Source organism: Micromonospora sp. HM5-17 (assembly GCF_003762835.1).
Classification (GTDB): domain Bacteria; phylum Actinomycetota; class Actinomycetes; order Mycobacteriales; family Micromonosporaceae; genus Plantactinospora.
Window position 1 is genome coordinate 344,076 of sequence record NZ_RJWA01000005.1, and the last position, 57,671, is coordinate 401,746.

50 protein-coding genes and 1 pseudogene (2 of these 51 cut by a window edge) are annotated in these 57,671 nt (G+C 73.5%); 28 read left to right on the forward strand and 23 right to left on the reverse strand.

Features of this window, described 5'->3' with window-relative positions; genetic code table 11:
- The 3 genes in view from EF879_RS17165 to EF879_RS17175 are tightly spaced (at most 14 nt apart) and all read left to right on the forward strand, a layout consistent with a single transcriptional unit that may run on beyond the window.
- Nucleotides 1-1,662, forward strand: the 3' portion of a protein-coding gene (locus EF879_RS17165) for a long-chain fatty acid--CoA ligase (RefSeq protein WP_123560021.1). The gene continues 150 nt to the left of window position 1, outside the view; only the last 1,662 of its 1,812 coding nucleotides appear in the window; its start codon lies beyond the left edge, outside the window; its stop codon occupies nucleotides 1,660-1,662.
- 14 nt (nucleotides 1,663-1,676) lie between these two features.
- Nucleotides 1,677-3,371 (forward strand): GAF domain-containing sensor histidine kinase, encoded by a 1,695-nt coding sequence (locus EF879_RS17170; protein WP_123559771.1) that lies wholly within the window; start codon nucleotides 1,677-1,679, stop codon nucleotides 3,369-3,371.
- A 7-nt stretch (nucleotides 3,372-3,378) separates the two neighbouring features.
- Nucleotides 3,379-4,047 carry a response regulator transcription factor gene (locus EF879_RS17175; RefSeq protein ID WP_091557164.1) on the forward strand — a complete coding sequence of 223 codons (669 nt, stop codon included), beginning with the start codon at nucleotides 3,379-3,381 and terminating at the stop codon, nucleotides 4,045-4,047.
- A 73-nt stretch (nucleotides 4,048-4,120) separates the two neighbouring features.
- On the opposite strand, the gene EF879_RS17180 is transcribed toward EF879_RS17175, so the two are convergent.
- The 6 genes and pseudogenes from EF879_RS17180 to EF879_RS17205 all read right to left on the reverse strand — a co-directional run bounded on the left by EF879_RS17180 (nucleotide 4,121) and on the right by EF879_RS17205 (nucleotide 10,056).
- Nucleotides 4,121-4,561 carry a DUF4395 domain-containing protein gene (locus EF879_RS17180; RefSeq protein ID WP_123560023.1) on the reverse strand — a complete coding sequence of 147 codons (441 nt, stop codon included), beginning with the start codon at nucleotides 4,559-4,561 and terminating at the stop codon, nucleotides 4,121-4,123.
- A gap of 58 nt (nucleotides 4,562-4,619) precedes the next feature.
- A complete protein-coding gene (locus EF879_RS28205; protein WP_233604531.1) occupies nucleotides 4,620-5,189 on the reverse strand; it encodes a thioredoxin family protein in 570 nt (189 codons plus the stop codon).
- 161 nt (nucleotides 5,190-5,350) lie between these two features.
- Entirely contained in the window at nucleotides 5,351-6,475 is a 1,125-nt protein-coding gene (locus EF879_RS17190; protein WP_123559773.1) for a glycosyltransferase family 4 protein, read from the reverse strand.
- Nucleotides 6,472-7,729, reverse strand: a pseudogene (locus EF879_RS17195) (M48 family metallopeptidase). Before EF879_RS17195 ends, EF879_RS17190 begins: the two are co-directional and overlap by 4 nt.
- Nucleotides 7,730-8,054: 325 nt before the next feature.
- Entirely contained in the window at nucleotides 8,055-8,279 is a 225-nt protein-coding gene (locus EF879_RS17200) for a hypothetical protein (protein ID WP_123560027.1), read from the reverse strand.
- Nucleotides 8,280-8,502: 223 nt separating this feature from the next.
- Entirely contained in the window at nucleotides 8,503-10,056 is a 1,554-nt protein-coding gene (locus EF879_RS17205; RefSeq protein WP_123559775.1) for an NYN domain-containing protein, read from the reverse strand.
- Between the two features lie 126 nt (nucleotides 10,057-10,182).
- Here EF879_RS17205 and EF879_RS17210 point away from each other — a divergent pair, with 126 nt between their 5' ends.
- From EF879_RS17210 to EF879_RS17235, 6 genes are all read left to right on the forward strand, one after another.
- The gene (locus EF879_RS17210; RefSeq protein ID WP_123559777.1) at nucleotides 10,183-11,946 is read left to right on the forward strand and encodes a DEDD exonuclease domain-containing protein; all 1,764 of its coding nucleotides are present in this window, start codon (nucleotides 10,183-10,185) and stop codon (nucleotides 11,944-11,946) included.
- Between the two features lie 152 nt (nucleotides 11,947-12,098).
- A complete protein-coding gene (locus tag EF879_RS17215) occupies nucleotides 12,099-13,880 on the forward strand; it encodes a bifunctional (p)ppGpp synthetase/guanosine-3',5'-bis(diphosphate) 3'-pyrophosphohydrolase (RefSeq protein WP_123559781.1) in 1,782 nt (593 codons plus the stop codon).
- Nucleotides 13,881-13,938: 58 nt separating this feature from the next.
- Nucleotides 13,939-14,475: an NUDIX hydrolase gene (locus tag EF879_RS17220; protein ID WP_370375521.1), complete on the forward strand. Its 537-nt coding sequence runs from the start codon at nucleotides 13,939-13,941 to the stop codon at nucleotides 14,473-14,475.
- 119 nt (nucleotides 14,476-14,594) lie between these two features.
- The gene (locus EF879_RS17225; RefSeq protein WP_233604545.1) at nucleotides 14,595-15,434 is read left to right on the forward strand and encodes an NTP transferase domain-containing protein; all 840 of its coding nucleotides are present in this window, start codon (nucleotides 14,595-14,597) and stop codon (nucleotides 15,432-15,434) included.
- A gap of 284 nt (nucleotides 15,435-15,718) precedes the next feature.
- A complete protein-coding gene (locus tag EF879_RS17230) occupies nucleotides 15,719-16,006 on the forward strand; it encodes an Lrp/AsnC family transcriptional regulator (RefSeq protein ID WP_123559785.1) in 288 nt (95 codons plus the stop codon).
- Between the two features lie 87 nt (nucleotides 16,007-16,093).
- The gene (locus EF879_RS17235) at nucleotides 16,094-16,981 is read left to right on the forward strand and encodes an alpha/beta fold hydrolase (RefSeq protein ID WP_370375512.1); all 888 of its coding nucleotides are present in this window, start codon (nucleotides 16,094-16,096) and stop codon (nucleotides 16,979-16,981) included.
- A gap of 162 nt (nucleotides 16,982-17,143) precedes the next feature.
- Here the strand turns inward: EF879_RS17235 and EF879_RS17240 are convergent, their stop codons facing one another.
- From EF879_RS17240 to EF879_RS17255, 4 genes are all read right to left on the reverse strand, one after another.
- Entirely contained in the window at nucleotides 17,144-17,800 is a 657-nt protein-coding gene (locus EF879_RS17240) for a DUF4142 domain-containing protein (protein ID WP_123559787.1), read from the reverse strand.
- A gap of 256 nt (nucleotides 17,801-18,056) precedes the next feature.
- Nucleotides 18,057-19,115 (reverse strand): anthranilate phosphoribosyltransferase, encoded by a 1,059-nt coding sequence (trpD, locus tag EF879_RS17245; RefSeq protein WP_123559788.1) that lies wholly within the window; start codon nucleotides 19,113-19,115, stop codon nucleotides 18,057-18,059.
- A gap of 79 nt (nucleotides 19,116-19,194) precedes the next feature.
- On the reverse strand, nucleotides 19,195-19,605 hold the full coding sequence (locus EF879_RS17250) for a response regulator (RefSeq protein ID WP_123559790.1): 411 nt from the start codon (nucleotides 19,603-19,605) through the stop codon (nucleotides 19,195-19,197).
- A gap of 300 nt (nucleotides 19,606-19,905) precedes the next feature.
- Nucleotides 19,906-20,868 (reverse strand): cytochrome c oxidase assembly protein, encoded by a 963-nt coding sequence (locus EF879_RS17255; protein ID WP_123559792.1) that lies wholly within the window; start codon nucleotides 20,866-20,868, stop codon nucleotides 19,906-19,908.
- A 108-nt stretch (nucleotides 20,869-20,976) separates the two neighbouring features.
- Here EF879_RS17255 and EF879_RS17260 point away from each other — a divergent pair, with 108 nt between their 5' ends.
- The 4 genes from EF879_RS17260 (at nucleotide 20,977) to EF879_RS17275 (ending at nucleotide 25,223) form a co-directional block, all read left to right on the forward strand.
- Nucleotides 20,977-21,576: a heme-copper oxidase subunit III gene (locus tag EF879_RS17260; protein WP_123559794.1), complete on the forward strand. Its 600-nt coding sequence runs from the start codon at nucleotides 20,977-20,979 to the stop codon at nucleotides 21,574-21,576.
- A gap of 73 nt (nucleotides 21,577-21,649) precedes the next feature.
- Nucleotides 21,650-22,498, forward strand: coding sequence for a cytochrome c (locus EF879_RS17265; protein ID WP_123559795.1), 849 nt, complete (start codon nucleotides 21,650-21,652; stop codon nucleotides 22,496-22,498).
- On the forward strand, nucleotides 22,495-23,604 hold the full coding sequence (locus EF879_RS17270) for a ubiquinol-cytochrome c reductase iron-sulfur subunit (RefSeq protein WP_123559797.1): 1,110 nt from the start codon (nucleotides 22,495-22,497) through the stop codon (nucleotides 23,602-23,604). Before EF879_RS17265 ends, EF879_RS17270 begins: the two co-directional genes overlap by 4 nt.
- On the forward strand, nucleotides 23,601-25,223 hold the full coding sequence (locus tag EF879_RS17275) for a cytochrome bc complex cytochrome b subunit (RefSeq protein ID WP_123559799.1): 1,623 nt from the start codon (nucleotides 23,601-23,603) through the stop codon (nucleotides 25,221-25,223). The genes EF879_RS17270 and EF879_RS17275 overlap by 4 nt, the downstream gene beginning before the upstream one ends.
- A 913-nt stretch (nucleotides 25,224-26,136) precedes the next feature.
- Here the strand turns inward: EF879_RS17275 and EF879_RS17280 are convergent.
- Nucleotides 26,137-26,562, reverse strand: a complete 426-nt coding sequence (locus tag EF879_RS17280; RefSeq protein WP_123559801.1) for a cytochrome c oxidase subunit 4 — start codon at nucleotides 26,560-26,562, stop codon at nucleotides 26,137-26,139.
- Between the two features lie 8 nt (nucleotides 26,563-26,570).
- A complete protein-coding gene (gene coxB / locus EF879_RS17285; RefSeq protein WP_123559803.1) occupies nucleotides 26,571-27,539 on the reverse strand; it encodes a cytochrome c oxidase subunit II in 969 nt (322 codons plus the stop codon).
- A gap of 173 nt (nucleotides 27,540-27,712) precedes the next feature.
- Between coxB and EF879_RS17290 the strand changes: the two genes are divergently transcribed.
- Nucleotides 27,713-28,864, forward strand: a complete 1,152-nt coding sequence (locus EF879_RS17290; protein WP_123559805.1) for a cysteine desulfurase family protein — start codon at nucleotides 27,713-27,715, stop codon at nucleotides 28,862-28,864.
- 59 nt (nucleotides 28,865-28,923) lie between these two features.
- Nucleotides 28,924-29,160 carry a sulfurtransferase TusA family protein gene (locus EF879_RS17295; protein ID WP_123559807.1) on the forward strand — a complete coding sequence of 79 codons (237 nt, stop codon included), beginning with the start codon at nucleotides 28,924-28,926 and terminating at the stop codon, nucleotides 29,158-29,160.
- 82 nt (nucleotides 29,161-29,242) lie between these two features.
- Here the strand turns inward: EF879_RS17295 and EF879_RS17300 are convergent, their stop codons facing one another.
- From EF879_RS17300 to EF879_RS17315, 4 genes are all read right to left on the reverse strand, one after another.
- Complete coding sequence (locus EF879_RS17300) at nucleotides 29,243-30,217, reverse strand: carbohydrate kinase family protein (RefSeq protein WP_123559809.1); 975 nt, start codon at nucleotides 30,215-30,217, stop codon at nucleotides 29,243-29,245.
- Nucleotides 30,218-30,553: 336 nt separating this feature from the next.
- Nucleotides 30,554-30,922 carry an iron-sulfur cluster insertion protein ErpA gene (erpA, locus tag EF879_RS17305; RefSeq protein WP_123559811.1) on the reverse strand — a complete coding sequence of 123 codons (369 nt, stop codon included), beginning with the start codon at nucleotides 30,920-30,922 and terminating at the stop codon, nucleotides 30,554-30,556.
- Nucleotides 30,923-30,972: 50 nt separating this feature from the next.
- Nucleotides 30,973-31,449 (reverse strand): MarR family transcriptional regulator, encoded by a 477-nt coding sequence (locus tag EF879_RS17310; RefSeq protein WP_233604532.1) that lies wholly within the window; start codon nucleotides 31,447-31,449, stop codon nucleotides 30,973-30,975.
- 110 nt (nucleotides 31,450-31,559) lie between these two features.
- Complete coding sequence (locus tag EF879_RS17315; protein WP_123559813.1) at nucleotides 31,560-32,699, reverse strand: glycerate kinase; 1,140 nt, start codon at nucleotides 32,697-32,699, stop codon at nucleotides 31,560-31,562.
- Between the two features lie 69 nt (nucleotides 32,700-32,768).
- Here EF879_RS17315 and nadA point away from each other — a divergent pair, with 69 nt between their 5' ends.
- The 3 genes from nadA to EF879_RS17330 all read left to right on the forward strand — a co-directional run bounded on the left by nadA (nucleotide 32,769) and on the right by EF879_RS17330 (nucleotide 36,285).
- Nucleotides 32,769-33,938 (forward strand): quinolinate synthase NadA, encoded by a 1,170-nt coding sequence (gene nadA, locus EF879_RS17320; protein ID WP_123560034.1) that lies wholly within the window; start codon nucleotides 32,769-32,771, stop codon nucleotides 33,936-33,938.
- A gap of 250 nt (nucleotides 33,939-34,188) precedes the next feature.
- Complete coding sequence (gene murA, locus EF879_RS17325) at nucleotides 34,189-35,544, forward strand: UDP-N-acetylglucosamine 1-carboxyvinyltransferase (protein ID WP_123559815.1); 1,356 nt, start codon at nucleotides 34,189-34,191, stop codon at nucleotides 35,542-35,544.
- A 135-nt stretch (nucleotides 35,545-35,679) separates the two neighbouring features.
- Nucleotides 35,680-36,285, forward strand: coding sequence for a DUF3043 domain-containing protein (locus EF879_RS17330; protein ID WP_123559817.1), 606 nt, complete (start codon nucleotides 35,680-35,682; stop codon nucleotides 36,283-36,285).
- A 101-nt stretch (nucleotides 36,286-36,386) separates the two neighbouring features.
- Here EF879_RS17330 and EF879_RS17335 read toward each other — a convergent pair whose 3' ends face one another.
- On the reverse strand, nucleotides 36,387-36,695 hold the full coding sequence (locus EF879_RS17335) for an AzlD domain-containing protein (RefSeq protein ID WP_123559819.1): 309 nt from the start codon (nucleotides 36,693-36,695) through the stop codon (nucleotides 36,387-36,389).
- Entirely contained in the window at nucleotides 36,689-37,375 is a 687-nt protein-coding gene (locus EF879_RS17340) for an AzlC family ABC transporter permease (protein WP_199736474.1), read from the reverse strand. Before EF879_RS17340 ends, EF879_RS17335 begins: the two co-directional genes overlap by 7 nt.
- A 55-nt stretch (nucleotides 37,376-37,430) precedes the next feature.
- On the opposite strand from EF879_RS17340, the gene EF879_RS17345 reads away from it, so the two are divergent.
- The 3 genes from EF879_RS17345 to EF879_RS17355 all read left to right on the forward strand — a co-directional run bounded on the left by EF879_RS17345 (nucleotide 37,431) and on the right by EF879_RS17355 (nucleotide 43,711).
- Nucleotides 37,431-38,000 (forward strand): helix-turn-helix domain-containing protein, encoded by a 570-nt coding sequence (locus EF879_RS17345; RefSeq protein ID WP_199736475.1) that lies wholly within the window; start codon nucleotides 37,431-37,433, stop codon nucleotides 37,998-38,000.
- A gap of 2,523 nt (nucleotides 38,001-40,523) precedes the next feature.
- A complete protein-coding gene (locus EF879_RS28635) occupies nucleotides 40,524-42,650 on the forward strand; it encodes a WG repeat-containing protein (protein ID WP_123560038.1) in 2,127 nt (708 codons plus the stop codon).
- Nucleotides 42,651-42,712: 62 nt separating this feature from the next.
- Complete coding sequence (locus tag EF879_RS17355) at nucleotides 42,713-43,711, forward strand: aldo/keto reductase family protein (RefSeq protein ID WP_123559823.1); 999 nt, start codon at nucleotides 42,713-42,715, stop codon at nucleotides 43,709-43,711.
- 69 nt (nucleotides 43,712-43,780) lie between these two features.
- Here EF879_RS17355 and EF879_RS17360 read toward each other — a convergent pair whose 3' ends face one another.
- Nucleotides 43,781-44,578, reverse strand: a complete 798-nt coding sequence (locus tag EF879_RS17360; RefSeq protein WP_123559825.1) for a site-2 protease family protein — start codon at nucleotides 44,576-44,578, stop codon at nucleotides 43,781-43,783.
- Nucleotides 44,579-44,584: 6 nt separating this feature from the next.
- Entirely contained in the window at nucleotides 44,585-44,785 is a 201-nt protein-coding gene (locus EF879_RS17365; RefSeq protein ID WP_123559827.1) for a hypothetical protein, read from the reverse strand.
- A gap of 190 nt (nucleotides 44,786-44,975) precedes the next feature.
- Between EF879_RS17365 and EF879_RS17370 the strand changes: the two genes are divergently transcribed.
- From EF879_RS17370 to EF879_RS17380, 3 genes are all read left to right on the forward strand, one after another.
- A complete protein-coding gene (locus EF879_RS17370; RefSeq protein ID WP_123559829.1) occupies nucleotides 44,976-47,099 on the forward strand; it encodes a bifunctional adenosylcobinamide kinase/adenosylcobinamide-phosphate guanylyltransferase in 2,124 nt (707 codons plus the stop codon).
- Nucleotides 47,092-47,862: an adenosylcobinamide-GDP ribazoletransferase gene (locus EF879_RS17375; RefSeq protein ID WP_123559832.1), complete on the forward strand. Its 771-nt coding sequence runs from the start codon at nucleotides 47,092-47,094 to the stop codon at nucleotides 47,860-47,862. The genes EF879_RS17370 and EF879_RS17375 overlap by 8 nt, the downstream gene beginning before the upstream one ends.
- Before the next feature lie 120 nt (nucleotides 47,863-47,982).
- A complete protein-coding gene (locus EF879_RS17380) occupies nucleotides 47,983-49,272 on the forward strand; it encodes a DUF2314 domain-containing protein (protein ID WP_123559834.1) in 1,290 nt (429 codons plus the stop codon).
- A 70-nt stretch (nucleotides 49,273-49,342) separates the two neighbouring features.
- Here the strand turns inward: EF879_RS17380 and gcvT are convergent, their stop codons facing one another.
- Entirely contained in the window at nucleotides 49,343-50,491 is a 1,149-nt protein-coding gene (gcvT, locus tag EF879_RS17385; RefSeq protein WP_233604533.1) for a glycine cleavage system aminomethyltransferase GcvT, read from the reverse strand.
- A 162-nt stretch (nucleotides 50,492-50,653) separates the two neighbouring features.
- Between gcvT and EF879_RS17390 the strand changes: the two genes are divergently transcribed.
- On the forward strand, nucleotides 50,654-52,243 hold the full coding sequence (locus EF879_RS17390) for a leucyl aminopeptidase (RefSeq protein ID WP_123559838.1): 1,590 nt from the start codon (nucleotides 50,654-50,656) through the stop codon (nucleotides 52,241-52,243).
- A gap of 259 nt (nucleotides 52,244-52,502) precedes the next feature.
- Here EF879_RS17390 and EF879_RS17395 read toward each other — a convergent pair whose 3' ends face one another.
- Complete coding sequence (locus EF879_RS17395; RefSeq protein WP_123560040.1) at nucleotides 52,503-52,826, reverse strand: hypothetical protein; 324 nt, start codon at nucleotides 52,824-52,826, stop codon at nucleotides 52,503-52,505.
- A gap of 210 nt (nucleotides 52,827-53,036) precedes the next feature.
- Between EF879_RS17395 and lpdA the strand changes: the two genes are divergently transcribed.
- The 3 genes from lpdA to EF879_RS17410 all read left to right on the forward strand — a co-directional run bounded on the left by lpdA (nucleotide 53,037) and on the right by EF879_RS17410 (nucleotide 57,443).
- Nucleotides 53,037-54,476: a dihydrolipoyl dehydrogenase gene (gene lpdA, locus EF879_RS17400; protein ID WP_199736476.1), complete on the forward strand. Its 1,440-nt coding sequence runs from the start codon at nucleotides 53,037-53,039 to the stop codon at nucleotides 54,474-54,476.
- A gap of 72 nt (nucleotides 54,477-54,548) precedes the next feature.
- On the forward strand, nucleotides 54,549-56,303 hold the full coding sequence (gene sucB, locus EF879_RS17405) for a 2-oxoglutarate dehydrogenase, E2 component, dihydrolipoamide succinyltransferase (protein WP_123559842.1): 1,755 nt from the start codon (nucleotides 54,549-54,551) through the stop codon (nucleotides 56,301-56,303).
- Nucleotides 56,304-56,546: 243 nt separating this feature from the next.
- Nucleotides 56,547-57,443 carry a TIGR01777 family oxidoreductase gene (locus EF879_RS17410; RefSeq protein WP_123559844.1) on the forward strand — a complete coding sequence of 299 codons (897 nt, stop codon included), beginning with the start codon at nucleotides 56,547-56,549 and terminating at the stop codon, nucleotides 57,441-57,443.
- A 106-nt stretch (nucleotides 57,444-57,549) separates the two neighbouring features.
- Here the strand turns inward: EF879_RS17410 and EF879_RS17415 are convergent, their stop codons facing one another.
- On the reverse strand, nucleotides 57,550-57,671 hold the final stretch of the coding sequence (locus EF879_RS17415; RefSeq protein ID WP_123559846.1) for an SCO5389 family protein. 271 nt of this gene lie beyond the right edge of the window; 122 of the gene's 393 nt are visible here — the last part of the coding sequence; the start codon falls outside the window, past its right edge; its stop codon occupies nucleotides 57,550-57,552.

Consider the following 57,671-nt stretch of genomic DNA (forward strand, 5'->3'; position numbering starts at 1 on the left):
GTCACCTGCCGGCAGTTCCGCGACGAGGTCGTCGCGGTGGCCCGCGGCCTGATCGCGGCCGGGATCACCCCCGGTTCCCGGGTCGGGCTGATGGCCCGAACCCGGTACGAGTGGACGCTGATCGACTACGCCATCTGGGCCGCCGGCGGGGTCACCGTGCCGGTCTACGAGACCTCCAGCGCGGAGCAGGTCGCGTGGATCCTCGCCGACTCGGGGGCGGTCGCGTGCGTCGTGGAGACGGCCGCCCACGCCGAGATCCTCTCCGGGATCCGTGACCGGTTGCCCGCGCTGGAACGGTTCTGGCAGATCGACCAGGGCGGGGTCGCCGAGCTTATCGCCCTCGGGGAACAGATCGACCCGGCCGAGGTCGACCTGCGTCGCCGGGCGGTCCGGGCCGACGACATCGCCACGATCATCTACACCAGCGGTACCACCGGCCGGCCCAAGGGATGCGTGCTGACCCACCGCAACCTGCTCTCCGACATCTCCAACGCGATCCCGGTGCTGCCCAACCTCTTCAACGAGGGCGCATCGACCCTGCTCTTCCTGCCGCTGGCCCACTCGTTCGCCCGGCTGATCCAGATCGGCACGGTGCAGGCCCGGGCCACGGTGGTGCACGCCGCCGACCCGAAAAACCTGGTCAACGAGCTGAAGGAGGTCCGCCCCACCTTCGTGCTCTCGGTACCCCGGGTCTTCGAGAAGGTCTACACCGGGGCGCTCCAGAAGGCGAGCGAGGAGGGGAAGGCGAAGGCGTTCGCCGCCGCCGAGCGGGTGGCGATCGCGTACAGCCAGGCCCTGGACACCCCGTCCGGACCCGGTCTGGTGCTGCGGCTGCGGCACTGGGTCTTCGACCGGCTGGTCTACCGCAAGCTGCGGGCTGCGCTCGGGGGGCGGTGCGAGAACGCGATCTCCGGCGGGGCGCCGCTCGGCGCGCGGCTCGGCCACTTCTTCCGCGGCGTCGGCGTCAGGGTCTACGAGGGGTACGGCCTCACCGAGACCTCTCCGGCCGTCGCGGTGAACCTGCCCGGGGCCACCCGGATCGGCACGGTCGGCCGACCGCTGCCCGGGATCACCATCCGGATCGCCGACGACGGCGAGATCCTGATCAAGGGCGACGTGGTGTTCCGGGAGTACTGGAACAACCCGGAGGCGACCGCCGAGGTGCTCACCCCGGACGGCTGGTTCCACAGCGGCGACCTCGGCGAGTTGGACGGCGACGGGTACCTCCGGATCACCGGGCGCAAGAAGGAGATCATCGTTACGGCGAGCGGCAAGAACGTCGCCCCCGCCGTACTGGAGGATCGGGTCCGGGCGCACCGGCTGGTCAGCCAGTGCATGGTGGTGGGCGACCGCCGCCCGTTCGTCGCCGCGCTGATCACCATCGACGAGCAGGCGTTGCCGACCTGGCTGCGCGAGCACGGCCGGCCGGAGGACACCCCGGTCGCCCAGCTCCGCGACGACCCGGAGCTATGCGCCGAGATCCAGACCGCGGTGGACGAGGCCAACCGGGCGGTCAGCCGGCCCGAGACGATCAAGCGGTTCCGGATCCTTCCCCGGGACTTCACCGAGGCGAACGGCGAGCTGACCCCATCGCTCAAGATCAAACGCAACGTCGTGGCAAAGACATACGCCGCCGACATCGCCGCACTATACGGCGACTGACTACGATCCGTCAGGTGCCCGCCTCGACCTCCGGTCCGCCTCCCCCGCACCCGCTCGCGACGGCGGCGCGCTTCGTCATGCTCGCCCTGGTCGCGGTCCTCACCCTGATCGCCACCCGGGACCTGGGGCAGCTCCGCTGGGTCGCCCTGCTCGCCGTCGCCAGCGTCCCCGCGGTGGTCGCGCCCGGGCACCGACGGGTGGCGCCGCTCGCGAGATTCGCCGAGGTCGTCATCGTCGGACTGGCCGCCGGCCAGGTCGCCGCCGCGGCGACCATCAACGACGCCATGCCCGGGCTCGCGGCCTCGGCGATCCTGCCCTACCTCGCCGTGCCGCTCACCGCCGCGGCGCTGCACAACCGATCCCGAGAGGGGATCATCCTGCTCACGGTCGCCGCGGCGACCCTCACGGTCGGCGGCACCATCGCGAGCAGCGACGGCGGCCGGCAGATCACCCAGATCGGCTACCTGGCGTCGGCGGCCCAGTGGCTGATCCTCGCCGGGCTCGGCATCTCCGCGGCCGGCACGCTGCAACGGATCGTCCAGGCCCGGGGCGAGAGCCGGCCACAGCCGTACGCGGAGGCGACCCGGCTACTGACCCAGTTGCGCAGCGTCGCACGGCAGCTACCCGGGGCAACCCTCGACCCGGGCAGCATCTCCGAGCACCTGCTGGAGGAGCTGCGCGCGGTCGCGCCGTCCGACCGGGCGGCGGTCCTCTCCGCCAGCGGCGGCGGACGGCTGGTGGTCCTCGCCCAGGCCGGCGTGGATCGGGTCGACTGGGAGACGACGCTGGACGCCGATTCGGCGATCGCCGACGCCTGGGCCAGCCAGCAGCCGCAGACCGCCAACCGGTCACAGGCCCGCTCGCACCCCGGCGGCGACGTGTCCGCGCTGGTCGTGCCGCTGGTCGCCGGGGTCCGGACGGTGGGGCTGGTCACCCTGGAGGCCGACGTCGCCAACGCCTACCCGCCGGCGGTGGTCGCCCGGGTGACCGCGCTCACCCGGCCGGCCGCGCTCCGGCTCGAGGCCGCGCTCCTCTTCGACGAGGTACGGTCGCTCGCCACCAACGAGGAACGGCAGCGGCTGGCCCGGGAGATCCACGACGGCGTCGCCCAGGAGCTGGTGATGGTCGGGTACGGCATCGACAACGCCCTGGCCTCCCTGCCGGAGGGTGCGACCGAGACGGCCGAGGAGCTGCGGACCCTGCGCGCCGAGGTGACCCGGGTCATCACGGAGCTGCGACTCAGCCTCTTCGAGCTGCGCAGCGAGGTGGACCGGCACGGCGGGCTCGCCGCCGCCATCGCCGAGTACGCCCGCACCGTCGGTGCCTCCGCCGGTCTACGGGTGCACTACACGCTCGACGAGTCGACCGCCCGGCTGCCGGCCGCGACCGAGGCGGAGTTGCTGCGAATCGCACAGGAGGCAATCACAAACGCCCGAAAGCACGCCGGAGCGACGAATTTGTGGGTCACCTGTACCATCGATCCCCCATTCGCCCAGATTGAAGTGTCGGATGATGGTCAGGGCATTACTGACCAGCGACCCGATGGCAGGTATGGTCTTGCGATCATGGCAGAGAGGGCGGAACGTATCCGGGGCCGGCTAGAGATCAGTCCGCGACACCCCAGCGGCACGACGGTGGCGGTGGTACTCGGAACCTCGCCCCGGCGCGATAACGTGCGCGATAGCGTCACCGCATCAGAAGGGGAGTAACCCGAGCATGACCACCAGCCCCATGCCGACCACTCGGACCAAGGTCCTGCTCGTCGACGATCATGACCTGATCCGCAAGGGACTCCGGCACGCGTTCGAGCGGGACCGGCAGTTCGAGGTCGTCGGCGAAGCCGCCACCGCCGCGGAAGGGGTCCGACAGGCCGGCGCTCTGCAGCCCGACGTCGTGATCATGGATCTCCGCCTTCCCGACGGCAGTGGGCTCGAAGCCACCCGTGCCCTCCGGAAGTCCAGCGCCACCATGGGGATCGTGGTGCTGACCATGTACGCCGGCGACGACCAGCTCTTCGGCGCCCTGGAGGCCGGTGCGAGCGCCTTCGTCCCGAAGACCGCCCCCGCCGACGAGGTCGTGGCCGCCGCCCGGCACGCCGCCTCGTCGCCCAGCGCCTTCACCGCCGCCGATCTCGCCGAGGCGATGAAGCGCCGGCTCGCCCCCTCCGGCCCGCAGCTCTCGCCCCGGGAGGGGCAGGTGCTGCGCCTGCTCGCCGACGGGATGAGCGTGGCGGGGATCGCCAAGCAGCTCTTCGTCAGCGAGTCGACGGCCAAGACCCACATCTCGAAGCTCTACGAGAAGCTGGGCGCGGCCAACCGGGCGCAGGCGCTGATGACCGCGCTCCGGCTGGGCCTGCTGGAGGCACCGGACGCGCCGAAGTTCTGACGCCCGCTGATCCCGGGTGGCGGGCCGGCACGGGCCCGCCCAGGGTCAGCAGCCGTGAGCGTCAGCACCGGGGTCAGGGCGTGGGATCGGGGACCCGGGACGGCACCGCGCGGCCGGTCAGCCGCCGGAACGCCAGGTACGTCTCGCAGCCGAGGCAGAGGCCGAAGGCCGCGCTGAGGAAGGCGGCCGCCAGCGCCAGGCAGCCCATGACGAGGCCCAGCACCGGCGCGCCACCGAGGTAGCCGGCGGCGCAGACGAGCAGGAAGACGAACCCGACGACCTGGGAGAACCGGACCGGCGCCGCCGGCTCCAGCTCGGCCGGCCGGGCCAGCCGGGGCGCGACCACGGCCCGGAAGAGCAGGGCGTACGGGTTCCACCGCGGGTTCAGCGCGCCGATCGCGTAGACCGCCGCCTGTGCCAGCGCCACCCAGCCGGAGGCGGTGACCAGGACGACGACGATGACGAGCGCCGTGAGTGCCGCCACGAAACGTGGCGCGCGAGGGTCGAGCAACACGGTCACCTCTCGGGGGAAGGGGCTTCGGTCGACTCGGCGTCGGCGACGGCCCGGACGATCACGGTGTGGCGTCGCCAAGCAGCGGCGCGACGGCGGCGATCACCTGCGCCTTGCGGGGCACGCCGACGGCCCGCCGGACCACCCGCCCCTCGGCGTCGACCACGAGCACGGTCGGGGTGCGCCAGATCCCGAGGGTCCGGACCGCGGCCAGGTGGCTCTCCGCGTCGACCTCGAGGTGACGTACGCCGTCGAGCAGCGCCGCGACCTCGGCGAGCACCCGGCGGGTAGCCCGGCACGGGGCACAGAACGCCGACGAGAACTGCAGGAGCGTGGCGGGGGTCCCCAGCCGTACGCCGAGCGCGGTGAGCACGGCGCGCGTCTCCGCCCCGTCGGCTTGGCCTGCCCCGGCGCTCGGGTCCGGCGGCTCCGACACGGCCGACGCCGCCGGCTCGGGCCGCCGCGGCACGGCCGCCACCAGGCTCTCCGGCGCCGCCAGGCTCTCCGGTGCCGGGCCGGCCGGGGCCACGGGCCGGAACAGGCCGTCCCGGCGACGGTGCCACAGCCCGAGCCCGATGGCCGTCAGCAGTGTGGCCGCCACCGCGACGGATGAGGTAAACGCGTCCCGCACGGGAACAGACTGCCACGCCGAAGCATCGACGGCCATCATGCACGCCGGGTCGTGGCGCGGCGATCCCGCCGCCCTGACGGGACCCGCGTCATCCGGTCGGCGTCGCCCACCGTCGTGCCGCCGGCGGCTCCGCAGCCGGCGCCCGTCACCCGAGGACTCGGTCAGCCGGCCAGCAGCTCGGTCATCCGGCGCGCCTGCCGGTCCCAGCGCCACTCCCGCTCCACCCAGGCCCGCCCGGCCGCACCCATGCGTCGGGCCAGGTCGCGGTCGGCGAGCAGGGTGGCCACCCGATCGGCGAGTTGCCGGAGGTCCCGGCCGTTGACCACGTACCCGGTCTCCCCCTCGCGGACCGCGTCCGGCGCGCCCCCGGAGTCGCCGGCCACCACCGGTAGCCCGGTCGCGGACGCCTCCAGGTAGACGATGCCGAGGCCCTCCACGTCCAGCCCGCCGTTGCGGGTCCGGCACGGCATCGCGTACACGTCGCCGGCGGCGTAGTGCGCCGGCAGCTCGGCTGCCGGGACCGACCCGGTGAAGACCACGTCGTCCGCGACCCCGACCTGTCGGGCGAGCCGGTGCAACGTCTTCCGGTACGGCCCGCCGCCGACCACCAGCAGCGCCGCCCCCGGCACCCGGCGCCGAATCTCCGGCAACGCCCGGATCAGCGCGTCCTGTCCCTTGCGCGGCACCAGCCGGGAGACGCAGACCACCACCGGCCGGTCCGACAGCCGGTGGCGGGCCCGGACCTCGGCGCCGTCGACGTCCGGGTGGTACACCTCGACATCCACCCCGGGGGCGAGTCGCCGCAGCTCGGTACGGCCCTCCAGCACCCGGGCCAGCCGCACCCGGGTGTACTCGCCCAGGTAGGTGGTGACGTCGACACCGTCGCCGATCCGGCGCAGCGCCGTACGCGCGCCCGGCAGTGCCGCCCAACCGACCTCGTGGCCGTGGGTCTGCGCCACCGCCCGACGGATGCCGCCCCGCCGACGCAGCCCGGCGGCGAGCAGGCCCAACGGGGCGGCGGCCCCGAACCAGACGGTGTCACAGTCGTACGCGCGGGCGAGCTGGGCCGCCCGGCGGGCGACGCGCGGAGTCGGCAACAACACCGTGGTCGGCTCGCGGACCACCTCGAAGGGCTGGTCAGCGTCGAACTTCTCGGCGCCGCGCCAGGTCGAGGCGTAGACCACGACCGAGCCGGCCGGCTGCCGGAGTGCGAGACCGTGGACGAAGGACTGGATCCCGCCGGGTCGCGGGGGGAAGTCGTTGGTGACGAGCAGTGTCCTGGTCAACCGCCGGCTCCTCGGGCGTACGCGCGGGCCGCAGCCATGCGCTCAACTGTGGACGGATGGCTGGCCGAGTAGAGGTACACCCAGCGGGGCGGATCGGGGTCGGCCAGGTTGACGCGGGAGAGCCGGCGCTGCATCGCCTCGAAGGCGGCCGGCACCGGTCAGGGCCAGCGCGTGCGCGTCCGCCCGGGCCTCAAGCTGGCGGGAGACCCAGGCCTGGGCCGGTGCGGCAAGCACCCCGGCAACGGTGACCACCGCGACCAGCAGCGGAAACGCCCGCGACTCGGCGACCGAACCGACACCGGCGGCGCGGAGCAGCGCCCCCCAGGAGCCGAGCAGGTAGAGCGCCACGACCCCGGCCGCGGCGCCGAGCGCCCCGGTGAGGGTGCCGGTGAGCACGTCCCGCTCCTTCGCGTGCCCCAGCTCGTGCGCGACGACACTGGCCACCTCGGCGGGAGGCGCCGCGCGCAGCAGGGTGTCGTAGACGACGATCCGACGGGTCGGGCCGAAACCGGAGACGTACGCGTTCAACGCCCGGGTTCGCCGCGACGCGTCGGCGACCAGTACGTCCCGCACCGGCACGCCGTCGGCCTCGGCCAGCGCCATCAGCTCGGTACGCAGCGGCCCCGGCTCCATCGGGGTGAACCGGTTGAAGATGGGCTCCACCAGCACGGGAAGGACGAAGGAGAGCAGGGTGACCAGCGCCGCCGCCCCCACGGCGCCGATCGCCCACCACCAGCGCGGCGCGTACCTGGTCACGGTGTAGAAGCCGAGCAGTGCCACAGCCCCGATGACGGCGCTGACCGCGTACGACTTGAGCAGGTCGACGGTCCAGCCGCCCCAGCCCTGGGTGGCCAGCCCGTAGCGGGCCACCACCGCGTGCCGCCAGGCGGCGAACGGAAGGGTGACCAGGTCGGCCACCAGCACCACGGCCAGACCGCCGAGCACCGCCTGGGCGACCCAGTTGCCGCCGAACGGGCGGCCGACGAGTTCGACGAGCCGCGCGCCGAGCGGCGTCAGGCCGAGCAGCAGGGCGATGAGCAGCCCGGCGACGATGCCTCCGTAGGTGCCGGGGCGCAGGGCCGCGTGGAAGGCGCGTCCCCGGGCGACCTCCGCCGCGGGTAGGTCCGCCAGGGCCGCCAACTGATCCGACCGGGGCGCGGGAGGCCGCTGCCACGGGACCCGCGACGCCACCACCGCGACGAGCAGGGCAGCGAGGACCGCAAGTGCCAGGCTCGCCCAGGCGCGCGGAGTCATCGCGGCGCCCCGACCAGAGCACCGCTACGCGTCGGGGTGCCGCCCGCGCCCGGTCTCCCACCGCCCGTGGCGGCCACGGGCCGGGCGACCGGGTACCGCTCCACCATCCGTGCCGCCTCCCGCCGACCCCGCTTCCGCGCGGCCATCCTATGCCGGAGTCCGGACCCCGACGGCCCCGAGCCTCCCCCGCGCCTCGGCTCGGACGCCGGTCGCCGGTGCCGCCGGCGATGCCGGGGGTCACCTCGATCCCGACCAGGCCACGCCGGGGACCGGCCGCGGCATGCGCCGGGCGCATCGCCGGCTGCGGGCCCGGCCAGGACGCTGGCTAGGCGACCCGGCGTCGTCGGCGCCGGGTGGCCAGCCGGACGGGCGGGGGCGGCGGTGTCGGCAGCACCTCCACATCGAACCCGGCCCGGGCGAACACCTCGATGGCGTACTGCTCGTCGGGGGTGAGGGTGGCCACCGGCGAGGGCCGGTCCAGCAGGGCGCTCACCACGCACCCCGCGCAGGCCGCGCCCCGGGCCGTACACGTGTCGCAGTCGATCAGCATCGACTCCTCCTCCACTCGTGGCCGGCTCGTCGCGAGCCGGACACCGTCGGTCACATCGACGGTAGTGCCGCCGTACGACAAATCCGTCGAGGAGGTCGTGAAGGGCCGTTCGCGACCGAAAGCACCCACACGGGTCCAGCGGGGGCCGTCCGGGGAGATACGGCGCGGGACGCGCAATTCCCCGGGCGCGCACCGGCGCCCGGGGCCGGCTCAGCTCCGGGGGTCAGGCGCGGGCGAGGCGGCGGAGCAGGGCGTCGGCACCGAGCGGATAGGCGCCGTGCCGGCGTACCCCGTCGGCGACCTCGCGGTCGGACGAGACCACCACGATCGGCCGACCGGCCGGCTCGGCCCGGACCAGGCGACGGATCAGGTCGTCGGCGGTCTCACCCTTGCGCGAGAAGAGCACCCGGACGCCGCGCGGCGCGGGCGGCAGCCCGTGCATGCGTTCGGCGCCGTCGAAGACGACGGTCACCTCGTCACCAGTCTGCGCCGCGATCCCGCCGAGGCCGGTGATCAGGCGCTTGCGCTGCTGCTCCAGCGACATCTCGCCGAAACCGCGCTTGGTGACGTTGTAGCCGTCCACGATGAGGTGGGCCCGCGGCAGCGCGAGCAGTTGGTCGAGCCGGGCCGGATCGTCGGCGTCCAGCCCGCGCGCGGCGTTGGCGGCGGCCGGTTGCTCGGCGAAGGCGTCGGCGACGTAGTCGGCCGGTAGGCGGTCGGCGGGGTCGAGGGCCAGTTCCCGGCGGAGTCCGAGTGCGGCCCGGCCGATCGTCTCCAGCAGCAGCCAGAGCCGGGCGTCGTCGACGGACCGGGCCTCCTTGGCGGTCTGGCGGACCGCGCCCGCCGCCGCCTCGGCCTCGGCCAGCCGGGCCCGCATCCGGCGCAGCTCCGCCTCGTGGTCGGCCGCCGCCCGGGCCGCCCGCCCCTTCTCGGTGGCGAGCAGCTCGTTGGCCCGACGCTCCCGGGCCTGGGCCTCCCGCAGCGACCGGCCCAGCACCCGGACCTCCTCCCGCAACTGGCCGATCTCCTCGCGGAGCCGGGCCACCTCGTCCCGGAGCTTGTCCGCCTCGACCTTGGCCACCGCGCGGTCGTGCTCGGCCCGGGCGGCCCGCTGCTCGGCCTCGCGGACCAGCTCGGCCACCACGGCGCTGTCCACCTCGGCGCGGACCGCCGCCCCGGCGTCCTCGATCAGCTCCCGCCAGTTCGCCGGCCGGGCCAGGTAGGCGAGCGCGGCAACCTCCACCGGATCCGCGGCGGCGGGACTGCTGCCCGATACCACGGCGGCGCCCAGCGCCCCGGCCTCGGCCAGCACCCGGCTCGCCACCCGCTGCCGGAACAGCGGGTCGCTGGCGAGCTGGGTGGCGATCGGCGCCGCGCCCAGCCGCGCGCGCCGGTTGGGGGCGAACTTGGCGATCCGCCGCAGCGGCGCCGGCAACTCGTCACCGGGCAGGGTCGGCAGTGCGGCCGCCGCCAGGTTGATGATCCGTTGTCGAACCGGCTCCGGCAGCGTCGGCTCCGACTGCGGGCCGGCCTCGTCCGACGCCGGGCCGGGCTCGTCGGGCCGCGGCCCGGTCGCGGTCCCGGCCGACTCCGGCACCGACCCGGACCCCTCGGGCTCCCCCGTCGGCCCGCCGACCTCCGGCGCCGGACCGGTCACCGCCCCGGCCGACTCCGGCGCGGTCCGGTCGGCCGCCGGCTCCGATCCACCGCCCTGGGCACGCGTGGTGTCGGCCGCCTCGGGAGCGGGGCGGTCGTGGGACGGTTCGACGCGGGGCATACCGTCAGTCTCCCACCGACCCCCGGTCCGCCGCCCCTCACCTCAGATGATCTCGGCGGGGTGGCGGCGGTAACCGGTGGGACCCGAGTGACCGGAGTGTCGTACGGGGCGCCTAACGTGCCCGCCGTGGCGCAGCTCCGATACGTGCAGGAGACGCTGCACGGCCTGGCGGGCGACGGGTCGTCGGCAGGCGACCGCCCCGACGACGGGCTGTCCCTGCGCGAGACCACCTTCGTCGTGGTGGACCTGGAGACCACCGGCGGCACCCCGGACGGCGGCGGCATCACCGAGATCGGTGCGGTCAAGGTACGCGGCGGCGAGGAGCTCGGGGTGCTGGCGACCCTGGTCAACCCGGGAGAGCCGATCCCGCCGTTCATCACCGTGCTCACCGGGATCACCCAGGCGATGGTGGCGCCCGCCCCGTCGATCGAGCAGGTGCTCCCCAGCCTCCTCGAGTTCCTCCGGGGCGCCGTCCTCGTCGCGCACAACGCCCCGTACGACGTGGGGTTCCTCCGGGCCGCCTGTGCCCGGCACGGATACGACTGGCCGAACCCCCGGGTGCTGGACACCGCCGCGCTGGCCCGCCGGGTGCTCACCCGCGACGAGGTACCCAATCGCAAGCTCGGCACCCTGGCGGCGTACTTCCGCACCCCGCACCAGCCGACCCACCGGGCGCTGGACGACGCGCGGGCAACGGTCGACGTGCTGCACGGGCTGATCGCCCGGCTCGGCAGCCACCGGGTGGAGACGCTCGGCGACGCCATCGAGTTCGCCAAGGCGGTCACCCCGATCCAGCGGCGCAAGCGCCACCTGGCCGACGGGCTGCCCCGGGTGCCGGGGGTCTACGTCTTCCGGGCCGCCGACGGCCGACCGCTCTACGTGGGCACCTCGGGCGACATCGCCACCCGGGTACGCAGCTACTTCACCGCCGCCGAGAAGCGCGCCCGGATCTCGGAGATGCTGGCCGCGGCGGAACGCGTGGAGGCGATCGAGTGCGCCCACGCGCTGGAGGCCGAGGTCCGGGAACTCCGGTTGATCGCGGCGCACGCGCCGCCGTACAACCGGCGCTCCAAGTTTCCGGAGCGGATGCTGTGGCTGAAGCTGACGGCGGAGCCGTATCCCCGGCTGTCGGTGGTCCGCGACCTCGCACCGGACGACGAGGCCTACCTGGGGCCGTTCAACTCCCGGCGGACGGCGGAGCTCGCCGCCGCGGCGATCCACGACGCGCTGCCGCTGCGCCAGTGCACCCACCGGCTCTCGCTCCGGCGCACCATCCCGGCCTGTGCCCTGGCGGAGCTGGGCCGCTGCCCGGCGCCGTGCGAGGGCCGGATCTCGGTGCCGGAGTACGAACGGCGCGCGGTCGCCCCGGCCCGGACCGCCATGATGGACGATCCACAGGTGCTGGTCGACGCCCTGCTTGCCCGGATCGAGACCCTCGCCGCGGCCCAGCGGTACGAGGAGGCGGCGGTGGTCCGGAGCCGGTTGGCGGCGGTGCTCCGCGCCGCGGTACGGATGCAGCGGCTGGTCGGGCTGACCCGGATCGCCGAACTGGCCGCCGCCCGGCGCACCCCCGACGGCGGCTGGGACATCGCGGTGGTACGGCACGGCCGGCTCGCCGGGGCCGCCACCGCCGCGCCCGGGGTGCCACCCCGGCCGGTCCTCGACCTGGTCCGGGCCACCGCCGAGACGGTGCTGCCCGGGCACGGGCCGGTGCCGAGCGCCTCGGCCGAGGAGACCGAGCGGATCCTGTCCTGGTTGGATCGACCCGAGACGAGGTTGGTGGAGACCTCCAGCGGATGGTCCGCTCCGGTCAGAGGCGCGGAGCGGTTCCGAGGCCTGCTCGCCCGGGCCGAGGCGGCGAGGCCACAACTACCATCCGAACGCACATAGCCAAGTAACCGATCGGACGACCTTCACTCCCTTAGGCTGTTAGAGAAGTACAGTCCTGCCCGATTTCGGGGTTTGCTTCCGTGTCCGCGCCCGCGCACGGCCACGAGAAGCAATCATCGAGAGACGGGTGGTGAGTGAGGAGGTGGCTCCGCGTGAACCTCGACGCCAGCCACGGCGCCGCCCTCGGAGGCGTCCGCGCGAGCGAGATCACGCTGAGCAAACGACTGCGCTCGTTCCTCTCCTGGCCGTCCGCTGAGGATGATCCGGTCGCCAAACTCGCCCGGGCCCACCGCAGCGTCCACCCGAACGCCGACATCGGGGTGCTCCGGCGCAGCTACGCCATTGCCGAGAGCATGCACCGGGGCCAGTTCCGCAAGAGCGGCGACCCGTACATCACCCACCCGCTGGCGGTGGCGCAGATCTGTGCCGAGCTCGGCATGGACACGGTGACCCTGGTCGCCGCGCTGCTGCATGACACGGTGGAGGACACCCGCTACACCCTGCAGGCGCTCACCGGCGACTTCGGACCGGAGGTCGCGCACCTGGTCGACGGGGTGACCAAGTTCGACAAGGCGTTCTACGGCAAGGCCGCCGAGGCCGAGACGATCCGCAAAATGATCATCGCGGCCGGCAAGGACGTCCGTGTCCTGATCATCAAGCTCGCCGACCGGCTGCACAACATGCGCACCCTGGACGCCCGCTCCCCGGCCTCCCGGGCCCGGATCGCCCGGGCCACCCAGGAGGTGCTGGTACCGCTCTGCGACCGCCTCGGCATCCAGGCGCTCAAGCGGGAACTGGACGACGTGGTGCTGCGCCACCTCGAACCCGAGTGGTACGAGCGGATCGACCAGCACGTCAAGAACCGGCCCCACTGGGCCGAGTACCTGCAGGACGTGGTCAACCAGGCCCGGGTGGTGCTCCGTCGAGACAAGATCGTCGCCACGGTGAAACCCCGCCCCCGGCACTACTACTCCATCTGGAAGGACAGCGTCGCCCGGGAGCAGACCGTCCCGTTCGACCTCCCCCGCATCGTGATCGTGGTCGACGGCCCGGACACCGACTGCTACGCCGCGCTCGGCTCGGTCCACGGGCTCTGGCGGCCGGTCGCCGGCCGGTTCAAGGACTACATCGCCGCCCCGAAGAACAACCTCTACCGCTCGCTGCACACCACGGTCATCGGGCCCGGCGACCGTACCGTCGAGGTGCTGATCCGGACCACGGCGATGGACCGCTCCGCCGAGTACGGCATCGCCGCCGACTTCCGCTATCCCCGGCCGGGGGTCAACGCCGCCACCAGCGCCGAGCAGCTCGACTGGCTCCAGCGGGTGCTCAACTGGGAGCGGGAGACGGCCGACCCGGCCCAGTTCCTCCAGTCGCTGCGGTGTGACCTCGCCGAGACCCAGATCCAGGTCTTCGCCGAGGGACGGCCGATCGTGCTCCCCGCCGGCTCCACCCCGGTGGACCTGGCCTACGAGCTCGGTCCGGAGCGAGGCGACCACTGCCTGGCGGCCCGGATCAACGGCCGGTTGGCCCCGCTCTCCTCCGAACTGGAGGAGGGCGACGTGGTCGAGATCTTCACCGAGTCGCAGGCCGAGAGCGAGCTGGACCTCAAGGTGGCCCCGCCCGGCCCGCGCCGGGAGTGGCTGCGCTTCGTCAAGTCCCCACACGCCCAGATGCAGATCAACCGGTGGTTCGCCGATCACCAGGAGCCGGGGATCTCCATCGCGGACAAGGTCCGACTCGGCCGCGCCACCATCGGGCTCTGCCTGCGCAAACACGACCGCGGGCTGGCCAGCGACCTCCCGCTGCGGCGCCTCGCCGAGCAGCAGGGCTACCCGGACCTGGAGACCCTGCTCGTCGCCGTCGTCGACCGGACGGTCGACCCGGACACCGTGGTGGAGCAGCTCATCGCCATGGTCGACCATCAGGAGTGAGATCGGCTCGGCCCCGGGTCACCCACCACGCCCGTACGACCTCTAGCCTGGTCTGGTGATCGCCCGCCGCTCGCCGACGCGTGCCCTCGGCTACAAGCTCTTCTACCGCCTCCCCCTCGGGATACGTCGTCGGCTGGTCCGGCTCGCCGTCCCGAAGTACATCGTCGGGGCGGTCACCCTGGTCCGCGACGCCGAGGCGGCGGAACCCGGGCGGATCCTGCTGCTGCGGCAGCCACCCGGCAAGGGCTGGACCCTCCCGGCCGGCCTGCTGCAACGTCGGGAGGCGCCGGTCGTCGGCGCGGCCCGCGAACTCCACGAGGAGACCGGGATCGCGCTGCCGCTGGAGCGGTTCCAGCCGGCCGTGCCGAACGCGGTGGTCCACCTCAAGGGCTGGGTCGACATGGTCTTCGAGGTACGGGTACCGGCCTCCACCACGGAACTGGCGGTCGACGGGGCCGAGGTCTACGAGGCCGCCTGGCACCGCCTCGACGACCTGCCCCGGCTCACCACGGCGACCGCGCGGCTCCTTGCCCACTACGGGATCGGCCCCCTCGCCGCCGAGCCCGGCCCGGCCGACGTCCGCCCACCGACGTGAACCAGCCCGGCGATCCCAGGTCGGACCCCGGCCCCCGGCTGGCCGGCGGCCCGGGCGGCGACGTGCCAACCCGGGGCGGCGACGCGTCGCCCGCACCCGGCGGGCCGGCGCCGGACGGGATCTGCGCCATCGTCCTCGCCGCCGGGGAGGGGCGCCGGCTGCGACCCCTCACCGCGTACCGGCCGAAGGCGCTCTGCCCCGTCGGGAACGTGCCGCTGCTGGACCGGGCCCTGCACCGGGTCGCGGCGCTCGGCTTCGCCGACCCCGACACCGTGGCGGTGAACGCCTGCTACCTGGGCGAGCAGGTGGTCCGGCACGTCGGCGGCCGGGCACGACTCTCGGTGGAGCCGGACGACCCGCTCGGCACCTCCGGCGGGGTTGCCCGGCTGCGGGACTGGATCGACGGCCGGGGCGTCCTCGTCGGCAACGCCGACGCGTACCTGGCCACCCCGGACGCCCCGCCCGGGCCGGACATCGCCGCGCTGCTGGCCGGCTGGGACGGCCGGACCGTACGCCTGCTCGGCCGACCTGTCACCGGCCCGTCCCGCCCGGGCGACTTCGGCCGGCACCGGTTCGCCGGCTTCTCCCTGCTGCCGTGGTCCCGGGTCCGCGGCCTGCCCGTCACCCCGACCGAGTTGGTCCGGACCGTCTGGCGCCCCGCCGAGGCGGCCGGTGAGCTGGAGGTGGTCGAGTTCACCGGGACGTACCTCGACACCGGAACCCCGGCGGACTACCTGGCGGCGAACCTGCACGCGGCCGGCGCCGGGAGCCTGCTCGACCCCACCGCGACCGTCACCGGCCGGCACCGGCGCGCGGTCGTCGGGGCGGGCGCGGTGGTCCACGGCACGGTCGAGCGGGCCGTGGTGTGGCCGGGCGGCGTGGTCCATCCCGGCGAGCACCTCGTCGACGCCGTTCGGGTCGGCGCGGACCTGACGGTGCCCGCCACGCCCGCGGCCTGACCCCACCGACCGCGCGCGGCCTGACCCCGCCGCTCACGCCGAGAAACCGTCCCGCGTCGGTCAGGCCGACACCCCACGCCGCACCGGCTGACCGACGACCCGCCCGCCGGTCACGCCCGGGGTCCGACCCCCGCGCCACGGTGCGGGATCGGCGTCGCCTCCCGCACCTTCGCCCGGGCCCGGGCGGGCCAACCCTTAGCATGGGCGGGCAGCCGCGGTTCCGGTGCCGAGGGGTGATCCCGATTCTCGGTACGGCCGGCACGTCGACGAGAGGAGTCCCACCGGTGATCACCGCGATCGTCCTGATCGACTGCGCCACCGACTCGATTCCGGAGGTGGCCGAGACGCTGGCCGCCCTGCCCGGGGTGAGCGAGGTCTACTCGGTCGCCGGCCATGTCGACCTGATCGCGATCGTCCGGGTACGGGAGTTCGACCAGATCGCCGAGGTCATCGCCGGACGCATCTCGAAGGTGCCCGGTGTGGTCAAGACCGAGTCCCACATCGCGTTCCGGGCCTACTCCCAGCACGACCTGGAGGAGGCCTTCGCCATCGGCCTTCCCGACTCCGACTGACTGTCCGGGACACCGACCCGCAGCCATCCCGGGACGCCGACCCACCATAGCTACCATCAGGTAACATCGCCCGCTACGATCATCCGGGTGACCCCCCGGCCCCCCGACGAGCAGGTTGACTACGAGCCGTTCGTCGTCGACCGCGGCGACGACCGCCTCGCGCTCCGGATCTATCCGGACCCGGACGGAAACCCGACCGCCCCGGTCGTGCTGGTCTGGCCCGCGATGGGGGTCCCGGCCGGCTACTACCGACCGTTCGTCGCCGCGCTGCGGGCCGCCGGGCTGGCGGTGGTGGTCGCCGACCTCCGCGGCACCGGGGCGAGCACCCCGCGACCGAGCCGCGCCTCCCGGTACGGCTACGCCGAACTGGTCGACGACGTCGGCGCCGTTCTCGAGGCGCTGAAGTCGCGGCTGGACGGGCGTACCCGACTCCTGCTCGGCCACTCGCTCGGCGGCCAGGCCGCGCTGCTGCACGTCGCGCTCACCGGCGGCGCGTACGTCGACGGGCTGGTCCTGGTGGCGGTCGGGGTGCCGTACTGGCGGCTCTACCCGGGGCTTCGCCGGCACCTGGTGCTCGTCGGCAGCCAACTGATCCACGGCACGGCGCGGCTCCTCGGCTGGTGGCCCGGCTGGGGCTTCGGCGGACGGCAGGCCCGGCGGGTGATCGGGGACTGGGCCCACACCGCCCGTACCGGCCGCTTCCCCCGGCTGGACGGCGTCGACGCCGACTCGGCCGTCCGGGACGTACGGACCCCGGTCCTGGCGGTCAGCGTCGAGGGTGATCCGTTGACTCCCGCCGAGACGCTCGACCACCTCTGCGCCAAGGTGCCCGCCGCACCGCTCATCCGACACCACTACGGGACGGCGGAGGCGGGTGCCCCGATGAACCACTTCACCTGGGTTCGGGCCGCCGCCCCGCTCGCCGCCCGGATCGCCGCGTTCGCTGGCGACCTGCCCGCCCGCCGAGCGTCGTGACCACGAGCGTCGGCGCCGGCGTGACCAACGGGTGCGACCCCGACGAGCCCTCCGACACCCGGGAGACGCCCGGGACGACGGGTCCACCGGCACGGTCGCCGGTGGACCCGTCGTCCCGCCCGGCCACGGCCAGCCGGCGGAGTAGCCGACGATCGGCCGAGGTCAGCTGATCGTCGGGCCCGGCGTGGTCGTCGTACCGCGCGGAGCCGGCGTCCCCGAGCTGACGCCCGGGCTCGGCGTCACCGTGACCCCACCCGGGATCGGCACGCCGAGGCTCTGGGCCAGCGCCACCAACGCGTTGTGGTGCGCCTGGAGCACCGGCGCCGCCTGCTGCGCCACCTGCTTGGCGCCCGGGTCCGAGCCCTGCGTCAGCTCAGCCTGCACGATCTGCATCGCCTGGCTGTGCGCGGTCAGCTGGGCGGTGACCCACTGGGCGTCGAAGTCCGCACCGCTGACGTTCTGCAGCTGGTTCATCACCGCCTGCTGCTCGCTGGTCACCTTGTTCGGCAACGTCAGCTTGCCCGCCGAGGCGACGCTCTGCACCCGCTGGTCCAACTGGGTGTGATCGGTCACGAAGCGGGCACCGAGCGACTTCACCTCCTGGTTGGTCCCCTTCTGCTGGGCCAGGTTCCCGGTGGCGATCTCCGCGAGGTTCACCTGATGAATCGACTGCAGGAACTGCTTGTCCTGGGCGGACAGCGCCGTGGACGGCGTCCCGGACGGCGTCGGTTGCGCGACCGCGCTGTACGCGGCCCCCGCCGGCACCAAGCCAAGCAGCACCATCGAGATGAGCACGCCTAAGCGCTTGGTGACCCACATGGTTGTTCCCCCCTCCGTCGTTGAACTTCGGGGGTACCCGGTTGTTCGACGGACACGCGGACGGATCCGCCCCGGCCGGCATGATCCCGTACGCTCGCGCCGACCCGGGGTGCCGACCGGGGGCGCGGAGACCGGGACGTGCCCTTTGGGCGGACTGAGCCGCGGCGTCGCGATCCAGGGCCGACGATCCGGTACGTCGGCCGGGTGAGGTCTACCGGTCAGCCGGACGGGAAGCCGGGAACCCGGCGGTCTGGGCCTACTCGTCCGCCTTGGCGGCGTGGGCCACCTCGACCCAGCGTTCCAGGGTCCGGGCGGCGGCGCCGGAGTCGATCGACTCGGCAGCCCGGTGCAGTCCGGCCCGCAGCGCCGGCACCACGTCGTCCGCAAAGCCGTCCTGGGCGGCCAGCGCGGCCGCCGCGTTCACCAGGACGGCGTCCCGGACCGGGCCGGTCTCGCCGGCGAGCAGCCGCCGGGCCACGTCCGCGTTGAAGGCGGCGTCGCCGCCCCGCAGGTCCCCGGGGGCCGACCGGGGCAGGCCGAGATCGGCGGCGTCGACCACCGTCTCGGTGACCCGACCCTGCCGGGCGATCCAGAGCCGGGTGGGTGCCGCCGTGCTGAACTCGTCGAGCCCGTCCTCGCCCCGCATCACCAGCACCGAGTCCCCCCGCCGGGCGAAGACCTCCGCCACCACGGGCGCCATCCGCGGGTCGAAGCAGCCGACCGCGCCGGACCGGGGTCGGGCCGGGTTGGTCAGCGGACCCAGGAAGTTGAAGATCGTCGGCACCCCCATCTCCCGGCGGGGTACCGAGGTGTGCCGCATCCCGGGGTGGAAGCGAGCGGCGAAGCAGAAGCCGATGTTGGCCTCGGTGACGCAGCGCGCCACGCCGGCCGGACCAAGATCCAGCGGAATGCCGAGGTACTCGAGTAGGTCGGCCGCACCGCACGACGAGGAGGCGGCCCGGTTGCCGTGCTTGACCACCGGCACCCCCGCCCCGGCCACCACGATCGCGGTCATGGTGGAGATGTTCACGGTGTGGGCCCGGTCACCGCCCGTACCGACCACGTCGACCGCGGCGGACCGCAGCTCCGGCGGCAACTCCACCAGCGTCGCCGCGCGAAGCATCGCCTCGACCAACCCGGCCAGTTCGACGGGGGTCTCCCCCTTCGCGCGCAGGGCCACCGCGAAACCGGCGACCTGTGCCGGGGTCGCGGCCCCCGACATGATCTCTTCCATCGCCCACGCGGTGTCGGCGGTGGAAAGCTCCTCGGCGCGCAGCAGCGCGGCGAGAAGGTTGGGCCAGGTCCGTTCCCCCATGCGGGCCTCCCGAGCGGAGCGGGTGGTGGTCGGGTGAGGCGGTGTGACGGCGTCCCGGGCCGGTCGCCGGCGGCGTCGCTCAGGTGAGCGCGCGCGCTCCGGCGGCCCGGGCACGGAGCAGCCCGGCCACGGTCTGGCCCGTGGTCACCGGGTCGAGCGGGTGCAGCAGGGTGGCGTCGACCTGGGCGTACGCCGCGAGCCAGCGGTCCGCGGCCCGGGCGATCACCACGCAGGTCGGCGGCGCGTCGTCCCGCTCGTCCTTGATCTGCCGGGCGATACCGATGCCACCGGCCGGGGTGGCCTCGCCGTCGAGCAGCAGCAGGTCGATCTCGTACTCGTCGACGAGCCGGATGCACTCGTCGTAGGTCGCCGCCTCGACGAACTCGACGGTCAGATCGGCGGCCGGCCGGGTCCCCACGGCGAGCCGCATCCGGTTCCGCACCTCCGGGTCGTCGCTGTAGAGCAGGACGGTGTGTAGACGATCGCTCATCGGTTGCCAGGCTCCCACCTCGTAGCTGCCCGCCGATCGTACCGGTCGCTCCCGGGAGGCGACCGGGCCGCCCGGTCCCGGGGGTGGGCCTCGTCCGCATTCCGGGACGCCGCGCCCGTAGGGCGGATCGGGTCGCCGGCCCGGGTGGCCCGCGGTTCCGCCGCCCGTCCGGTCGGGCCCGGTCGCGTCCGGCCCCGACGGGCCGTCGCCGGGTGGTGTGGCAAGGAGGCCGGGGCGGTGAGGTAAAGAAGTCGGCTCGGTGTGGTGCGGAGCGCCGGGTCGGGGGTGCCGTGGCGACCGTCAGGCCGAGGTGCCCGCGGCGCGCTCCCGCGCCTCCTGCCGGTCCAGTTCGCGGTCGATCCGCCGGGCCTCCCGCTCGGACTGCCGGATCCACTGGACCACCAGTACGGCGATCATGGTCACGCTGACGAACTCCCCACCGGCCCAGAGAATGCCGCCGGCGACCTTCTGGTCGGCGAACGGGTCCGCCCACGTCAGGTTCAGCGACGGGTACCAGTCGCCGCCGAAGAGCGTGCTGCTCTGCATGACGGTGAGCCCGAGCACGGTGTGGAACGGCACCGAGAGGAGCATCAGCAGGGCCCGCGCCGGGTACGGCCAGCGGCCCGGCAACGGGTCCAGCCCCAGCAGGGGCCAGAAGAAGAGGCAGCCGGTGAGGATGAAGTGCGCGTGCACCAGCTCGTGGACCAGCGGCTGCTCCAGGCTCAGCCGATAGAGGTCGGTGAAGTACAGCACGAACGGGTTGACCACGAAGACCCCGTACGCGTAGAGCGGGAACGACACCACCCGCGCCACCCGGCTGTGCAGGACGGCGAGGAGCCGACGCCGCGGCGCCCCGGTGAGCGTCCGCAGTGCCAGGGTGACCGGCGCGCCGAGCGCCAGAAAGATCGGCGCGACCATGGAGAGCACCATGTGCTGGACCATGTGCACCGACAGCAGGGTGGTGTCGTAGGCGCCGAGCCCGCTCAGGGTCACCGCCGCGATCCCTCCGAGACCGGGGCCGAGGAAGAGCACCGTACGGGCGACCGGCCAGCGGTCGCCCCGGACCCGCAGCCGGTGCACCCCGTAGAGATACAGGGCCGCGGCGAGCACCAGGCCCACGGCGAGCCAGCTGTTCAGCGTGCTCTCGGTGATGATCGAGGAGACGGTGAACGGCTCCGTCTCGGCCCCGCCGCCGGCGAGGACGACCGGGGCCGGGTACGGGACGGGCGCGGCGGCAGCGGCGCCGGGGTCGAGGTGCAGCACGTTTTCAGGCTAGGCCAGACAAGCCGGGCATGACGCGTCACCCCGTCCGACGAGGGAGTTAGGCCACCCCGACGATCGCCGATGCCGCTCAGGGGCAATAATGACCGCGTGACTGCGGCCTCAGCCATTGACAAGAGCCGGATCCACTCGCTGACGCGGCCCAACATGGTCAGCGTCGGGACGATCGTGTGGCTCTCGAGCGAACTCATGTTCTTCGCGGCGTTGTTCGCGATGTACTTCTCCATCCGCGCAGCGGCTCCGGAGCAGTGGGAGAGGCACACCGAGGTACTCAACGTCCCGTACGCGACGACGTTCACGGTGATCCTGCTGCTCTCCTCGGTCACCTGCCAGTTCGGCGTGTTCGCCGCGGAGCGGGGGGACGTGCACGCGCTGCGCCGCTGGTTCACCGTCACCTTCATCATGGGCCTGATCTTCGTGCTCGGCCAGCTCAACGAGTACCGCGAGCTGGTGCACGAGGGGGTGAAGATCAACGGCGACGGGTACGGCTCGACGTTCTACCTGACCACCGGCTTCCACGCGCTGCACGTGACCGGTGGCCTCGTCGCCTTCATCATCTTCATGATCCGGACCACCATGGGCCGGTTCACGCCCGCGCAGGCGACCTCGGCGATTGTCGTCTCCTACTACTGGCACTTCGTCGATGTGGTCTGGATCGCGCTGTACGGCATGATCTACTGGCTCCAGTGATCTTGTGCTGTCACATTTCGCCACGATGCTCCGTCCCTAAGACAAGGTCGAGAAACCGTTAAGGACACAGGCCATGACTTCTGACACCCCCGGCGGCGCCCGTTCCCGCGGGCTGCTCTCGCGGCTGCGCCGCGCGCGGTCCGGCCCGCGTAGCAAGGCCCGCCGGCGGCTGGGCGCCGCAGTCCGGCTGCTGGCCGCGCTGACCCTGGCCGGCGGCGCCTACACCGTCTTCGCGCCGGGCCTGCAGGCGCAGGACACGCCGCAGCTGAGCACCGCCGCGCAGGAGGGTAAGGCGCTCTACGACAACAGCTGCGTGAGCTGCCACGGACGCAACGCGCAGGGCGTCGAGGGACGCGGGCCGAGCCTGATCGGCGTCGGCGCCGCCTCGGTGGAGTTCCAGGTGAGCACCGGCCGGATGCCGCTGGCCCGGCAGGAGGCCCAGGCCGAGCGGAAGCCGCCGGTCTTCAACGATGACCAGATCCAGCAGCTCGCGCAGTACGTGCAGGAGCTGGGCGGCGGCCCGCAGCTCCCCGAGGGCGAGAACCTGCACCGGGGCGGCGACCCCGCCGAGGGCGGCCGCCTGTTCCGGCTCAACTGCTCGTCCTGCCACGCCTTCGGTGGGGGCGGCGGCGCCCTCTCCTCCGGCAAGTTTGCCCCGAACCTGCGGCCGGCGAGCGACCGGCAGATCTACGCCGCGATGCTCACCGGCCCCCAGAACATGCCGGTCTTCGGCGACAACCAGCTGCGGCCCGACCAGAAGGCCGACATCATCGCGTACCTCCAGGAGACCCTGGCGAAGGACCGCGACCCGGGTGGCTTCAACCTCGGCCGCCTCGGCCCCTCCACCGAGGGCGTGGCGGTCTTCCTGGTCGGCATCGTCGCGCTGGTCTTCGCCGCGCTGTGGATTGCGGGTAAGTCATGAGCACACGTACGGGCGTGCACAGCAACCAGGTCGTGGACAACCCACGGGAGCCGTTCGACGTCAACGACCCGAAGCTGAGCCGGTTTGACCTCGTCCGGGAGGGCGCCCGCCGGGACGACATCGAGATCGTCCACTACGAGCCCCAGTTCCCGGTCCCCGGGACCAAGGCGGAGCGCCGGCTCACCCGGACGGTCGCCGGGATGTTCCTGCTGGTCGGCCTCTTCTCGACGGCCTTCGTCGTGGCGTACATCTGGTGGCCGTGGGAGTACGAGCACGGTTCCGGGGCGAGCAAGTACTACACCCCGATCCTCGGCGTGACCCTCGGCCTCGCGCTGCTCGGCATCGGCTTCGGCATCCTGACCTGGGGCAAGAAGCTGCTGCCGAAGGAGGTGTCGATCCAGGCCCGGCACGACGAGCCGGACTCCGACGAGGAACGCAAGCTCACCGGCAACACCCTCCTCTACATGGTCGACGAGCTCGGCATCCGGCGTCGGCCGTTGCTGGGCGTCTCGCTCCTGGCGGGTCTGGCGCCGGTCGGCGTGGTCGCGGCGGCCCCGATCGTCGGCGGTCTGATCGAGCAGCCGCACAAGAACAACCAGATGTTCACCACCGGCTGGAAGCCGATCGTCGAGAACGGCACGACCCGGTTGGTGAAGCTGACCCACCACGACGGCACCCCGGTCCGCCCGGAGGACGTCAGCCCCGGTGGGCAGATCACGGTGTTCCCCGGCATCCCCGACGGGGCCACCAACAAGTACGCGGACTCCCCCGTGCTCCTGATCCACCTGCGGGCGAAGGACGCCGAGGAGGCCCGGGCGGCGAACCAGCGGGCCGGCAAGGCCGACTTCATGTGGGGCAACTACATCGCGTACTCCAAGATCTGCACACACGCGGGCTGCCCGGCCAGCCTCTACGAGCAGCAGACCAACCGGCTGCTCTGTCCCTGCCACCAGTCGCAGTTCCTCATCACCGACAACGCCCGTCCGATCTTCGGACCCGCGAGCCGCCGTCTGCCCCAGCTCCCGCTGACCGTCGAGGACGGCTTCTTCGCGGCGAAGTCCGACTTCACCGAGACGGTCGGGCCCGACTTCTGGGAGCGGCCGTGAAGCGACGAAAGCTCGACATGGCGGCACTGCCGGGGAAGGCGGCCCGTGAGGTCGACGACCGGCTCGGTGTGAACACCCCGCTGCGTTCCCTGCTGAACAAGGTCTTCCCCGACCACTGGTCGTTCCTGCTCGGCGAGATCGCACTCTTCTCGTTCGTCGTGCTGCTGCTGACCGGGGTCTACCTGACGTTCTTCTTCGAACCGTCGATGACCGAGGTCACCTACAACGGCAGCTACGCCCCGCTCCGCGGCACCCACATGTCGGCGGCGTACGCCTCGACCCTGGACATCTCGTTCGACGTCCGGGGCGGGCTGGTCGTACGGCAGATGCACCACTGGGCCGCGCTGCTGTTCATGGCGGCGATCGTGGTGCACATGATGCGGATCTTCTTCACCGGAGCCTTCCGCAAGCCGCGCGAGCTGAACTGGATGATCGGCTACCTGCTGTTCTGGGTCGGCTTCCTGGCCGGTTTCACCGGCTACTCGATCCCGGACGACGGGCTCTCCGGCACCGGGCTGCGGATCGCCTCGGGGATCATGCTCTCGATCCCGGTGGTCGGCTCCTGGGTGACGTCGTCGATCTTCGGCGGCGAGTTCCCGGGTGACATCATCATCAGCCGGTTCTTCATCGCCCACGTGCTGCTGATCCCGGCGCTGCTGGTCGGCCTGATCAGCGTCCACCTCGGTCTGGTCTTCAAGCAGAAGCACACCCAGTGGCCCGGCCCCGGCCGGACCAACTCGAACGTGGTCGGCGAGCGGATGTTCCCGCGCTACGCGATCAAGCAGGGCGGCTTCTTCATGATCGTCTTTGGCGTGATCGCGCTGCTCGGCGGCCTGGTCCAGATCAACCCGATCTGGCTCTTCGGTCCGTACGAGGCGGGCGTGGTCTCCGCCGCCAGCCAGCCCGACTGGTACGTCATGTTCCTGGACGGCTCGACCCGGCTGATGCCGCCGTGGGAGATCAACATCCCGATCGGCGACGGCTACGTCATCCCGCCGCTGTTCTGGCCGACCGTCGTCCTGCCCGGTCTCCTGACCGTGATGCCGCTGCTCTACCCGTTCATCGAGGCGCGGATCAACAAGGACCGGCGGGCGCACAACCTGCTCCAGCGGCCCCGGGACGTGCCCGGCCGGACCGCCCTCGGCGCGATGGCCGTGACCTTCTGGCTGGTGCTGACCATCTCGGGCGCCAACGACGTGATCGCGGACAAGTTCTTCATCAGCCTGAACGCGATGACGTGGGCCGGCCGGATCGGCCTGATCGTCCTGCCGCCGCTCGCCTACTACGTCACCTACCGGATCTGCCTGGGCCTCCAGCAGCATGACCGGGAGGTGCTGGCGCACGGCGTCGAGACGGGCATCATCCGGCGTCTGCCGAACGGCCAGTTCGTCGAGGTGCACCAGCCGCTCGGCCCGACCGACGAGCACGGACACAGCGAACTGGAGTACGTCGGCTGGGTGGTGCCGAAGAAGATGAACCGGCTCGGGGCGCTCGGCCCGGCCATCAAGGGCTTCTTCTACCCGATCGAGAAGCCGGTCGAGGCGCCGGTCTCGCCGGGTCTCCCGCCCGTCGACCCGCGCCCCGAGCAGCAGGAGATCGTCAGCGGCCAACGCCGCTGACCGTCCGTACCGCACGTGTGGCGCCCGCCGGAGATCCGGCGGGCGCCACAGCTGTTTTCCGGCCCCGTAGCACCTGTTCCCGGCCCGTAGCACCGCCCCAGCGGTCGCGGCCGACCGCCCGGCCAACACCCGCCGCGTCCGGTCGGAGGAGTCGGTGACGCCTCCTTGCCGTCGGGCGGCAGTACGGCGCCACCGGGCTCGGAGTGCACGCGCCGGCTGCGGAGCCCCGCGACGACCCCGACGAGCTGGGCCGGCTTCTCGTCGCGCACCGCGCCCACGCCCCGGGCGGCCTGCCCCACCGGCGGTGGGCCGTCTGTCACCTCGGCCGGCACGGCCACCGCGGTGGGACACCCGTCCGGTCGACCGCACCGTTGGTGGACCAGCGGCGGAGGAGGAGCCGGCTCGGGAACGGCCCGCAGGCGCCGTCACATCGGCCTGTCCGACGCTGACCGGCCTGCCCCGACGCTGACCTGGGCTCAGGCACGGTTGGTGCCTCGATCGCCGGCCGCGGTGGTGTGTGGCGCTCGGGTGCGTCGCTGGCCGCGCTGTCCGGACGCGCTGTCCGGAGATGCCACCTCAGCGTCGAGAGGCGGACGGTCGTGCCGGCGGATCACCGGCCGCCCCGGCGGCGAACAACCGGGGCGGGGTGGTCGGGTTGGCGGCGTCCCCGCTGCGGCGCCCTGCTCGACCTCGTGATCGGCTGAGTCAGCCGCCCGGCGCGTACCCCGAGACCCGGCGGAGCGTGCTCCCCCCGTTCGCTGGCGGGCTACTGCGACACGATCGAGGCGCGACGGTGCGGTGGCCCCACCCGACACCATTGGCCCCACGTTTGTCCGTGGCCTTCGGGAAAACGACGCGCGGCCCGCCGCCTCGGATGGGCGGCGGGCCGCGCGAACGTGCCTGTTCGGCCCGGTCAGTGCTCGGCGGTACGTCGGGTGCCGGTGTAGTACTCGAAGAGCAGGCCGCACACGGCGAAGATCACCGCGACCAGGCCGGCGGCGACCAGCCACCACTGCCAGAACACCAGCCCCAGCCCCGCCACGCTGGCGGAGAGGGCCACCCCGAACGGCCAGTAGCTGCCCGGGCTGAAGAAGCCGACCTCACCGGCGCCGTCGGCGATCTCGCCGTCCGGCCGGTCCTCCGGCCGGGGCTCGATCCGGCGCGAGACGAACCAGAAGAACCCGGCGCACATGGCGGTCAGCAGGCAGGACAGGATCAGCGCGATGAGGCCGATCCACTCGACCTGCCCGGTCTCGCCGCTCGTCCACAGGCCGTAGATGACAGCGGCAATCGCCAGGAAGAACGAGACGATGCCGAACAGTCGCCACTCAGACTTCATCGCCGCCCTCAGCTTCCCGCGCCCGCGGCGCTCGCGTTACCGAAGTTGTTGACGTCCCGTCGGGTCTCGAACGGCTTGGTGGTGGTCGCCAGCGGCTCCTCACCGATCGAGGCCAGCGCCTCCTGCGTCGACTGGCCCTGCCGCTTCGCGGCGATGAACCGGTCGTACTTGTCCGGCGAGACCACCCGGAGCTCGAAGTTCATCATCGAGTGGTACGTGCCGCACAGCTCCGCGCAGCGGCCGACGTACGCCCCCTCCTGGTCCAGGCTGGTCACCTGGAAGACGTTCCGGACGTTGCCGGGGAAGACGTCGCGCTTGAAGAGCAGCTCCGGCACCCAGAACGAGTGGATGACGTCCCGGCTGGTCTGCTCGATCCGGATGCTCCGCCCGGTCGGCAGGACCAGGATCGGGATGACCTCGCTGGTGCCGAGGGTGGAGGCGATGGTGGTGGCGTCCTCGCCCGGCCGGTCCCGGTAGTTGAACTGCCAGTTCCACTTGAAGGCGACGACCTCGACCGTGACGTCGGGGTTGTCCGTGACCTTGTTGACCCCGGTCTGCACCACCGCGGTGTAGTAGAAGAGCACGGAGACGACCAAGATCGGCGCGATGGTGTAGAGGAACTCCATCGGCATGTTGAACCGGGTCTGCACCGGCAGCGACTCGCCCCGCTTCCGGTAGCGGATGATGCACCAGAAGATCAGGCCCCAGACGAAGATGCCGACCGCGAGGGCGGCGATGACGGAGCCGATCCACAGGTCGTACATCCGATGGGCCTCCGGGCTGATGCCGCCCTGGGGCCAGCCGAAGCCGTCGAACGTCTGTCCGACGTCACAACCGGTCAGCAGGGCAAGCAGCGCGGCTCCACCGACGCCGAGCCCGGCCAGCCGGCCGAGCGCCCGCCGCTGGCCACGCCCTCGGGCATCCCGGGGACTGCTGTTCCGTACCGACGGCGGTACCTCCGAACCCCTTGCGACCACCTGGTCCTGCCTCCCTAGCGCACCGCACGCTGTCCGCTTTCCCGACACCTGCGGCAAAGGCGTCACCGACGGTCGCAGATTACTCGACCTGGGTCGGCGCGACGGCCTTGGGGTCGGCGTCCCCACCCCGGCGGGGATTCCTGCCCAATCCGGCCCCGCGTTACCGTGGGCTGGTGAATCAGCCTCCGGCGTACTTCGACGCGGCCGCCGCCGCACCGCTACACCCGGTAGCCCGCCAGGCGATGCTCGCGGCGCTGGAGGACGGGTGGGCGGATCCGGCGAAGCTGTACAGCCAGGCGCGGCGGGCCCGCCAGCTCCTCGACGCGGCCCGGGCCGCCGCGGCCGAGGTGCTTCGGGTACGCCCCGACGAGCTCTCCTTCACCCCCAGCGGTACCGCCGCCGCGCACGCCGCGGTACTGGGCGGGCTGGCCGGGCGACGCCGGGCCGGGAGCACGCTGGTGCACTCGGCGATCGAGCACTCGGCGGTCCTGCACGCCGCGCAGCGGCACGTCACGGCGGGCGGTACGACCACGTCGGTGCCGGTGGACCGCGCCGGACGGCTGGACCTCGACGCCTGGTCGGCGGCGGTCGCCGCGCCCGGGGTGGCACTGGCCGCCCTGATCAGCGCCAGCCACGAGGTGGGCACCCTCCAACCGGTGGCGGAGGCGGCACGGGCGTGCGACGCGGCCGGCGTCCCGCTGTACGTGGACGCCGCCCAGTCGGTGGGCCGGGTCCCGGTGCCCGAGGGGTGGTCGGTGTTGTCGGCCAGCGCCCACAAGTGGGGCGGTCCGCCCGGGGTCGGGATCCTGGTGGTCCGGAAGGGCACCCGGTGGGAGTCGCCGTACCCGGCCGACGACCGGGAGGCGGGCCGGGTTCCCGGGGTGCCGAACCTGCCGGCGATCGTGGCGGCGGTCGCCGCGCTGCGGGCGGCGACCGCCGAGGCGGAGGCCGAGGCGGCCCGGCTCGCCCCGCTGGTGGAGCGGATCCGGACCGTCGTACCGGCGACGGTCCCCGACGTCGAGGTGGTCGGCGACCCCGTCGACCGGCTGCCACACCTGGTCACCTTCTCCTGCCTGTACGTCGACGGCGAGGCGCTGCTGCACGCGCTGGATCGGCGGGGCTTCGCCGTCTCCTCCGGCTCCTCCTGTACCTCGTCGACGCTGCGTCCCTCCCACGTGCTGGAGGCGATGGGTGTCCTCTCCCACGGCAACATCCGGATCTCGCTGCACCGGGACAGCACCGAGGCCGAGGTGGAGCGCTTCCTCGCCGAGCTGCCGGGGATCGTCGCCGCGCTACGGGCCGAGGCCGGGGTGGTCGGCCTCTGACGCCCGGATTGGCGGGGACGCGGTCGGCGACGGAGAATCGCCAGGTGCGCACGGAGTCTGTGGGGACGCCGCCGGACGAGGTCGTCGACTGCCTCGGTCAGCGCTGCCCGCTGCCCGTGATCGCGGCGGCCCGCCGGCTGGTCGCGCTACCGGTCGGGGCGGTGCTCCGGGTCCTCGCCGACGACCCGGCGGCCGCCGTCGACATTCCGGCGTGGTGTCGGATGCGGGGCCAGGAACTGGTCGCCACCTCGACGGTGGACGGCTCTCCCGCGTACGACATCCGCCGCGTGCACTGAGCCGACGCGGCCGGGCACGGCCGGCCGGCGACGGCTGGAGGTCCCCGGCCCGGCGCGGCGCCCGGCCGGACACCACGGCCGCTCAGCTCAGGTGTGGCCGGACCTCCTCGGCGGCCTCGTCGCCGTACGACTCGGCGAGGCGCTTCACGAAGAGGTCGGCGCGGACCTCGTACTCCTGGGTGCCGACGGTCTCCAGGACCAGGGTGGCGAGGAGCGAGCCGACCTGGGCGGCCCGTTCCAGGCTGAGCCCCCACGAGATGGCGGCGAAGAAACCGGCCCGGAAGCCGTCCCCGACCCCGGTCGGCTCGGCGACCTGCAACTCGCGGGCGATCGGCACCCGGAAGGGCGCGACATCGCGGCCGGCGATCTCCACGCCGTCCTTGCCGAGGGTCGTCACCCGAACCTTCACCCGTTCCAACAACTGCTCGTCGGTCAGGCCGACCTTGCTCTGGAGCAGCGACTTCTCGTACTCGTTGGTCAGCAGGTAGTCGGCGCCGTCGATCAGGCTGATCACGTCCTTCCCGTCCATCCGGGCGAGTTGCTGGGACGGGTCGGCGGCGAACGGGTACCCCCGCTGCCGGCACTCCTCCGAGTGCCGAAGCATGGCGTCGGGGTCGTTGGCGCTGACCACGACGAGGTCCAGCCCACCGACCCGGGCGGCCACCGGGGCGAGTTCGATGTTGCGGGCCTCGCTCATCGCGCCGGCGTAGAACGAGGCGATCTGACACATCTCGATGTCGGTTGTGCAGACGAACCGCGCCGTGTGGGCAACCTCGCTGACGTGCACCGAGTCGCAGTCGACGCCGTGCCGCTCCAGCCACGACCGGTAGTCCTCGAAGTCGGTGCCGACGGCGCCGACCAGGATCGGACGCAGCCCGAGCTGGGCCATCCCGAAGGCGATGTTCGCGGCCACCCCACCCCGCCGGAGCACCAGCTCGTCGACGAGGAAGGAGAGCGAGACCTTGTGCAACTGGTCGGCGATGAGTTGATCGGCGAACCGGCCCGGGAAGTGCATCAGGTGGTCGGTCGCGATCGAGCCCGTAACGGCGATCTTCATGTCGGCCCTCAGAGTCGGGAGATGGAACCGCGGCCGGGTCAGCCTACCGGTCGGCTTCCTCGGTGTCCCCGATCGATCGGATACCAGCCACCGGAGTGTCACCCGAATGTCACCAAATGGTCGACACAGCGCACCGGGAGAGCAGCCGAATACGCCCGGAGGGGTCGGGTCCGCCCCGGGAAATCGCCGGAGATGCGTGACGGGCAGGAAGTACCCACGAAGAGAAAAACGGGCCGCCCGGCGCGCGGAGGGCGAGACGGCGTGGCGTCGCGCCACCCCCGCGCGGGACGGCCCGCTCAGGCAAGGACTGTCCGGTCCACCCGGTCGGAGTGCCGGTCAGTGGAACGAATCACCACACGCGCAGGAGTTCTGCGCGTTCGGGTTGTCGATGGTGAAGCCCTGGGCGTCGATCCGGTCGGCGAAGTCGATGGTGGCGCCGGTCAGGTAGGGGGCGCTCATCCGGTCGACGACCACCTCGACCCCGTTGAACTCGTTGACGATGTCGCCGTCGAGCGAACGCTCGTCGAAGAAGAGCTGGTACCGCAGGCCGGAGCACCCGCCCGGCTGTACGGCGACCCGCAACCGCAGGTCGTCCCGGCCTTCCTGTTCGAGCAGGGCCTTCACCTTCTGCGCCGCGGCGTCGGTAAGGACGACGGTGCTCGGGGTGGTTGCCGCGGTCGACTCGGTCTGCGCTGGCGTTGTCACGTGAAAGTCTCCCCTGCGCCGGTGCGATGTTTATCCGTAAGGAGCCAACGCTAGTCGGTTGGCCGGTGATTCCCGATCTGGGTTCTCTCTGATTGTAGGCGGGTACGAGCCTGGTCACCCGGGCTCGAACGGACTGCGACGAGCGCCGGAGCCGCCGGACGGAGGCTCTGCGCGAGAAGCGCCCGCTGCGTGGGACGTGCCTCCGCGTGGCGCGCCCGCCCCGCCTCGGTCAGCGTGACGAAGACCCCACGCCGGTCCTGCTCACACAGGACCCGGCAGGCGAGCCCGCCTCGCTCCAGCCGGGCCACCGCCCGGCTGAGGGCGCTCTGGCTGAGGTGTACGACGTCGGCCAGCTCCTGCATCCGGAGCCTGTGCTCCGGCGCCTCGGCCAGCCGGTCGAGGACCTCGAACTCGCTCATGCCGAGGCCGTGCCGCTCCTGGAGCCCTCGCTCGAGGGCGCAGGAGGTCGCCGCGAAGCGGCTGGCCAACTCCCGCCACGCGCTGGCGAGCGCCTGGTCCTCGGACACGCCGCGATGCTAGCAGATGCACGGTCAATAACTGCATGGTCATTATTTGCACGTGCATGCAAGGAGGGCTGTCCCTCCCCCGCGTGCGACCCCTCCCGCGGGCGTGTGACTCAGCGGCTCCACTGCCGGGCCAGCCGGTTGGCCAGGGCACGCAGCCCCTCGGCCGGGCGGCTCATCGCCCGCTCGACGCCACCGTGCGGTTCCCCGCCGAAGTGGTCGACCAGGCTGTGCGCCTCGGTCACCCCCACCGCGGCCGCCTCCCGGCGTCCGGCGCTGACCCGCCCGGCCAGCACCACGCAGGGCAGGCCACGGTCCCGGGCCGCGCCCGCCACCCCGGCCACCACCTTGCCGCGCAGCGACTGGTGGTCGAACGACCCCTCCCCGGTGATCACCAGGTCGGCCCGATCGAGCGCCGCCTCCAGCCCGGTCAGTCGGGTCACCAGCGCGATTCCCGACTCGCACCGGCCACCGAGGGCCAGTACGGCGGCGCCGAGGCCGCCGGCCGCCCCCGCCCCCGGCAATCCGGCCAACCCGGGCGGGCAGCCGGGCAGGTCCCGCTCCAACACCTCGGCGAAGCGTGCCAGTGCGGCGTCGAGCAGCAGCACGTCCTCCCGCGAGGCGCCCTTCTGCGGGCCGAAGACGTTCGAGGCGCCGGTCGGCCCGGTCAGCGGGTTGTCCACGTCCGTCGCCGCGACCAGCTCCATGGCCCGGGTCTGCGGCAGCCCGACCAGCCCGGCGACCGCGGCCAGGGCGGCGCCACCGTACGGGAGGGCACGGCCGGTCACGTCCACCGGTACGGCGTTCAACGCGGTCAGCATCCCCGCTCCCCCGTCGTTCACCGCCGAGCCGCCCAGCCCGATCACCACCCGCCGGGCACCACACTCGGCGGCGGTCGCGATCAGCGCGCCCAGCCCGTACGAGGTGGTCCGCTTCGGGTCCCGCTCCTCCGGAGCCACCAGGTGCAGCCCGCAGGCCTGGGCGCTCTCGACGTACGCGGTCATCCCGTCGTCGGTCAGCAGGATCTCGCCGTCGACCGGCCGGCCGAGCGGGTCGACGGTCGGCACCGGTATCCGGCGCCCGGAGATCGCGGTGGCGAGCACCTCGAGGAACCCCGGCCCGCCGTCGGCGAGCGGCCGGACCTCCAGTTCGTCGTCGGGCGCCACCTCCCGCCAGCCCTCGACCACCGCGGCGGCCACCTCGGGCGCGGAGAGGGTACCGGCGAACTTGTCCGGACAGATCAGGATTCGCATGGTCGGCAAGTGTGACAGCCCACATCCGTACCGGTCGAAAGCAGGCTCCGCTGTGCCACCATGGAGATCGTGACTTCGACGTGGGTAGAGCCGTCCAGCACCGCGACCGCCCTGCTGCTCCTGGGCCGAGGGGCCGACCCGTCCAGCGAGCGCGGCGTGGACTGTCCGGGGGAGCTGCCCCCGCCGAGTGACCCGAGCCTGGTCGCCCGGGCCGCGGCGGCCAAGGCAGCGCTGGGTGACCGGGTCTTCATCCTCGGCCACCACTACCAGCGGGACGAGGTGATCCAGTTCGCCGACGTGACCGGCGACTCGTTCAAGCTCGCCCGCGAGGCCGCCGCCCGGCCGGACGCCGAGTACATCGTCTTCTGCGGCGTGCACTTCATGGCCGAGAGCGCGGACATCCTCACCAGCGACGCGCAGCGGGTGGTCCTGCCCGATCTGGCGGCCGGCTGCTCGATGGCGGACATGGCGGCGCTGTCCCAGGTCGAGGCGGCCTGGGAGACCCTGACCGAGCTGGACCTCGCCGGCTCGACGGTCCCGGTGACGTACATGAACTCCTCGGCCGACATCAAGGGCTTCGTCGGGCGCAACGGCGGCGTGGTCTGCACCTCGTCCAACGCCGAGCGGGCGCTGCGCTGGGCGTTCGAACGCGGCCAGCGGATCCTCTTCCTCCCCGACCAGCACCTGGGTCGCAACACGGCGGTGCTGAAGCTGGGGCTGGACCTGGACGACTGCGTCCTCTACGACCCGCACAAGCCCGACGGCGGACTCACCCCGGACCAGCTCCGCAGGGCACGGATGATCCTGTGGCGGGGGCACTGCTCGGTGCACGGGCGGTTCACCCGGAGCAGCGTGGACGAGATCCGGGCGCGGGTCCCCGGGGTGACCGTGCTGGTCCACCCGGAGTGCCGGCACGAGGTGGTGACGGCCGCCGACCTCGTCGGCTCGACCGAGTACATCATCAACACCATCACGTCGGCCCCGGCCGGCTCGGCCTGGGCCGTCGGTACCGAGCTCAACCTGGTCCGTCGGCTCGCCCACGCCCACCCGGACAAGCAGATCATGTTCCTGGACCGGACCGTCTGCTACTGCTCGACGATGAACCGGATCGACCTGCCGCACCTGGTCTGGGCGCTGGAGGAGCTGGTCGCCGGCCGGGTTCCGAACCAGATCACCGTCGATCCGGACACCGCACGCCACGCGCGGGCGGCGCTGGACCAGATGCTCGCGCTGCCCTGACCCGTCCGTAACGCACAGTGTCGATCAAGGCGGGATTCCTGCCTCCGTCCCCGTTTCGCGCCATCCGTACGCCCGGGACGGCTGCCGTCTCCGTGACCGAGCGCTATGCTGCCGGGGCCGCGACAGACCCATGCCGCGACAGGGCATTGCCGGGCCGGCACGGCCGCACGCCGCGGGCGGCGGTGTCGACCGGGTGGCTCACCCTCGCTGGCAGCTCGAATAGAGCAGCATCGACCCGCTGGAGGTTGCGTTGACCGACGACGTCCTGGTCGTACACGGAGGTACCCCCCTGAACGGGCAGATCCGGGTGCGTGGCGCGAAGAATCTCGTCTCCAAGGCGATGGTCGCCGCCCTGCTCGGCGACGGGCCGAGTCGGCTCTTCGACGTCCCGCGAATTCGCGACGTCGAGGTGGTCCGGGGTTTGCTCGAACTGCACGGCGTCAAGGTCACCGACGGCGAGGAAGACGGTGAGCTGATCTTCGATCCGGCGAACGTCGAGAGCGCGAGCACGGACGAGATCAACGTCCACGCCGGGTCGAGCCGCATTCCGATCCTGTTCTGCGGCCCGCTGCTGCACCGGCTCGGGCACGCCTTCATCCCGGACCTCGGCGGCTGCCACATCGGGCCGCGGCCGATCGACTTCCACATCCAGGCGCTCCGGCAGTTCGGCGCGATCATCGACAAGCGGCCCGAGGGGATGCACCTCACCGCGCCGAGCGGACTGCACGGGACGAAGTTCGAGCTGCCGTACCCGAGCGTCGGGGCGACCGAACAGGTGCTGCTGACCGCGGTGTTGGCCGAGGGGGTCACCGAGCTGCGCAACGCGGCCGTGGAACCCGAGATCATCGACCTGATCTGCGTTCTGCAGAAGATGGGCGCGATCATCAAGGTGCACACCGACCGGGTGATCGAGATCCAGGGCGTGACCCGGCTCGGCGGCTACACCCACCGGCCGATCCCGGACCGGATCGAGGCGGCGAGCTGGGCGGCCGCCGCGCTGGCCACCGGCGGCCGGGTCGAGGTGCTCGGCGCCGAGCAGGCGGCGATGATGACCTTCCTCAACGTCTTCCGCTCCGTCGGCGGGGCGTACGAGGTCACCGACACCCGGCCGCCGCGGGTGGACCACCCGGGTCAGGAGGGCGGCATCCGGTTCTGGCACCCGGGTGAGGAGCTGCGGGCGGTGGCACTGGAGACCGACGTACACCCGGGCTTCATGACCGACTGGCAGCAGCCGCTGGTGGTGGCGCTCACCCAGGCCCGGGGCCTGTCGATCGTGCACGAGACCGTCTACGAGCAGCGGCTTGGCTACACCGAGGCGCTGAACAAGATGGGTGCCACCATCCAGGTCTACCGGGACTGCCTCGGCGGTACGCCGTGTCGGTTCGGCCGGCGCAACTTCACGCACTCGGCGGTGATCGCCGGCCCGGCCAAGCTGCACGGCGCCGACCTGGTGATCCCGGACCTGCGGGCCGGGTTCAGCCACCTGATCGCCGCGCTGGCCGCCGAGGGCACCTCCCGGGTCTACGGCGTGAACCTGATCAACCGCGGCTACGAGGACTTCGAGGCCAAGCTCACCGCGCTCGGCGCACACATCGAGCGCCCGTAACACCCGTCGAGCGCCGTAAGGTCACGGACGTCGCCCCGGGCCCCGCCGACCGCCGCGCAGTGCGGTCGGCGGGGCCCGGCCGCGTACCGGCACCGGAGGTGCGGGGCGCGCAACCGGTTGGCTACCCTTCAACCCGTGCCGTCGCTCTTCCGCCGTAAGTCCGTCGACCTCGTCGAGGAGGCTCCCGCCGAGGCGACCTCCACCACGCCCACCACCAAGCGTCCGCGGGGCTACACCCCCAGTAAGAAGGAGCTCGGGGTCCAGACCCCGAAGCGGCCGACGGTGGGGCGGCGGCCCGCCGGCGGCGGCCGGCCGCTCACCAAGCAGGAGCTGCGGGAGAAGCGCCGGCAGCTGCGCGCCGAGGCGGCGGCCGAGTTCCGGCGCGAGGGCGGCCCCCGGGACCGGGCCCCGGAGCGGAGACTGGCCCGGGATGTGGTGGACTCCCGGCGTACGGTCGGCACCTGGTTCTTCGGCGGGGCGCTGGTCGTCCTGGTCGGCTCGGCCCAGACCATGCCGCCGGTGGTCCGGCTCGCCTCGAACCTGCTCTGGGGGCTGCTCGCCGTCGCCCTCGTGATCGACTCGGTGCTGATCTCCCGCCGGATCCGGAAGCTGGTCCGGGAGCGGTTCCCCAACACCGACCAGCGGATGAGTTCGCTCTACCTCTACGCGATCATGCGGTCGATCACCTTCCGGCGGTTGCGCGCCCCGGTGCCGCGGGTCAACCTCGGTGACAAGATCTGAGTCCACCCCGCCCGCCGGGCCGAGCGGAGTCCGCGGCGCCCGTCGAGCCGAGTCCGCAACCGGCCCTCGGAGTCCGCGCTGCCCGCCTGGGTACCCGCCGGTCAGGGCACCCCGAGGAGGCGCAGCAGTGCCGCCGTACCGGCGGCGGCGACCACGACCACCACGAACGGCGCCCTCCGCCAGGCCAACACGGCGCCGACCAGCACGCCGACCGGCCGGGCGACGCCGGCGAACGCCCCGGCCTCGGTCAGCGCGGCCGTGGCCGCCAGGGCCGCGAGCAGGGTGGCGGCGGCCATCGGCAGTAGCCGGCTCACCTCGTCGGGGAGGACCAGCCGGTCCCGCAGCACCACCCCGGCGAGCCGGAAGGCGTACGTGCCGAGGGCGAGGGCCAGGATCACCGCGATCAGCATGCCGGCTCCCGACGTGGCCGGGGCAGCAGGAGTACGCCGAGACCGGCCAGGGCCAGCAGCACCGGCAGGCCGGCCGGCAACAGCGGGGTGGCCACCAGGGCGACCGCCGCCCCGACGAGCGCCACCCGTCGGGTCTCCGCCGACCGCAGGGACGGCAGCAGCAACGCGAGCAGGCCGGCCGGGAAGGCGGCGTCCACCCCGAGGCGGGTGGGGTCGCCGACCCGGGTGGCGAGCAGCACCCCGAGCACGGTGCCGATGTTCCAGGCGAGGAAGATCGGGATGCCGGTGAGCCAGAACACCCGGCGCCGCCCGGCCGGGTCGGGCTGGGCGAGGGCGAACGCCGTGGACTCGTCGGTCATGAGATGGCTGCCGAGCAGCCGGTCACGCCACCGTTGTCCGAGGGTGTCGCCGAGGGCCAGCCCGAACGGCAGGTGCCGCGCGTTGAGCAACAGCCCGGCGAAGACCGCCGCCAGCGGACTGCCCGCGGCGATCAGGCCGACGGCCATGAACTGTGACCCGCCGGCGAATACCAGGGTGGACATGGCGACGATCGCCGGGATCGGCAGCCCGGCGGCGAGCGCGACCGCGCCGAAGGAGGCGCCCACCACGCCGCACGCCAACGCGATCGCGGCCGCGTCGCGCAGCACTCCGACGGCCCTTGTTCTTTCTGCCGAACGCATAGGTCAGGATGATGAACACCCCAGGAAGTGTTCGTCAAGTCGAACGGATTGTCCGATGGATCGAACGACCAGACCGGAAGGCTCCCCGGTGGCCGCCATCGCCGCCGCGCTCCGCCGAGAACGGGAACGCGCCGGGCTCTCGCTCGGGGAGCTGGCACGCCGGGCCGGAATCGCCAAGTCGACCCTGTCCCAACTGGAAGCGGGCAACGGCAACCCCAGCGTGGAGACGGTCTGGGCGCTCGGCGTCGCCCTCGGCGTACCGTTCAGCCGGCTGGTGGAACAGGCGACGGCGAGGGTGCGGGTCGTCCGGGCGGGCGAGGGACCGCGGATCCGCTCCCAACAGGCCGACTTCGTCGGCACCCTGCTCACCGCGGGCGTTCCGCAGGCGCGACGGGACATCTACCTCATCGAACTGGAGCCGGGCATGGCCCGGGAGGCCGAACCGCACATCCCCGGCAGCGTCGAGCACCTGGTGGTGGGCGCGGGCCGGCTCCGCACCGGACCGGCGACCGAGCCGGTCGAGCTGGGTCCCGGTGACTACGTCACCTTCCCCGGGGACGTCCCGCACCGGTACGAGGCGCTCTCCCCCGGCACCTTCGCCGTCCTGGTGATGGAGCATCCCTGAGTCACGTGGCGCCGCATCGGCCGCGGGACGAGACACCACACCCGGGGCGAGAGCGGGTCGACCCGAAACCAGCCACAGTAGACGGTAACGGGGTGGGCGGCGTCGTCCCACCCCGCTCGGTGGCGGCGGAACCGACCTCGCCGAGTCGATCCCCCCGAGGCGGGGCGGCGGCTCCACCGACACCGTCCGCCACGGCGAGCAGGACCACACCGGAGGACGCCGGAGACGGTATTGGCGAAGGCGGCGACGCGGGTAGCTTGCCGGTAGGTAGAGTACCGACGAGACCCTGATCCGGTTATGGCAGTAAATGTCCGGAACGACGTCACGATGTTTCGGCTGATGGGTGGTGGCACAGTGGCGGTGACTGAGCCCACGCCGTTACCCTCCTTCCGCGACCACGCTGCCTCGAACCGGGTAACCCTGCCCGGTGCACCCGGCTGCCCAGCGAGAAATTTCGACGAGGTGACACCCCGTGAGTGAGCGACGCGAGCCGGCTTTCCCGGCCGCGTTGCGCGCGGCCCGGCACGCCGGTCCCAGCCCCCACGGCGGTGTCCGCCCCGGCGGCCACCCCGCCGCCGGAGGCAGCGAGGCGGGCTCATGAGCGAGCGGTACCCACACCGGTGGGGTGAGTCCGCCGAACCGTCCTGGGTGGTCGAGCCGACCGCGGAGTGGCAGCCGCAGTTTCCCGGCCAGCGGTACCCCGGCGACATCGGACACCAGCGGCGTCGACCGCGGCCCGGCGGACGGGGGCCCCTGGCGATCGGACGGGCCAGCGTGCCACCGCCGACCGATGAGCCCGGGCCGCCCGCCAGATCCTCCGCACCGCGCCGCCCCGACGGTCCACCCCGGCGGAGCGGCACGCCGGTCCGCCGGCCCGCCGGCGCCGGGAGCTGGCAGGACAACCCGGACGACTGGTACGACGGCCCGGACGACCGGTACGACGACGCCGGAGGCCGGGTGTACGGCCCACACGACGTCCCGGGGGAGTGGGACGACGCGCCGGACTGGGACCGGCCGTCGAACGGCCGGATCCGGCCTCCGGCCGACCGCCGCACGCGGGGTCCGGTACCGGGCGGCCGGGAGGAACGCTGGGGTCCGGGCGGCGACCCGGTCCGCCGCCGCGACGTCGACGGAGCCGATTCCGGCCGGGGCCGGCTCGACCCCGCTCCCCGTCCGCCCGTGGACGAACGGATCCGAGGCGACCGGCGACCAGGACCGGCACCCGAGCCTCCCGGCCGGCTGCCGCCCGAGCGGCGCGGCCGGTGGCTGACCCCGGCGGACGAGACGCAGCCGCTGCCCGACCGCCGACCCGGCCCGGCCGAGCGTCGCCCGGGGCCCGCGGAGGGCCGAGGACGCCCCGGTGGTCGGGGACCCCAGGTCCCGGCCGCCTTCGCCGGCCCGGACGGCGCCGACGGCTGGGCACCCCGGCCGGGCGGGCGGCCAATGCGACCCGCCGACGGCGAGCTGCCACCCGGTCGCGTTCCGCCGCGTACCCGACCCGACCGGCCGGGTCCCGACCTCGTCCCGCCCGGCCGCCGACCAGCGGCCGGAGCGTCGCCCACCCCGGGCTGGCCAGGCCCGCGTGGGCCCCTACCCGGGCAGGAGCCGCCCCGGGACAGCCGTCGCTTCCCCGACCTGGGGAGCGGCCGTCCCCCCGTACGGGATCTCCGGACCGCGCCGGACCCGGCCGCCCGCTCCGGCCCGGTCGACCAGCCACCGACGCCGGCCTCATTCGGGTACGACCGCCCCGGCACCGACGTACCGCCCGGCTACGGGCGGCCCGACCGGCGCCCGGCCCCCGACGCCGAGCGGACCACGCCTCGCCCGCCGGAGCCGGACGACGTCTCCGGCCGGCGCGACCGTCCGGTCTCCCCCGGTCCGGTCGGGGCCGGTGCCGCGAGCCGTGGCGTCGCCGCCGGGCAGTCCCGACCCACGGAGCCGCCCCGCAGCGCGGAGCCGCCGCGCCCCACCGAACCGGTCGGAAAGGTCGGCCCAACCCGGCCCGAGCAGCCGTCCCGGCCGGCCGGGTCGGCCCGCCCGGTTCCGCCGTCCCGCCCGGTCTCCGGCGCACCCCAGGACGCCCCTGCCCCGCCGCCGGCCCGGCCGGCAGCGGCCGCCGGGGAGCCGGCCGAGCCGCCGCGCGCCGTGGGATGGCTCACCCCCGCACGGCAGCCCAAGCCGCCGGCGCGGCCCGCCAGCGACCAGCCCACCGGCCCCGACCAGCCAGGTAGGCGCCCGACACCGCCGCCCACCCGGGGTCTACGGCTGGAGTTCCTGCCCGCGCCGACGCCCCCACCCGGCGAACCCACGCCCGTGGTGCCGGAGACCGTTCCGCCCGGCGCGCCGACCACATCGGTCGCAGAGACCCCTGCCTCGTCGGCGGCCGTACCGCCGGCCGTCACTCCCGCCATCGAATCCACCTCGCCCGCGTCCCCTGCCGGAACCCCGACCGAGCCGGCCTCGACCGACTCCGGACCGGGCTCCGGTGGCGCGGCCGATCCAAGTGAGACACCCGTACCCTTCATGCCGACGACCGGACACGCCGCGGACCAGGCCCGACCCGGGACACTGGCCGACGCCGCCCCCACCCCACCCCCACCCGCGCAGCCCGCGGCCGGACCCGAGCCGCCCGAGAGCCCGGACGGCGGTGCCGGCACGACGACGCAACCGGCGGCCGAGCCGGCCTCCGACGTACCGGAGCCGGCGCCGAGCGGCCAGGGTGGCACCACCCGTCCCGACGCCGCCCCGCAGCCGGGCGACCCGCCGAAGACCGCCGCCGCCTCCTCCGGAGCGCCGGAGGAGGCGGCCAGCCCGCCCGCCGCACCGGGGCAGCGAGCGCCGTCGGCCGATTCCGCGGACGCGTCCGCGTCTCCGGCGGCAGCGGCGGAATCCTCCGGGGAACCGGTCCCGCCCGAGCCGGCTTCTCCGACGCCGGCCGACGCGGCACCGACCTCGCCGGCTCCGGTGGCGGCGGCACCGGCCGAGGCGGCACCGGCCGCTCCGACCTCCGGGCCACCAGCCGGCTCGGCGTCCACCGCCGAGGCCCCGGACGACACCGAGACCTCGGATCCCGACACCCCCGCCACACCGACAGCCGTGACCCCGAGTTCCGCACCCCCCGCGATGACCTCCGCCACCACACCCGTATCCGGTCCGCCCCTGGCCACCTCGCCCCCGGGTTCACCCGTCGCCGCGGCCAGCCCGGACACCGTGCTTCCGGCCGGTCCGGCCGCGGGCGCGGCGACCGCGCTCAGCGCGCCGACCATGCTCACCCCGATCGTCCGGTCCAGGGCCGAACGGAAAGCCGAGCCGGAACCGGAGGAAAGCACATCGGATTCGACGCTCCCCGACCCGGAGCAGGTGCTCGCGTCGTACCAGTGGCGCTTCCACCACGAGACACTGCGCGAGCTGGTCGAGGACCCGGACGAGCTGCGGGCGATCCGCGACCGGCTGACCGAGAAGCTCGAGTCGGCCACGGACAACGCCTCCCGGGCCCGGCTGCTGAGCCTGCGCGCGGTCGTCTCCCGCATCCTCGGCGACCTGGGCAAGGCGCTCGCCGACGGCAGGCTGGCGCTGGCGCACGCCGAGGCGACCGGCCAGTTGCGCCGGATCGCGATCGCCCAGGCGCGGTTGGCCCACGTCCTCCAGTGGCGCGGCGACTTCGCCGAGGCCGACCGCCTCTTCGCCGAGGCGAACTCGCCCGAGTTGCCGGACCGGCTCCGGGCGACGATGCACGAGCACGCGGGCCGGTCCTGCTACGACCAGGGCCGGTACATCGAGGCCTGCAACCACTTCGAGAAGGCGCTGGAGCTGCGCAAGGTCGAGGACCCGGATCTCATCGCCCGGACCGAGCTGGCGCTGGACGCGGTCTTCAACAAGGTCGCGAAGAACGGCTGGGGCCCGTACCCGCGGGACCGTGACGAGATTCTCCAGCTGCACAAGCCGCCGGTGCCGACGTTCAGCGAGAAGGTGCAGCGCTGGGGGTACGCCAAGCCGGACGGGGAGCTGGCGATCGCCCCGAGCTACGCCGACGTACAGCCGTTCCGCGACGGCGCGGCCTGGGTCCGCCGCCCGGAGACGCCGACCTGGGAGTTGATCGACGAGTCCGGCGAACTGCTCATCGACGCCTCGGCCGGGTACGTGGCCGTCAGCTCCTTCTCCGACGGCCTCGCCTGGGTCTCCCGGGACGGCACCGGCGGCTGGATCGCCATCGACAAGACCAACAAGGTGGTGATTCCGACCGGCTTCGAGGACGTCCGTCCGTTCCGGCGCGGCGTCGCCGCCGTCCGCCGGGGCGGCTGGGGTGCGGTCGACCGCACCGGGAAGATCTTCCTGCCGACCCGGTACACCGGGTTCGCCACCGCGCTGACCGACGGCCGGTACGTCGACGGCTTCACCGACGAGGGCCTCGCCATCGTCGACGCCGGCGGACGCAAGGGGGTGGTCGACAAGTCGGGCAAGGTGATCGTGCCGCCCGCCCATCCGGCCATGGTGATCCACCCGGTCGCCTTCCTGATCGGCGACGGTGCCGGCCGGTGGGGCGCGCTCGACCGCCGTGGCGAGCCGCTGATCGACGTGGTGCACCCGAGTCGGACCGACGTCATCGAGGAGATCGACCGGCTCCTGGCGGACACCCAGCCGGTGCTGTGAGCCAGGACCGGGGTCGTGCGGCTAACCTGATCCACTTCCGGTTCGCGGGCTAGGGTCGAGACATGGAATTCCGACACCTTGGCCGCTCCGGCCTGCTGGTCAGCGAGATCTCGTACGGCAACTGGCTCACCCACGGCTCCCAGATCGAGGAGGACGCCGCGCTCGCCTGCGTCCGGGCGGCGCTGGACGTCGGCATCACCACGTTCGACACCGCCGACGTGTACGCGGGCACCAAGGCCGAGGCGGTGCTCGGCCGGGCACTGAAGGGCGAGCGTCGTGAGGGTCTGGAGATCTTCACCAAGGTCTACTGGCCCACCGGCCCGGGCCGGAACGACCGTGGTCTGTCCCGCAAGCACATCATGGAGTCGATCAACGGCTCGCTGAAGCGGCTGCAGACCGACTACGTCGACCTCTACCAGGCGCACCGGTACGACTACGCCACGCCGCTGGAGGAGACGATGGAGGCCTTCGCCGACATCGTGCACTCCGGGAAGGCGCTCTACATCGGCGTGTCGGAGTGGAAGGCGGAGGAGATCCGGGCGGCGCACGCGCTCGCCAAGGAACTCAAGATCCAGCTCGTCTCGAACCAGCCGCAGTACTCGATGCTCTGGCGGGTGATCGAGGCCGAGGTCATCCCGACCAGCGCCGAACTCGGGATCGGGCAGATCGTCTTCTCCCCGATCGCGCAGGGCGTGCTGACCGGCAAGTACCTGCCCGGCCAGCAGCCGCCGGCCGGGTCGCGCGCCTCCGACGCCTCCGGCGGCGCCGCCATGATCGCCCGCTTCATGAACGACGAGGTGCTCACCACGGTGCAGCGGCTGAAGCCGCTCGCCGAACAGGCCGGCCTCAGCATGGCCCAGCTGGCGGTGGCGTGGGTCCTGCAGAACCCGAACGTCTCGTCGGCGATCATCGGTGCCTCGCGCCCGGAGCAGGTGTACGACAACGCCAAGGCCTCCGGGGTCAAGCTCGACGCCGACCTGCTCGAGGCGATCGACGAGGTCGTCGAGCCGATCGTGGAGCGGGACCCGGCCAAGACGCAGAGCCCGGTCACGCGGCCCTGACTCACTGACGCCCGCCGGCCCGGACCACCCCCCGGGCCGGCGGGCACCGGGCGGGGGCGTCGCGCGGGGTCAGCCCTGCCAGAACCGGATCAGTCGCAGTCCCGCCCCGTAGAGGTAGTCGGGGAGCCCGATCAGGTCCGCGACGGCGAAGACGCCGTCGAAGAACCAGCCGCCGAGCCGTGGGTTCCAGAGCAGCGCGAAGAGCAGGATGAACCCGAACGGCGCCATCAGGTCGTAGCCGCGCCGCCACTGCGGCGACAGCCAGGGCTGGATCACGTTGCCGCCGTCCAGCCCGGGCACCGGCAACAGGTTGAGGATGCTGGCGGTGACCTGGAGGAAGGCGAGCAGCGCGACCCCGGCCCAGAAGTCCGGCCGGGCGAGGACGTCCACGCCGATCGCGAACGGCACGACCAGGAGCACGGCGAAGATGATGTTGGTCGCCGGGCCGGCGAGGCTCACCAGCGAGTGCCGTAGCCGGCCGGGGATCTCGTGCCGGTCGACCCAGACCGCCCCGCCGGGCAGGCCGATGCCGCCGAGCAACACCACCACGACCGGCAGGATGATCGACAGCAGCGGGTGGCTGTACCTGAGCGGATTGAGGGTCAGGTAGCCGCGGTGGGCGACGCCCCGGTCACCGGCCTGGAACGCGACGACGGCGTGCGCGTACTCGTGCAGGCAGAGCGAGACCAGCCAGCCGGAGACGACGAAGAGGAAGACGTCGAACCGGACGTTGCCGTACTCGTTCCACGCCATCACCCCACTGGTCACGAAGAGCGCGACCAGGGCCAGGAAGACCGGACTGGGTCGGAACGCCGCCGCAGGGACACCGAAGACGAGTCGGTTGCGATCCCGCTGGTCGTAGCGCATCGCCGCTCACTCGGCCGCGGGCTGGAGGCTCATGCGGTACTCGACCCGGTCGTCCTCGACCAGGAGCACCGTGGCGACGCCCGCGGCGGCGAGTTCCCGCCACTTCTGGCCGATCCACGACTCGGCGTCGGCCTGGCTGCTGAACGCCTCGGCCGGCCCGCTCACCGCAGCACCCTCCGCGTTCTCGTACCGCCAGCTCCACGGCATGTCGTGTCTCCCCTCGCCGATCGTCCCGCGCCGACAAAGCCTCCGCCAGCCTAGTCGGCGGCGCCGCGGGAACCAGTCGGAGTGGTCCGCGCCCGCCGGCGCGGTCGGCCCGCCGCGACCGCCCCCCGGCTCCCAAGGCCGGGCCGCACCTCGCCGAGGTGGACCCGGTGCGGCGCTCTAAGGTACGGACATGTCCGTAGACGGGTGGAGCAGGATCCTGGTGCTGGGCGGAATCCGGTCCGGCAAATCCGAGTTCGCCGAGTCGCTGGTCCGGGACGTGCCGACGGTCCGGTACGTCGCCACCGGCACGACCGGCACGGACGATCCCGAGTGGGCGGCCAGGATCGCGAGCCACCGGTTGCGTCGACCGGCCGGATGGACGACCGACGAGGTGGGCGGGGACCCCGCCCGGCTGGTGGACCTGCTCAGGGCCGCCGGACCGGCGGAGACGATTCTCGTCGACGACCTCGGCGGCTGGGTGACCGCGCTGCTGGATCCGGCGCACCGGCCGGCGGACGGCACCGCCACCATCGACGAACTGGGCTCGGCTGTCCGGGACTGCGCCGCCCGGCTGGTGCTGGTCAGCCCCGAGGTCGGCCTCACGATGGTGCCGACGACCCCACTGGGCCGGGCCTTCACCGACACGCTCGGCACCACCAACCAGACCGTCGCCCGAGCCTGCGACGCGGTCGTCCTCGTCGTCGCCGGCCAGCCGTCCTGGCTCAAGGGCACGGCAGGGCCGGCCGCGGTGGCCCCGCCCCGACCGGCTGTGCCGGCGCAGCCCGGCGCCGGCCGGGACGGCGACCCCGGCGCGGGACGGGCCGGCACCGACGGCACGGCCGCCGTTCCGGTCCTGTCGGCCTGGACCGGCCTGCTCGGCGCCGTGCCCGAGGTGCTCCGACCAACCGTGCCGGCCGAGCCCGCCGGGGCGGACGGTCCCCCGTCCCGGGCCACGACGGTCACGGCGTCGTCGACGGCCGCCGACCTGGTGATCGAGCCCGGCATGGACCTGCCGATGCCGGACGAACACGCCGGCCCGGCCGCGCTCGACCGGCTCGCCACCCTCGACCTGCCCGGCCCCGGACTCGGCAACCTGGCCCGGGTGGTCAGGTTCGCCGCCGCCACCCAGGGAACCGCCACGCCGGTTCCCTGGCGCTCCGTGCGGGTACTGCTGTTGCACGGCGACCACGCCGGCGGCGCCTCGGCCGGGACGGTGCCCGGCGAGTCGGCCCGCCGGGCCGCCCAGGCCAGGGCTGGGAACGGCCCACTCGCCCGGCTGGCCGCCGACGCCGGCGCCACCCTCCAGGTCGTCGAGACCCCGACGGCCGGGCCGATCGAGGAGGGACCGGCGCTCTCCCCGGAGGACGTCGACGCCGCCCTCCGCCACGGGTGGCGGCTCGCCGAGGAGGCGGTCGAGACGGGCGTGGAGGTGCTCGTGCTCGCCGCCTGCGGCGCCGGTACGGAGGCGGCGGTCGCCGCCGTACTCGCGGCGATGGCGGGAGCCGAACCCGCGGCGATACTCGGCCGGGTGGTGACGCCGGACGGCCAGGTGGACGACACGGCCTGGATGGCCCGGTGCGCCGCCGTCCGGGAGGCGCTGCACCGCACCCGGCGCAGCCCCCGGGACGCTCGGGACGTCCTCGCCGAACTCGGCGGGGGCGACATCGCCGTCGCCACGGGCATCCTGCTCGGAGCGACGGCCCGGCGTACCCCGGTACTGCTGGACGGGCCGGTCGGGGTGGCGGCGGGCCTGGTCAGCCGGGACCTCGCCGGCCAGGCCCGGCACTGGTGTCTGCTCCCGGACCACGGCGGTCACCCGGCCGTCCGGCTCGGCGCCGAGATACTCGACTGGACCCCGTTGCTGGACCTGCGGCTCGGTCTCGGCGAGGGCGCCGCCGCCCTGGCCGCGCTGCCGCTGCTGCGCGCGGCGCTGACCCTGGCCGCCACGCTCGGCGAGCGCCCGTCCCCGGCGGGTGAGCCGACGGCAGCACAGGGCGCCGGCGTCGCGCCGGAGAGCGCCGACGCCGTGCCGGAGACCGACAGCGCGACGACGGCCGAGGCCGCCGCGGCGGGCGGCCCCGGTCGGGAAACCGCCACGGGTGGGACGGGCCAGGACGGTGCCGGGGCGGACCGCGGGCCCGCGGCGGAGCCCGCGCCCGGCCGCCCGGCGGACGGCGCCCGCCCCGAGCCGCCGCCGGCGGAACCGGAGCCGGGCGACGGCGCGGACGACGACGGGTTCATCGAGCCGCAGCCGGCCGGGCCGGGACCCACCGCCGTACCGGAGGACACGCCGACCCGCACCCCCGGTGCCTGACGGCCGGTTCGTTGCCGGGGGCCGGCTAGCCCTCACCACCTTCACCGTCGCGCCGCTGCCCACCGGCCGGGTGGACCGGGCCACCGCCGGTACGGCGATGGCGCTGGCGCCGATGGTCGGCGCCCTCCTCGGCCTGCTGCTCGCCGCCCTCCTCGGCGGCCTGGCCGCCCTCGCCCCGCCCCTGGTCGCCGGTGGGGTCACCGTGGCCGCGGCGGCGCTGCTCACCCGCGGCCTGCACCTCGACGGGCTGGCCGACACCGTGGACGCGCTCGGGTCGTACCGCTCGGGACCGGCCGCGTTACAGATCATGCGGCAGCCGGAGGTCGGCCCGTTCGGCGTCGCCGCGCTCGTCCTCGTCCTCCTGATCCAGGCGGGATGCCTCGCGGCGCTGGCGCTCCGGCCGTGGCCGGCGCTGCTCACGGCGGTGGTGACCGTCGTGGCGACCGGACGGCTGGCGGTCACCTGGGCCTGCCGGCGCGGGGTGCCGGCGGCCCGGCCGGACGGGCTCGGGGCGCTGGTCGCCGGCACCGTCGGGCCGGGGACGCTGGCCGTCGCCACCGTCGCCGTCGCGCTCGCGGCGCTTCCGGCGGTGCCGGGTCGCCCGTGGCAGGGGGTGCTCGCCGTCGCCGCCGCGCTCGCCGGAACGCTGCTGGTGCTGCGCCACGCGGTACGTCGGCTCGGCGGCATCACCGGCGACGTGCTCGGCGCGGCCGTCGAGATCGCCACCACGCTCTGCTGCCTCGGGCTCGTGCTGACCGGCTGACCGGCCGGCCGCCCATGGCTGCCCCCAGGACTGACCGGCGCCGACCGGGCTGACCGGATTGCCGAACGCGGGTAGCGTTCGCGAGAGGGAGAGCGGTACGCACCCGAGCCGGGGGGACGAATGCTGATCACTGACGACTTCCTGCCCGTACCGGTTCCGGAGTCGCTGACCGCCACCTATCTGGTGCCGACCTCGGGCCAGTCCTGTCCGGCCCCGGCCGAGGCGGTGGCGGCGCTCGGCCGGCGGGTCTCCCGCCCGGTGCACGACCTCGCCCGGCAGATGCTGGCCAGCCCGCTGATGACGGTCGACACCCGGCCGATCGCCGAGTTCCCGCACCTGCCGCCGGACCTGCTCACGGCCTTCGGGGCCACCGAGGCCCAGTTGGCCCGACTCGACGCTGCCACCGACCTGGTGGTGGTGCAGGCCAGCTACCGCCCCGGCTGGCCGCCGGCGCACGAGTGGGCGGCCCGGACGGTGGCGGCGGCGCTCGCGGAACGACTCGGCACCGACGTCGTCGACGTCTTCGCCCTCCAGTTCCTCGACCCGGCGACCGCACTGCGCTCGCTACCCGACGCCGAGGGTCGGATACGCCTGATCGACTGGGTGCTGGTGCCGTACTCGTCGGACGACGGCGGGCTCTGGTTCACCACGAAGGGGCTCCGCCGGTTCGGGCTGCTGGAGTTGCAGGCGCAGGGGGTCCCGACGCACCTCACCCGGGCCTGGGGGGCGGTGATGACCGGGGTCGCCCGCCGGCTGCTGCGGGCCTGGTCCGACGGGCTGACCGACCAGGAGGTGCCGGCCTTCGTCCCGCTGCCCGTGATGACGTCGGTGACCGGGCACGACATCGCCGTGGCGTACGGCAACCCGCAGCAGCACGACAGCGGCCGGCCGGCGGCACTGCGGCTGGAGCTGGACCCCGCGACCGATCCCGACGCCGACTCGTTCCTGACCCTGCTCCCCCCGGCCGGCCATCCCGGCCCGACCCGGCGGTACTTCGCCGCGGTCTGCGCCGCCGTGTTCGGCTCCGCCCAGTCGGACGTCCGGTACGCCCGTCCGGACGACGCGATGGCACAGGCGATCGCGACCGCCCGGGCGGGCCTGCCGGGGATCCGCGAACGCTTCCTCGCCGGCTCCCTCCCCGACCGGGTGCAGCTCCTGGTCAAGTACGCCCTGCCGACCGAGGAGGGGCCGGAGTTCGTCTGGGCCGGGGTCACCTCCTGGGCCACCCCGGAACGGATCATCGGCGCCAGCGCCAGCGACGCCGCGGCCGACCCGACCGTCCGGGTCGGCCGGCCGGTCGTGGTGGACGTCGTCGACGTGGTCGACTGGGCGCTGGTCGACGGCAGCGGGGTGGTGGAGGGCGGCTGGACCCAGGCCGTCCTCGACGCCGGGGACCGCTCGCAGGGCTGAGCGAGCCGCGGCCGGGGCCGCCCCGAACCGGCTGGTCGTCCGGTGGTACGCGGTGGCCGCCCGGATCGGGCTACCGCACGGACGGCTGGACGAACGGCGGCCGGACCACCCGCATCGGGCTCCGGCGGCCCCGGATGTCCACCTCGACCTCGTCCCCCTGCCCCAGCCTGGCCGCGGTGTCGAGCAGGGCCAGGGCGATGCCGAGCTTCCGGGTCGGCGAGAAGGTGCCGCTGGTGATCGTCCCGACCGTACGGTCGCCGAGGAGCACCGTCATACCGGGGCGCGGAATGCCCCGGCCCGCCGCCTCCAGGCCCCAGAGAGTACGACGGGGTCCCGCCTCCCGCTCCGCGACCAGCGCCGCCCGGCCCCAGAACGCCGGCTTCTGCCAGCCGACCGCCCAGCCCAGCCGGGCCTGGACCGGGGTGATCTCCGGCGACAGGTCCTGGCCGTGCAGCGGATAGCCCATCTCGGTCCGCAAGGTGTCCCGGGCACCCAGTCCGCAGGCCCGGATGCCGTACGGCTCCCCGGCCGCGAGCAGCGCGTCCCAGACCCTGGCGGCGGTCTCCGCAGGGACGACCAGCTCGTAGCCGTGCTCGCCGGTGTAGCCGGTCCGGCACACCACCAGCGGGATGTCCGTGAGGTCGGCGGTGACGAAGCTCATGTAGTCGTGCCCGGTCGGCAGGCCGAGCGCGTCGAGCGTCTCCGCCGAGCGTGGCCCCTGCACCGCCAGGACGGCGTACGCCTCGTGCTCGTCGGTGACGGTGATGCCGTCCGGGGCGGCGGCCCGCAGCCGGCGGACCACCTCGGCGGTGTTGGCGGCGTTCGGCACCAGGAAGACCTGGTCGGGGCCGTACAGGTAGGCGACGATGTCGTCCACCACCCCGCCGGTGCCCTCGTCGCAGCAGAGCGTGTACTGGGCCCGCCCCGGCCCGATCCGGCCCAGGTCGTTGCTGAGGCAGGTGTTGACGAAGTCGGCGGCGCCCGGGCCGGTGATCCGGGCCTTGCCCAGGTGCGAGACGTCGAACACGCCCACCCCGGTCCGCACCGCGGTGTGCTCGGCGAGGACCCCGCCACCGGCGTACTCGAGGGGCATGGACCAGCCGCCGAAGGCGGCGAACTTGGCGCCCAGCGCGACGTGCCGTTCGTGTAGCGGCGAGTGGCGGAGCTGGTCGGTGGAGGGTTCCGGGGTCGAGCCGGGCACCTGGGTCACGTTCGTCATGGGAGGCAACCTACCTGCGTAGGGGCGTGTGGTTAGCATCGGCGGGACCCCTCCGGCCGACCGTCGGCGGGACAGTCCCTCCTCCGGCAGGTAGGTTGCGCCGGAGACCGTTTCGCCGGCCGGCGTACCTGCGGCCGGCCGTGCCCGTACCGGAGCCGCCGAGTGACATCGCCCAGCACCACCCTCAGCCTGGTCGACACCGACCCCGCCGAACTCGCTGTCGACGCCGTCGTGATCGGCCTGCACAGCCAGAACACGGACGCAGAGACGACCGAACGGATCGTGAATCTCGCCGACACCCTCCTCCTCGCCAGCGGCGCGGAGAGCATCGCCGCGGCGTTCGACGGTCGGCTGACCGAGACCCTGGCGCTGCTGGGCGCCACCGGGAGCCCCGGCGAGGTGATCAAACTCGCAACCCTCGGCACCATCACCGCGCCGCTGGTCGTCGCGGTGGGCCTCGGCCCGGAGCCGACCGGCGCCGCCCCGGCCCCGGAGACGCTGCGCCGGGCCGCCGCCTCGGCGGTCCGGGCGCTCGCCGGCGCCGAGCGGGTCGCGCTGACCCTGCCCGTACCGGACGACGAGGACGCCGGAGCCGTGCTGCGGGCCACCGCCGAGGGCGCGCTGCTCGGCGCGTACCGGTTCGCCGGCTACAAGACCCGGCCGCAGCCGACCCGCCGGCCTCCGGTCGCCGCGGTCGCGCTGCACGTGCCGGACGCCAGCGACGCGCGGGCCCAGGCGGAGGTCGCCCGCGCCACGGTGGTGGCCCGGGCGGTGGCCCGGGCCCGGGACTGGGTCAACACCGCCCCGAACGAGCTGCGTCCGCCGTCGTTCGCCGAGTCGGTCGCCGCCGCCGCCCGGGAGGCCGGGCTCGCGGTGGAGATCCTCGACGAGCAGGCGCTGGCGGCCGGCGGCTACGGCGGCATCCTCGCCGTCGGCCAGGGTTCGGGGGCGCCGCCGCGGCTGGTGAGGCTCTCCTACACCCCTGACACCGCCGGGGGCGACGCCGCGTCGAAGCGGGTCGCGCTGGTCGGCAAGGGCATCACCTTCGACACCGGCGGCGTCTCGATCAAGCCGGCCCAGGGCATGTGGGAGATGAAGTCCGACATGGCCGGTGCGGCGGCGGTCGCCGCCACGCTGCTCGCGGTCGCCGAGCTGAAGCCGGCGGTGGCGGTGACCGGATATCTGCCGATGGCCGAGAACATGCCGTCGGGCAGGTCCTACCGCCCGGGCGACGTGGTGACCATGTACAACGGCAAGCGGGTCGAGGTGCTCAACACCGACGCCGAGGGGCGGATGATCGTCGCCGACGCGATGGCCCGGGCCTGTGAGGACGGCTGCGACTACCTGATCGAGACCTCGACGCTCACCGGCGGTCAGGTGGTCGCGCTCGGCAAGCGGGTGGCCGGGGTGATGGGGACGACGGAGCTCTGCCAGCGGGTCCAGGCGGCCGGCGACGCGGCCGGCGAGCCGACCTGGCCGATGCCGCTGCCGGACGACGTCCGGAAGGGGATGGACTCGGAGGTGGCCGACATCTGCCAGGTCAACGCCTCGATGGACCGCGCCGGCCACATGCTGCAGGGTGGGGTCTTCCTCCGGGAGTTCGTCGCCGAGGACGTGCCGTGGGCGCACATCGACATCGCCGGCCCGAGCTACCACTCGGGTGAGCCGACCGGCTACTGGACCAAGGGCGGCACCGGGGTGCCGGTGCGGACCCTGCTGGAACTGGTCGACGACATCGCCGCGAACGGCTGACCTCCGGGCCTCCGGGGCGGGGGTGCCCGCCCCGGAGTCGCCGGTCCGCGGTGGGGCGGCGACATCGGGCCGACAGCCCGGTGAGACGGCGGGCAGCGGGCCGAGCGGCACGGCCAGGCCGGCCTCCTCGGCCCACTGCCCGGCGCCGGGACGGGCCCGCTCGCCGAGCTCGACTCGCGGGCCGGGCCGGGCCGCGACCAGCGGTGGGCACACACCGGCCCCGGATCGCGCCGGAGATGGCGGTGGCGGCGCGGGCGCCTCAGCCGTTCATCCGCTTGCGGCGCTCGTTGTAGTCGCGCATCCGCTGCGGATAACCCACCAACCGGACGTCATAGATGGGAATCGCCATCCGGTGGGCGAACCGCCGCGCGCCCTCTGGGCCGTCGATGCGCCGCCGCGTCCACTCGCCATCGTGCGCGACCAACATCACCGTGGTCTCGGTCACGGTGGTCCGGGGTTCGATGAACGCCTCGACACCCCGCCTCGTCCGGACAAACTGTTCGAGATGTTCAAGATCGGCGCGGCTGGCCGGGCGGTCACCCGCCGGCACAACCGCCTTTTTCCGCCGGCGAAACCAGGCCACCCGATCTCTCCTCCCCACCACGTCCGCCCCGTGGTGTAACTGGCGACTTCCGGCAAGCGTACGTCCCGGCGACGTGTCCTTGGGCACCTCGGTACGCGGCCCGCGTACTCAAGTGACAAGATGACCGAGGTGGGCGCTCGCCGGTGGCGGACAGACTAGTCGGAGAACGTCCACGCCCCTCCGGTCGGCAGACCTCGGCCGGGGGGCGGTATGCCCGGTTGTCCGGCATCACCTAGCAGCGACGCGACCTGGGAGTTAACTGTGACAGAGCCGAACGGCGGAACCTTCGATGTCGTCATCCTCGGCGGTGGCAGCGGCGGGTACGCGGCGGCGCTGCGCGCCGCACAGCTGGACCTGTCGGTCGCACTGATCGAGAAGGGCAAGCTCGGTGGCACCTGCCTCCACAACGGCTGCATTCCCACCAAGGCCCTGCTGCACGCCGCGGAGATCGCCGACCAGACCCGGGAGTCCGAGCAGTTCGGCGTGAAGGCCGAGCTGGTCGGCATCGACATGTCGGGAGTGAACAGCTACAAGGAAGGCGTCATCTCCCGGCTCTACAAGGGCCTGCAGGGACTGGTCAAGAGCGCGAAGATCACTCTCGTCGAGGGGCACGGCCGACTGGTCGGCCCGGAAACCATCGAGGTCGACGGGCGGCGCTACACCGGCCGCAACATCGTCCTCGCCACCGGGTCGTACGCGCGCACCCTTCCCGGCCTGGAGATCGACGGCGAGCGGGTGATCACCAGCGACCACGCGCTGACCCTGGACCGCGTACCGACCTCGGCGATCGTGCTCGGCGGCGGCGTCATCGGCGTCGAGTTCGCCAGCGTCTGGAAGTCCTTCGGCGTCGATGTGACGATCATCGAGGCGCTGCCCCGGTTGGTCGCGGCCGAGGACGAGGAGTCGTCGAAGGCGCTGGAGCGGGCGTTCCGCAAGCGGGGCATCAAGTTCTCGGTCGGCAAGCGCTTCGAGAAGGCGGAGTACACCGACTCGGGTGTGAAGGTGACGATCGAGGGCGGCCAGACGTTCGAGGCCGAGCTGCTGCTGGTCGCCGTCGGCCGCGGCCCCAACACCGCCGGCCTCGGGTACGAGGAGCAGGGCATCCGGCTCGACCGCGGCTTCGTGCTGACCGACGAGCGGCTGCGCACCGGGGTGGGGAACATCTACGCCGTCGGCGACATCGTGCCGGGGCTGCAGCTCGCGCACCGCGGCTTCCAGCAGGGCATCTTCGTCGCCGAGGAGATCGCCGGCCGCAACCCGGCGGTGATCGACGAGACGGGCATCCCGCGGGTCACCTACTCCGACCCCGAGCTGGCCTCCGTCGGTCTCACCGAGGCCCGGGCGAAGGAGCGGTACGGCGCGGACAAGATCGTCACCTACAACTACAACCTCGGTGGCAACGGCAAGAGCCAGATCCTCAAGACCGCCGGCTTCGTCAAGCTGGTTCGGGTCGTCGACGGGCCGGTGGTCGGCGTACACATGGTCGGCGCCCGGCTCGGCGAGCTGGTCGGCGAGGCGCAGCTCATCGTCAACTGGGAGGCGTACCCGGCCGAGGTGGCGCAGCTCATCCACGCCCACCCCACCCAGAGCGAGGCGCTCGGCGAGGCCCACCTGGCCCTGGCCGGCAAGCCGCTGCACGCGCACGCCTGACCACAGTCAACTTCCGCGGTGCCCGGCGGCAACCGGGCGAGGATCGCACAGGCCACGAAGGAGTCGTAGAAGATGCCGGTATCGGTCACCATGCCCCGGCTCGGCGAGAGCGTCACCGAGGGCACCGTCACCCGCTGGTTGAAGCAGGAGGGTGACCGGGTCGAGGTCGACGAGCCTCTACTCGAGGTCTCCACCGACAAGGTCGACACCGAGATCCCGTCCCCGGCGGCCGGCGTGCTGGCCCGGATCGTGGTGAGAGAGGACGAGACCGCCGAGGTCGGCAGCGAGCTGGCGGTGATCGACGGAGAGGGCGAGTCGACCGGCGCCGCCGCCCCGGCACCGGCCGCCGCCGCGGAACAGCCGGCCCCGGAACAGCCGGCCCCGGCCGCACAGCCCGCCGCGCCGGAGCCCACGACCGCGCAGGCCGCCCCGGCCGGTGGCGAGGGCACGGTCGTCAAGATGCCGGCCCTCGGGGAGAGCGTCACCGAGGGGACCGTCACCCGCTGGCTGAAGCAGGTCGGCGACACCGTCGAGGTTGACGAGCCGCTGGTCGAGGTCTCGACCGACAAGGTCGACACCGAGATCCCGTCCCCGGTCGCCGGCACGCTGCTGGAGATCCGGGTGTCGCAGGACGAGACCGCCCCGGTCGGCGCCGATCTGGCGGTGATCGGCACCGCGGGTGCCCGGCCGGCCGAGCCCGCGAAGCCGGCCCCGGCGCCCGAACCGGCGCAGGCCGCTCCCGCTCCGGCCCCGAGCGCCCCCGCCCCGGCTCCGACCGGCGCCTCGTACGAGAAGCCGGCGCCGGAGACCGAGGCGTCGACCGAGCCGGGCCGCGCCGAGCAGGCCGCGCGGCCGGCTCCGGCCGCCCCGGCCGCGCCCGCCGCGCGGCCCAGGACCGAGAACGGTGCCGGGTACGTCACCCCGCTGGTCCGCAAGCTCGCCGCCGAGCACGGGGTCGACCTCGCCACCCTGACCGGCAGCGGTGTCGGCGGGCGAATCCGGAAGCAGGACGTCCTGGAGGCGGCCGAGCGGGCCCGTGCGGCCAAGGCGGCCGCGCCGGCGGCGGCACCGGCCGCGGCGCCGAAGGCGGAGCCGAGCCCGCTGCGTGGCAGCACCCAGAAGCTGCCCCGGATCCGTGCGGTCATCGCGAAGCGGATGCAGGAGTCGCTGCACGAGATGGCGCAGCTCACCACCGTCGTGGAGGTCGACGTCACGAAGGTGGCGAAGCTGCGGGCCCAGGCCAAGGACTCCTTCCTCGAGCGGCACGGCGTGAAGCTGTCGTTCCTGCCGTTCTTCGCGCTCGCCGCGGTGGAGGCGCTTCAGCGGTACCCGGTGGTGAACGCCCGGATGGACCTCGACGCCGGGACGATCACCTACCCGGACGCCGAGCACCTCGGTATCGCGGTCGACACCGAACGGGGCCTGATGGTGCCGGTGATCCACAACGCCGGGGACCTGAACCTGGCCGGCCTGGCCCGCCGGATCGCCGACCTGGCGGAACGGACCCGAACCAACAAGATCAACCCCGACGAGATCGCCGGGGCCACCTTCACCCTTACCAACACCGGCAGCCGGGGTGCGCTCTTCGACACCCCGATCGTGCCGTCGCCGCAGTCGGCGATGCTCGGTACCGGTGCGGTGGTGAAGCGGCCGGTCGTGGTGACCGACCCGGAGCTCGGCGAGGTGATCGTGCCGCGCTCGATGGTCTACCTCGCCCTCTCCTACGACCACCGGCTGATCGACGGCGCGGACGCCGCGCGCTTCCTGACGGCGGTGAAGGAGCGGCTGGAGGCCGGACAGTTCGAGGCCGAACTCGGCCTGTCCTGATCCAGACGGCACCGCGGGGCGCCCGGTCACGGCCGGGCGCCCCGCGCCGTCTCCGCCCCGCACCGGGAGCGCCAGGCGTCCCGATCGCGTCCGCCCCGCCGGGTTACCCGCGTCGCCGGGTTTCCGCAGCCCGCCGGACGGGCCGACCATCCGCCGCGTCACCCGGGCAACCGCCCGCGCCACCCGGCCATCCGCGGCACGGCCGGTCGGGCCGCGGCGCCGACCGTGGGCGAAGATACGAGAATGCGCATCCTCGTCGCCGGCGCGTCCGGCTTCCTCGGCACCCGGTTGACAGATCGGCTCCGCGCGGAGGGCCACGAACTCGTTCGGCTGGTCCGCCGTCCGGTACGGGGACCGGGCGAGATCCGGTGGGACCCGGCCACCGGCCAACTGGATCCGACGGAGCTGTCCGGGGCCGACGCGGTCATCAACCTCGCCGGCGCGAACATCGGCGACCGGCGGTGGACCGCCAGCTTCAAGGAGGAGCTCCGCAGCAGCCGGGTCGACACCACCGCGACGCTCGCCCGGGCGATCGCCGCCCTGCCGGCCGAGGACCGGCCACGCACGTTCCTGAACGGCTCGGCGATCGGCTGGTACGGCGACACCGGCGACCGTCCGGTCGAGGAGGACGCCCCGGCCGGGGACGGCTTCATGGCGGACCTCTGCCGGGTGTGGGAGGCGGCGACCGCGCCGGCGGAGCAGGCCGGGGTACGGGTCGTGCGGCTGCGCACCGGGCTGCCGCTGGACCGGGCCGGCGGCTTCCTCAAGCCGCAACTGCTGCCGTACCGGCTCGGCATCGCGGGCAAGTTCGGCAGCGGTCGACAGTGGATTCCGTGGATCTCGATGCAGGACTGGCTGTCGGCGGTCAGTTTCCTGCTGGCCCGGGACGAGATCGCCGGACCGGTCAACGTGGTCGGCCCGGCCCCGGTGACCAACGCCGAGTTCACCAAGGCCCTCGGCCGGCAGCTGCGCCGACCCACCGTGATGCCCGTTCCCGGGTTCGCGCTGCGGATCCTGCTCGGCGAGATGTCGATCGAGGCCCTGCGCAGCCTCCGGGTGCTGCCGGGCGTCCTCCGCGACGCCGGGTTCCGCTACACGCACCCGGACCTGGCGAGCGCGCTGCGCGCCGCGCTCGCCTGACGGTCCGCGCGGCCGGCGTAACCGGCCAGCACCGCCACAGGCTCCACCGGGCGGCGCCGCGCCGCCCCGCAACCGGGGCGACGCGGCGTGCCGGGACGGAGCGCGCTCAGCAGTCGCGCAGCTCCGGCGACTGGTTACGGATCTGGGCCACCGGCGAGATGAACCGCCGGTACGTCTCACCACCCACCGCGGCGAGCTTGAAGGCGGCGACCCGGTGGCAGTTCTGGA

Coding starts and splice junctions, on each gene's coding strand:
- EF879_RS17175 (WP_091557164.1), top strand. CDS start 3,379: ATGACCACCAGCCCCATGCCGACCACTCGGACCAAGGTCCTGCTCGTC.
- EF879_RS17200 (WP_123560027.1), bottom strand. CDS start 8,279: ATGCTGATCGACTGCGACACGTGTACGGCCCGGGGCGCGGCCTGCGCG.
- EF879_RS17205 (WP_123559775.1), bottom strand. CDS start 10,056: ATGCCCCGCGTCGAACCGTCCCACGACCGCCCCGCTCCCGAGGCGGCC.
- EF879_RS17240 (WP_123559787.1), bottom strand. CDS start 17,800: ATGTGGGTCACCAAGCGCTTAGGCGTGCTCATCTCGATGGTGCTGCTT.
- trpD (WP_123559788.1), bottom strand. CDS start 19,115: ATGGGGGAACGGACCTGGCCCAACCTTCTCGCCGCGCTGCTGCGCGCC.
- EF879_RS17250 (WP_123559790.1), bottom strand. CDS start 19,605: ATGAGCGATCGTCTACACACCGTCCTGCTCTACAGCGACGACCCGGAG.
- EF879_RS17265 (WP_123559795.1), top strand. CDS start 21,650: ATGACTTCTGACACCCCCGGCGGCGCCCGTTCCCGCGGGCTGCTCTCG.
- EF879_RS17270 (WP_123559797.1), top strand. CDS start 22,495: ATGAGCACACGTACGGGCGTGCACAGCAACCAGGTCGTGGACAACCCA.
- EF879_RS17280 (WP_123559801.1), bottom strand. CDS start 26,562: ATGAAGTCTGAGTGGCGACTGTTCGGCATCGTCTCGTTCTTCCTGGCG.
- EF879_RS17300 (WP_123559809.1), bottom strand. CDS start 30,217: ATGAAGATCGCCGTTACGGGCTCGATCGCGACCGACCACCTGATGCAC.
- EF879_RS17315 (WP_123559813.1), bottom strand. CDS start 32,699: ATGCGAATCCTGATCTGTCCGGACAAGTTCGCCGGTACCCTCTCCGCG.
- EF879_RS17335 (WP_123559819.1), bottom strand. CDS start 36,695: ATGCTGATCGCGGTGATCCTGGCCCTCGCCCTCGGCACGTACGCCTTC.
- EF879_RS17340 (WP_199736474.1), bottom strand. CDS start 37,375: ATGCGTTCGGCAGAAAGAACAAGGGCCGTCGGAGTGCTGCGCGACGCG.
- EF879_RS17345 (WP_199736475.1), top strand. CDS start 37,431: ATGGATCGAACGACCAGACCGGAAGGCTCCCCGGTGGCCGCCATCGCC.
- EF879_RS28635 (WP_123560038.1), top strand. CDS start 40,524: ATGCCGACGACCGGACACGCCGCGGACCAGGCCCGACCCGGGACACTG.
- EF879_RS17355 (WP_123559823.1), top strand. CDS start 42,713: ATGGAATTCCGACACCTTGGCCGCTCCGGCCTGCTGGTCAGCGAGATC.
- EF879_RS17360 (WP_123559825.1), bottom strand. CDS start 44,578: ATGCGCTACGACCAGCGGGATCGCAACCGACTCGTCTTCGGTGTCCCT.
- EF879_RS17365 (WP_123559827.1), bottom strand. CDS start 44,785: ATGCCGTGGAGCTGGCGGTACGAGAACGCGGAGGGTGCTGCGGTGAGC.
- EF879_RS17370 (WP_123559829.1), top strand. CDS start 44,976: ATGTCCGTAGACGGGTGGAGCAGGATCCTGGTGCTGGGCGGAATCCGG.
- EF879_RS17380 (WP_123559834.1), top strand. CDS start 47,983: ATGCTGATCACTGACGACTTCCTGCCCGTACCGGTTCCGGAGTCGCTG.
- gcvT (WP_233604533.1), bottom strand. CDS start 50,491: ATGACGAACGTGACCCAGGTGCCCGGCTCGACCCCGGAACCCTCCACC.
- lpdA (WP_199736476.1), top strand. CDS start 53,037: ATGCCCGGTTGTCCGGCATCACCTAGCAGCGACGCGACCTGGGAGTTA.
- sucB (WP_123559842.1), top strand. CDS start 54,549: ATGCCGGTATCGGTCACCATGCCCCGGCTCGGCGAGAGCGTCACCGAG.
- EF879_RS17410 (WP_123559844.1), top strand. CDS start 56,547: ATGCGCATCCTCGTCGCCGGCGCGTCCGGCTTCCTCGGCACCCGGTTG.